37 protein-coding genes are annotated in these 45,309 nt (G+C 74.4%); 25 read left to right on the forward strand and 12 right to left on the reverse strand.

Annotation, left to right across the window (positions count from 1 at the left end; all coding sequences use genetic code 11):
• Positions 1-2,021: 2,021 nt before the first annotated feature.
• Positions 2,022-3,692 (reverse strand): APC family permease, encoded by a 1,671-nt coding sequence (locus tag ABD160_RS23175; protein ID WP_344025937.1) that lies wholly within the window; start codon positions 3,690-3,692, stop codon positions 2,022-2,024.
• A 138-nt stretch (positions 3,693-3,830) separates the two neighbouring features.
• Between ABD160_RS23175 and ABD160_RS23180 the strand changes: the two genes are divergently transcribed.
• A complete protein-coding gene (locus ABD160_RS23180; protein WP_344025940.1) occupies positions 3,831-4,484 on the forward strand; it encodes a GOLPH3/VPS74 family protein in 654 nt (217 codons plus the stop codon).
• Positions 4,485-4,644: 160 nt separating this feature from the next.
• The gene (locus ABD160_RS23185; RefSeq protein WP_344025942.1) at positions 4,645-5,619 is read left to right on the forward strand and encodes a tetratricopeptide repeat protein; all 975 of its coding nucleotides are present in this window, start codon (positions 4,645-4,647) and stop codon (positions 5,617-5,619) included.
• Between the two features lie 15 nt (positions 5,620-5,634).
• On the opposite strand, the gene ABD160_RS23190 is transcribed toward ABD160_RS23185, so the two are convergent.
• The gene (locus ABD160_RS23190) at positions 5,635-6,252 is read right to left on the reverse strand and encodes a TetR/AcrR family transcriptional regulator (protein WP_344025943.1); all 618 of its coding nucleotides are present in this window, start codon (positions 6,250-6,252) and stop codon (positions 5,635-5,637) included.
• Positions 6,253-6,350: 98 nt separating this feature from the next.
• Here ABD160_RS23190 and ABD160_RS23195 point away from each other — a divergent pair, with 98 nt between their 5' ends.
• The 7 genes from ABD160_RS23195 (at position 6,351) to ABD160_RS23225 (ending at position 15,378) form a co-directional block, all read left to right on the forward strand.
• A complete protein-coding gene (locus ABD160_RS23195; RefSeq protein ID WP_344025945.1) occupies positions 6,351-7,499 on the forward strand; it encodes an acyl-CoA dehydrogenase family protein in 1,149 nt (382 codons plus the stop codon).
• 14 nt (positions 7,500-7,513) lie between these two features.
• Positions 7,514-8,260: an SDR family NAD(P)-dependent oxidoreductase gene (locus ABD160_RS23200; RefSeq protein ID WP_344025947.1), complete on the forward strand. Its 747-nt coding sequence runs from the start codon at positions 7,514-7,516 to the stop codon at positions 8,258-8,260.
• 12 nt (positions 8,261-8,272) lie between these two features.
• The gene (locus ABD160_RS23205; protein ID WP_344025949.1) at positions 8,273-9,457 is read left to right on the forward strand and encodes an acyl-CoA dehydrogenase family protein; all 1,185 of its coding nucleotides are present in this window, start codon (positions 8,273-8,275) and stop codon (positions 9,455-9,457) included.
• A gap of 13 nt (positions 9,458-9,470) precedes the next feature.
• A complete protein-coding gene (locus ABD160_RS23210; RefSeq protein ID WP_344025951.1) occupies positions 9,471-11,120 on the forward strand; it encodes a class I adenylate-forming enzyme family protein in 1,650 nt (549 codons plus the stop codon).
• A complete protein-coding gene (locus ABD160_RS23215) occupies positions 11,117-11,926 on the forward strand; it encodes an enoyl-CoA hydratase/isomerase family protein (RefSeq protein ID WP_344025953.1) in 810 nt (269 codons plus the stop codon). The genes ABD160_RS23210 and ABD160_RS23215 overlap by 4 nt, the downstream gene beginning before the upstream one ends.
• Before the next feature lie 95 nt (positions 11,927-12,021).
• Positions 12,022-14,823, forward strand: a complete 2,802-nt coding sequence (locus ABD160_RS23220) for an FAD-binding and (Fe-S)-binding domain-containing protein (protein WP_344025955.1) — start codon at positions 12,022-12,024, stop codon at positions 14,821-14,823.
• A gap of 168 nt (positions 14,824-14,991) precedes the next feature.
• Positions 14,992-15,378: a hypothetical protein gene (locus ABD160_RS23225; RefSeq protein ID WP_344025956.1), complete on the forward strand. Its 387-nt coding sequence runs from the start codon at positions 14,992-14,994 to the stop codon at positions 15,376-15,378.
• 780 nt (positions 15,379-16,158) lie between these two features.
• Here ABD160_RS23225 and ABD160_RS23230 read toward each other — a convergent pair.
• Positions 16,159-16,932 (reverse strand): GntR family transcriptional regulator, encoded by a 774-nt coding sequence (locus ABD160_RS23230; RefSeq protein WP_344025958.1) that lies wholly within the window; start codon positions 16,930-16,932, stop codon positions 16,159-16,161.
• Positions 16,933-17,072: 140 nt separating this feature from the next.
• On the opposite strand from ABD160_RS23230, the gene ABD160_RS23235 reads away from it, so the two are divergent.
• The 5 genes from ABD160_RS23235 to ABD160_RS23255 all read left to right on the forward strand — a co-directional run bounded on the left by ABD160_RS23235 (position 17,073) and on the right by ABD160_RS23255 (position 21,979).
• Complete coding sequence (locus tag ABD160_RS23235) at positions 17,073-18,041, forward strand: substrate-binding domain-containing protein (RefSeq protein ID WP_344025960.1); 969 nt, start codon at positions 17,073-17,075, stop codon at positions 18,039-18,041.
• A 19-nt stretch (positions 18,042-18,060) separates the two neighbouring features.
• Positions 18,061-19,119, forward strand: a complete 1,059-nt coding sequence (locus tag ABD160_RS23240) for an ABC transporter permease (protein ID WP_344025962.1) — start codon at positions 18,061-18,063, stop codon at positions 19,117-19,119.
• Positions 19,120-19,130: 11 nt separating this feature from the next.
• Positions 19,131-19,922: an ATP-binding cassette domain-containing protein gene (locus ABD160_RS23245; RefSeq protein WP_344025964.1), complete on the forward strand. Its 792-nt coding sequence runs from the start codon at positions 19,131-19,133 to the stop codon at positions 19,920-19,922.
• Between the two features lie 180 nt (positions 19,923-20,102).
• The gene (locus ABD160_RS23250; protein WP_344025966.1) at positions 20,103-21,104 is read left to right on the forward strand and encodes a Gfo/Idh/MocA family protein; all 1,002 of its coding nucleotides are present in this window, start codon (positions 20,103-20,105) and stop codon (positions 21,102-21,104) included.
• Positions 21,104-21,979, forward strand: coding sequence for a sugar phosphate isomerase/epimerase family protein (locus ABD160_RS23255; protein ID WP_344025968.1), 876 nt, complete (start codon positions 21,104-21,106; stop codon positions 21,977-21,979). Before ABD160_RS23250 ends, ABD160_RS23255 begins: the two co-directional genes overlap by 1 nt.
• 4 nt (positions 21,980-21,983) lie before the next feature.
• Here the strand turns inward: ABD160_RS23255 and ABD160_RS23260 are convergent, their stop codons facing one another.
• Positions 21,984-22,739 carry a GntR family transcriptional regulator gene (locus ABD160_RS23260; protein WP_344025970.1) on the reverse strand — a complete coding sequence of 252 codons (756 nt, stop codon included), beginning with the start codon at positions 22,737-22,739 and terminating at the stop codon, positions 21,984-21,986.
• 121 nt (positions 22,740-22,860) lie between these two features.
• On the opposite strand from ABD160_RS23260, the gene iolC reads away from it, so the two are divergent.
• The 6 genes from iolC (at position 22,861) to ABD160_RS23290 (ending at position 30,363) form a co-directional block, all read left to right on the forward strand.
• On the forward strand, positions 22,861-23,820 hold the full coding sequence (iolC, locus tag ABD160_RS23265) for a 5-dehydro-2-deoxygluconokinase (RefSeq protein ID WP_344025973.1): 960 nt from the start codon (positions 22,861-22,863) through the stop codon (positions 23,818-23,820).
• 5 nt (positions 23,821-23,825) lie between these two features.
• The gene (locus tag ABD160_RS23270; RefSeq protein ID WP_344025975.1) at positions 23,826-24,740 is read left to right on the forward strand and encodes a class I fructose-bisphosphate aldolase; all 915 of its coding nucleotides are present in this window, start codon (positions 23,826-23,828) and stop codon (positions 24,738-24,740) included.
• Positions 24,737-25,600, forward strand: coding sequence for a 5-deoxy-glucuronate isomerase (gene iolB, locus ABD160_RS23275; protein WP_344025977.1), 864 nt, complete (start codon positions 24,737-24,739; stop codon positions 25,598-25,600). The genes ABD160_RS23270 and iolB overlap by 4 nt, the downstream gene beginning before the upstream one ends.
• Positions 25,600-27,537, forward strand: a complete 1,938-nt coding sequence (iolD, locus tag ABD160_RS23280; RefSeq protein ID WP_344025979.1) for a 3D-(3,5/4)-trihydroxycyclohexane-1,2-dione acylhydrolase (decyclizing) — start codon at positions 25,600-25,602, stop codon at positions 27,535-27,537. The genes iolB and iolD overlap by 1 nt, the downstream gene beginning before the upstream one ends.
• A gap of 9 nt (positions 27,538-27,546) precedes the next feature.
• Complete coding sequence (locus tag ABD160_RS23285; RefSeq protein ID WP_344025981.1) at positions 27,547-29,079, forward strand: CoA-acylating methylmalonate-semialdehyde dehydrogenase; 1,533 nt, start codon at positions 27,547-27,549, stop codon at positions 29,077-29,079.
• Positions 29,080-29,502: 423 nt separating this feature from the next.
• Positions 29,503-30,363, forward strand: a complete 861-nt coding sequence (locus tag ABD160_RS23290; protein ID WP_344025983.1) for a hypothetical protein — start codon at positions 29,503-29,505, stop codon at positions 30,361-30,363.
• Positions 30,364-30,503: 140 nt separating this feature from the next.
• Here the strand turns inward: ABD160_RS23290 and ABD160_RS23295 are convergent, their stop codons facing one another.
• On the reverse strand, positions 30,504-31,718 hold the full coding sequence (locus ABD160_RS23295) for an MFS transporter (RefSeq protein WP_344025985.1): 1,215 nt from the start codon (positions 31,716-31,718) through the stop codon (positions 30,504-30,506).
• On the reverse strand, positions 31,718-32,230 hold the full coding sequence (locus tag ABD160_RS23300; protein ID WP_344025987.1) for a MarR family winged helix-turn-helix transcriptional regulator: 513 nt from the start codon (positions 32,228-32,230) through the stop codon (positions 31,718-31,720). Before ABD160_RS23300 ends, ABD160_RS23295 begins: the two co-directional genes overlap by 1 nt.
• A 184-nt stretch (positions 32,231-32,414) precedes the next feature.
• Between ABD160_RS23300 and ABD160_RS23305 the strand changes: the two genes are divergently transcribed.
• From ABD160_RS23305 to ABD160_RS23325, 5 genes are all read left to right on the forward strand, one after another.
• Complete coding sequence (locus ABD160_RS23305; protein ID WP_344025989.1) at positions 32,415-34,025, forward strand: FAD-dependent oxidoreductase; 1,611 nt, start codon at positions 32,415-32,417, stop codon at positions 34,023-34,025.
• A 147-nt stretch (positions 34,026-34,172) separates the two neighbouring features.
• Positions 34,173-34,928 (forward strand): SDR family oxidoreductase, encoded by a 756-nt coding sequence (locus tag ABD160_RS23310; protein WP_344025991.1) that lies wholly within the window; start codon positions 34,173-34,175, stop codon positions 34,926-34,928.
• Positions 34,929-34,939: 11 nt separating this feature from the next.
• A complete protein-coding gene (locus ABD160_RS23315) occupies positions 34,940-35,269 on the forward strand; it encodes a nuclear transport factor 2 family protein (RefSeq protein WP_344025993.1) in 330 nt (109 codons plus the stop codon).
• A gap of 93 nt (positions 35,270-35,362) precedes the next feature.
• Complete coding sequence (locus tag ABD160_RS23320) at positions 35,363-36,100, forward strand: TetR/AcrR family transcriptional regulator (protein ID WP_344025995.1); 738 nt, start codon at positions 35,363-35,365, stop codon at positions 36,098-36,100.
• A gap of 39 nt (positions 36,101-36,139) precedes the next feature.
• Positions 36,140-37,660: a CoA-acylating methylmalonate-semialdehyde dehydrogenase gene (locus ABD160_RS23325; RefSeq protein ID WP_344025997.1), complete on the forward strand. Its 1,521-nt coding sequence runs from the start codon at positions 36,140-36,142 to the stop codon at positions 37,658-37,660.
• Between the two features lie 9 nt (positions 37,661-37,669).
• On the opposite strand, the gene ABD160_RS23330 is transcribed toward ABD160_RS23325, so the two are convergent.
• The 6 genes from ABD160_RS23330 to ABD160_RS23355 are packed head-to-tail and all read right to left on the reverse strand — an operon-like array spanning position 37,670 to position 45,097.
• Complete coding sequence (locus tag ABD160_RS23330) at positions 37,670-38,419, reverse strand: FadR/GntR family transcriptional regulator (protein WP_344025999.1); 750 nt, start codon at positions 38,417-38,419, stop codon at positions 37,670-37,672.
• 38 nt (positions 38,420-38,457) lie between these two features.
• Positions 38,458-39,873 (reverse strand): amidase, encoded by a 1,416-nt coding sequence (locus ABD160_RS23335; RefSeq protein WP_344026001.1) that lies wholly within the window; start codon positions 39,871-39,873, stop codon positions 38,458-38,460.
• The gene (locus ABD160_RS23340; RefSeq protein WP_344026003.1) at positions 39,870-41,768 is read right to left on the reverse strand and encodes a dipeptide ABC transporter ATP-binding protein; all 1,899 of its coding nucleotides are present in this window, start codon (positions 41,766-41,768) and stop codon (positions 39,870-39,872) included. Before ABD160_RS23340 ends, ABD160_RS23335 begins: the two co-directional genes overlap by 4 nt.
• On the reverse strand, positions 41,765-42,619 hold the full coding sequence (locus ABD160_RS23345) for an ABC transporter permease (RefSeq protein ID WP_344026005.1): 855 nt from the start codon (positions 42,617-42,619) through the stop codon (positions 41,765-41,767). The genes ABD160_RS23340 and ABD160_RS23345 overlap by 4 nt, the downstream gene beginning before the upstream one ends.
• Positions 42,616-43,563, reverse strand: a complete 948-nt coding sequence (locus ABD160_RS23350) for an ABC transporter permease (protein WP_344026007.1) — start codon at positions 43,561-43,563, stop codon at positions 42,616-42,618. The genes ABD160_RS23345 and ABD160_RS23350 overlap by 4 nt, the downstream gene beginning before the upstream one ends.
• Before the next feature lie 16 nt (positions 43,564-43,579).
• Positions 43,580-45,097, reverse strand: a complete 1,518-nt coding sequence (locus ABD160_RS23355; RefSeq protein WP_344026009.1) for an ABC transporter substrate-binding protein — start codon at positions 45,095-45,097, stop codon at positions 43,580-43,582.
• Positions 45,098-45,309 lie beyond the last annotated feature (212 nt).

Consider the following 45,309-nt stretch of genomic DNA (forward strand, 5'->3'; position numbering starts at 1 on the left):
GTGCGGCGGGGCGGCCGTGCGGCGGGGCGGCGGGGCGGCTCGGCGGCGGGCCGGCCGGGCGGCCTAGCCGTGCGCCGCGCCTGGCGTGCCGCTGCCGGTCGTGCCGGCGGGACCGGATGCCGGTCCGGGCGCGGCCGGCTCCGGCCGACCGGAGCTGCCCGGTGCTGCACCACCGGAACCGGTATCTCCCGGGCCGCCGGCGTTCGGGCCACCGGCACCGGGGCCGCCGGAACCGAGCTCACCAGCACCGGGGCCGCCGGAACCGGCACCCCCAGGGCCGCCGGAACCGGGCCCACCGGAACCGAGCTCGCCGGCACCCGGACCACCGGAGCCGGCGCCTCCGGGACCACCGGCGCCCGGCTCACCGGCGCCCGGACCACCGGGACCGGCACCTCCGGGACCACCGGCGCCGGGCTCACCGGCACCGGGACCGCCGGCCCCCGAGCCACCGGAACCGGCGCCGGGCCCAGCAGCACCCGAACCACCGGAACCGGGGTCACCAGCACCGGCGCCGCCGCCCCCCGGTGCACCTGCGCCACCGGCGCCGGGTTGAGCTGCACCCGCCCCGCCGCCCCCGGGCTGCGCCGCACCCGAACCACCGGGCTCAGCCGGGCCACCGGCACCGGGCCCTCCGGGCCCCGGACCCCCGGCCCCCGGCTCACCGGGCCCCGGTCCTCCGGCGCCCGGAGGGATCTCGCCCGGTTCCACGGTGTCCGGATCTGCACCCGCGACGGAGCCACCGGCACCGGGCTCGACCGGTGCCGGGGTGCCGAGCCACGGCTGACCGGGGTCGCCGGCCCCGGACCCGCCGGTCCCGGCTCGCGCCGCGGCGCCATCGGCGGGCCCGCCCGGATTCTCTGCGACGCCCCGCCCCGCCGTGCCGGGCCCGCGGTCACCCCCGGTCCCGGACGCGCCGCGATCGGCCCCCGGGCCGGGCAGGGCGGATCGTGCACCGGGATCCGCTGCACCCGGCCCGGCGGGCGCGGCCGGATCCAACACCGCGGCGGGAGCCCCTGCCCGGGGCCAGCCACCGTCCTGCTGCACCGCGGCCGACGCGGCGACGACCGCCACCGACGCGCCCGCGGCGGCGAGGAACACGCCCGCCATCCCGAGCGTCAGCGCGCGCGAGGCCGGTCGGCCGGGGACGGGCCGGGCCGGCGGTTCCACCGGCGACGACGGCTGGGACAAGGTCGGCGACAGCAGCGCGGGGCGGGTCCCCGACACCGACTGCGGCACGGGACCGGGCCCGGACACCAGCGGCAGCGCGGCACCGGTCCCCGACACCAGCGGCAGCGCGGGACGGGTCCCCGACACCGGCGCGGGACGGCCCCCCGGAACCGGCTCCGGCTCCGGCGCAGCACGATCCCCCGACCCCGACCCCGACCCCGACCCCGGCGCGGGAGCAGCCCCCGACCCCAGCGGCAGCGCGGCACCGGTCCCCCACACCAGCGGCAGCGCGGCACCGGTCCCCGACACCAGCGGCAGGGCCGCACCCGTCCCCGACACCAGCGGCAGCGCGGGACGGGTCCCCGACACCGGCGCGGGACGGCCCCCCGGCTCCGGCTCCGGCGCAGCACGATCCCCCGACACAGACCCCGACCCCGGCGCGGGACCGGGCCCGGGCCCGGGCTCCGGCGGCAGCGCGGCACCGGCCCCCGACCCGGGCAGCGCCGGCGGATCAGACATCGGCGCGGGCCGCACCGGCGGTCGGGGCGGCATCGGCCGGCGCGCCCCCTGGACCGCCCAGTCCGGGACCCACCGGACCGTGTCCGGACCGCGATCGGGCGCCGGCGCGCCCTCACCGCCGGGATCCCCGGAGGTCACCGCCCGCCACCGGGGCATGCCGCACGGCACACCCGTCCTGAACCCGGCATCGCGTCCCCCTGTCGCACCGTGTCGCATCGCACTGTGTCGAACCAGCGATCCTCGGGACCGAGACTGCGGGATTCCAGTCCGTCCGACGGAAATGCACCGCAGGAACCGGAAGACCGCACGGCCGGGTGACCCCCGGCGGGGCCGGATCAGTCGCGTGGGCCGGGCCGGGGGAACTCCGCGGTCGATCCGGTGTCGTCGCCGGGCCGGGCGGGGAGGGTGAACACCGTCGTCGGGCGGTTGTCCGCCGGGAACCCGTCGGACGAGGCGTCGGCCGAACCGGCGCCGGCCCAGTCGGCGGGCCCGGTCTCCCCGGCCCGCCGCAGGTAGACCACGGGGGCGCCGGAGTCCGGGGCGATCCCGTCGGGCGCGGGGGCCCCGCCCCCGATGCCGTCGTAGATCCGGGGACGGGTCCGGCGCAGGTGCAGCGCCCAGCCGGCGCCGGCCAGCGCGGCCAGCAGCACGAGCCCGGGCAGCACCCAACGGGCCGGCGACGACGGGTCGGTCCCGAGCAGCGCGTCGAAGTTGCCGACCAGCACGGTCAGGATCGACGCGAGCAGCAGCGCCGCCAGTGCGGGGGCGATCGTGGACGCCCACACCGACGCCCGCGCCGTCCGGTCCCGGCGGAAGAAGCCGATCACCGCGACCGAGGTGCCGGTCATCAGCAGCACCACGCCGATCGCGGACAGCCCGGAGAACCAGCTGAACAGGGCGAGCATCGGGTCGGCGCCGGTCAGCGCGAACGCCGCCACCACGACCAGCGCCAGCACCGACTGGGCCAGCGAACCGGCGACCGGGCCACCGGACCGGGCGCCGACCGTGGCGAGCCCGGCGGGCAGCACCCGCTCCCGGCCGAGCGCGAACAGGTAGCGGGCGACGCCGTTGTGGAAGCTCAGCAGCGCGGCGAACACGCTGGTGAGCAGCAGCAGGGTCGCGACGTCGGCGACCAGCGGGCCGAACCGGTCCGCCAGCGGCCCGAACACCAGTCCCGGCCCCTCCTCCGCGGCCCGCGCCTGCAGGTCGGTCGCACCGGTGGCGGCGACCATCGCCCAGGCGGACAGTGCGTAGAACAGGCCGGTGAAGGCGACCGCGACGAACGTCGCCCGGGCCACCGTGCGCCGCGGGTCGCGGGCCTCCTCGGAGTAGATCGCGCCGGACTCGAACCCGGTGAAGGAGGCCACGGTGAACGCGATGACCGCCCCGATCCCCCCGGCGAACAGCGTCGAGGGGAGCAGCGGCTCGGTGCTCAGCACACCGTCGGCGGGCTCGGTGAAGCCGACCACGTCGAACGCGACGACGACCGCGACCTCGACGAGCAGCAGCACCGCCAGCACCCGGGCGTTCAGGTCGACCCGCAGCAGACCCAGCCAGCCGACGGCGAGCATCGCGAACAGCGCCCAGCTCCACCACGGCAGCCGGAGCCCGGCGAGCTCGGCGACGAAATCGGACATGGCGGCACCGAAGAGGCCGTAGAGCGCGATCTGGATCGCGTTGTAGGCGACCAGCGCCACGAACGAACCGGCCACCCCGGCCGGCCGGCCGATACCGCGCGACAGATAGGCGTAGAACGCGCCCGCATTCGCGACGTGCCGGCTCATCGCCGCGTAGCCGACCGCGAACAGCACGAGCACCGCGGCCACCCCGAGGAAGGCCAGCGGCACGCCCTGGTTCCCGCTCACCGCATAGGCCGTGGTGACGCCGCCGGCGAGCACCGTCAGCGGGGCGGACGCCGCGACGGTGAAGAACACCAGGTGCACCACCCCGAGCCGTCGCCGTCGCAGCCCGGGCACCTGCCGGTCCACCGTCGCGTGCCGTGCCATTCGGGTCTCCTGATCACCGGAAAACGTTTGTCGGCGCAAAATGCTAACGTCCAGTCACAACCGTGGCGCAATCGGAGGGTTATCCTGGCGTTATGCGCGCGAACAATTACTCAGAGTGAATTACTTGGGGGCGGTGACGTGAAGCAGGGCGCGCTCGCGACCGGTTTCTTCCTGATCGCGTACGACGAGCCGGGCGGGCGCCCCGGCCTGGCGCCGGACCTGCTCGCCTGCGGCCTGGTCGGCGCCCAGCTCGGCGACCTGGTGACCGCGGGGGCGCTGACCGTCGACGAGGAGGACCGGGTCGTCGCGACCCGGCGCACCGGCGATCCCGAACCGGCCGGCCGGGCCGCGACGCTCGTGCTGGACAGCGTCGCGCACGAGGCGCGGGCCCATCCGGTGCGGGCCTGGGCCGACGTGCTCGGCGAACCGCTGCTGGGGGCCGTCCGCGACGAGCTCGTCCGGCAGGGCGTGCTCGTCGCGGAGACCGGGCGGAGCCTGCTGGGCCGCCGCCGGGACCGGCTGGCCGTCGCCGACCGGTCCGCCGCGCACGGACCGGGGCTCGCCCTGCGGGACATGGTGCGCAGGCCCGGCACCTGCACGCTGCACGGCGCGTTCACCCTGGCGCTGGTCTCGGCGCTCGGGGTCGAGCGGCTGCTGGAGCCCGAGATCGACCGGGCGAGGGTCCGCGACCTGGCCCGCGACGCCGTCGTGCACCTGCCGGCGCCGCTCGCCCGGCTGCACTCCGGGGTCGCCGCGGCGGCCGCGGCGGCCAGCCTCGCCGTCCGCCGCTGACCGGGGGTCGCAGCACGGTGACACCGGGTGGACGGCCGGGGTGGCGTACGCCTCGAACAGCCCAGCAGTTCCCGACGACGACCGAAGGAAGGGTACGCTGAGTAGCGATCTTCAGAGCCGACCGGGTGATCGGCCGACGACCGGAGAGGAGCCGACGACCATGGGCGACAGCGTCTTCGCCGGTTCCCCGCTCCTGCGCGAGAGCGCGGACGTCGAGCACCGCGCGGGCGGGGCGCGCAGCGCGTTGCGGGTGCGGCACGACCGGGCCGCGACCGACGTCCGGGCGGCCGGCCGAATCGGCGACGGGCCGGCGCTGACCGACGCCACCCGGCGGCTGGAGCGGGTGCTCGCCGCCGCGCAGCGCGACCTGGGCCCGCGCGACACCGACACGCTCGTCGTCGAGGGCAGTCTCGCCGTCGCCTATCTCCTCGGCGACGACGAGCCCCGCGGCCTCGCGCTCGCCGCCCGCAATCTCGCCGCGCGCGAGCAGGAGCTCGGCGCCGACCATCCGGCGTCGCTGGCCGCCGCCGACGCGCTCGCCGCCGCGCACCGGATCACCGGGGACCCGCAGGAGGCGATCACCCGGCACCAGGACGTCATCACCCGGCGGACCCGGGTGCTCGGTCCGGCGCACCCGTGCACCATCGCGTCCTGTGCCGCGCTGGCGCTGTCCCGGGCCGACAACGGTGACCTGCGCGGGGCGGGCAGCCTGCTGGCCGCGACCGCCGACACCGCCGCGGGGATCCTCGGCGACTCGCATCCGGTCACCGTCGACGTGCGCGAGCTGCTGGCCGAGGCGACGGCGCCGGAGGAGCAGCCAGCGCCGGACGACCACGCCGTGTCGCACGATCACACGGTGCCGCACGACCACACAGCGCCGCACGACCACGCAGCGCCGCACGACCACGCAGCGCCGGACGACCACGCGGTGCCGGACGAGCAGGCTCTGCCGCACGACCAGGCTCTGCCGCACGACCAGGCTCTGCCGCACGACCAGGCTGTGTCGCACGGGCCTCCCCGGGAGGACCCGTCGACGGGCCTGCTCCCGCTGCTGCCGCGGGTGCCCGATCCCCGCGAGTCCACCCGGCCGCTGCACCTGGACCGGCCGTCCGGCCCGCTGCCCGCCGTCTCCTGAACCCCGGGCCCCGGATCAGCCGCGGGCGACCAGCTTCATCAGGGTGTCGACCAGCTCGTCGAGTGCCCGCTCCTGCTCGGCCCCGCGCAGCTCGCCGCACCACACCGGGGCCTGGCTCATCGCCGCGTGCATGCACTGCAGGGTCGGGTCGACGGCGACGACCGCGAACTCGCCGCTCGCCAGGCCCTCGGTGAGGACGGACCGGAACACCCGGTCGTGCCGCAGCCGCAGCTCCTTGATCCGGGTGCGCTGTTCGGCGGGCCAGGTGCTCGGCACCAGGAACAGCCGCAGCGCGGCCGGGTACTCGCGCACCGCGATCCGCACGTGCTCGCCGAGCAGCGCCCGCAGCCGCCGGGTGGCGCTGCCCTCCCGAGCGGCGGGCAGGCTCTCCAGCCGGCTGGTCCAGTCGTCGCCGAGGGTCTCGATGGCGGCGGTGACCAGCTCGTCCTTGCCCGGGAAGTAGTAGTAGAGCGATCCCTTGGTGACGTCCAGCCGCTCCGCGACGTCCTCCAGGCTCACCGCGTCGTAGCCGCGCTCGCCGACCAGCTCGGCAGCGGTGGTGAGGATCTCCCGGATCCGCCTGCCGCGCCTGCGCTGCACCCGCCCGACCTGCCCGGCCGCCGCGTCCGCCATCGCCACACCTCCCCGGCCAGTCTCGCACCTCTGAACATTGACTCTAGGGTCAAAGTTTGTCACTGTGGTCAAACTTCCAGTGACGAAGGAGGGTCGGTGTGGACCTCTCCCCCGACGACACCCAGCGTCGGTACCGCGACCGGGCTCGCGCGTTCTCCGACTCCGTGCTGCTCCCCGGCTACCGGGACCGGGAACGGGCCGGCCGGATCGACCCGGACCTGCGCCGCGAGATGGGCCGCCTGGGGCTGATCGCACCGCAGCTGCCCGCCGCGCTCGGCGGCGCCGGCACCGACGGTCTCACCACCGGCCTGGTCCTCGAGGAGATCGGCCGCGGCGATCTCGCGGTCGGCTACCTGGTCGTCGTCGGGGCGCTGGCCGGGCGGATCCTCGCCGGCAGCGCCACCCGCGGGATCGCCGAGGACCGGGTGCCGCGGATCTGCTCCGGGGAGGAGATCGTCGGGATCGGGCTGACCGAGCCGCAGGCCGGTTCGGACGCCGGCGTCCCCCGGCTGACCGCGGTCCGGGACGGCGGCGACTGGGTGCTCGACGGCGTCAAGTCGCTGTCGTTCGCCGCCGAGGCGTCCGCGGCCGTGCTCGTCGCCCGGACCGACCCGGATGCCGGGCGGGGCCGCGGGATCAGCGCGTTCCTCGTGCCGCTCGGCTCGCCCGGGGTGACCGTCGAGACCTACCCGGACATGGGGACGCGGGCGGTCGGGCGGGGCGCCGTCCACCTGGACGGCGTGCGCGTCCCGGCCGATCACCTGATCGGCGAGGAGGGACGCGCCTTCGGCCGGGTACTCGCCGGCTTCGACTTCTCGCGGGCGCTGATCGGGCTGCAGTGCGTCGGCTGCGCGCAGCAGACCGTCGACGAGACGTGGGCCCACGTCTCCACCCGCACCGCGTTCGACCGGCCGCTGTCGGTCAACCAGGGCGTCTCGTTCCCGCTGGCCGAGGCGGACACGCTGCTCGCCGCCGCCCGCGCGCTCTGCCATCGCGCGCTGTGGCTGGCCGACACCGGGGCGCCGCACACCGCCGAGGCCGCCATGTGCAAGTGGTTCGCCCCGAAGACCGCCTACGACCAGATCAACCAGTGCCTGCTGCTGCACGGCCAGTACGGCTACCGCAGGGAGCTGCCCGTCGAGCAGCGGCTGCGCGACGTGCTCGGCCTGCAGATCGGCGACGGCACCGCCCAGATCATGAAGCTCGTCATCGCCCGCGACCGGCTCGGCCGCGAGCTCGCACCGTGAGAGCAGGAGGCCCGATGGGCAGGATGGACGACAGGACCGTGATCGTGACCGGCGCCGGCCGCGGCATCGGCCGGGCGATCGCCGAACGGCTGGCCGCGGAGGGGGCGACGGTCGCCGTCACCGACGTCGACGGCGACTCCGCGGCGGCCACCGCGGCCGCGATCGGCGGGCGGGCCACCGGGATCGAGGCGGACGTCACCGACCCGGAGTCGGTGCGTGCGATGACCGCGCGGGTCCTGGCCGCGCACGGCCGGATCGACGTGCTGGTCAACAACGCCGGCTGGGACCGGGTCGGCCCGTTCGTCGACTCCGATCCCGACGACTGGGACCGGATCGTCCGGATCAACCTCTACGGCGTCCTGCACACCGCGCACGCCGTCGCCCCGGTGATGATCGAGCAGGGCGCCGGGACGGTCGTCAACCTCGCCTCCGACGCCGGCCGGGTCGGGTCCAGCGGCGAGGCCGTCTACTCGGCGGCCAAGGGCGGGGTCATCGCCTTCACCAAGACCCTCGCCCGCGAGGTCGCGCGGCACGGCATCAACGTCAACTGCGTGTGTCCCGGCCCCACCGACACCGCCCTGTTCGCCTCGGTCGTCGAGGGCGACGACCGGCTGCGCGACGCGCTGGTGCGTTCCATCCCGTTCCGCAGGCTGGCGCAGCCGGCCGATCTCGCCGCGACGGTCGCGTTCTTCGCCTCGCCCGATGCCGGGTACCTCACCGGTCAGACCGTCAGCGTCAGCGGCGGTCTGACGATGGTCTGAGACGGAGGAACCGTGAGCACCGTGAGCACCGACTACTACCTGATCGACGCCGATCTCCCGGAGCACGTCCGCGACCTGCGCGACCGGGTCCGCGGCTTCGTCGACACCGAGCTGCTGCCGGTGATCAACGACTACTGGGACCGGGCGGAGTTCCCGTTCCCGCTGGTGCCGGGCCTGGCCGCGCTGGGGGTCGCCGGGTACACCGCGCAGGGCCCCGGCTGCCCGGAGCTGAGCCCGCTGGAGGCCGGGATCGTGATCCGCGAGCTGGCCCGCGGCGACGGCAGCATCACCACCTTCATGGGCGTCCAGTCCGGGCTGGCGATGGGCACGATCGCGCTGCTCGGCGACGACGAGCAGAAGGAGCGCTGGCTGCCCGCGATGGCCGCACTGGAGCGGATCGGCGCGTTCGCGCTCACCGAGCCCGCCCACGGCTCGGACTCGGTCCGGCTGGAGACCTCCGCCCGGCGCGACGGCGACGGGTGGGTGCTCGACGGCGCCAAGCGCTGGATCGGGAACGCGAGCTTCGCCGACGTCGTCGTGGTCTGGGCCCGGGACACCGCCGACGGCCGGGTGGGGGCGTTCGTCGTCGAGTCGGACCCGGAGCACGGGTACCCGGCCGGGTACTCGGCGGAGGTGATCACCGGCAAGATCGGCAAGCGTGCCGTGTGGCAGCCCGACGTCGTGCTGGACGGGGTGCGGGTGCCCGCGGCGAACCGGCTGCCGGGTGCGCGCTCGTTCCACGACGCGTCCCGGGTGCTGGCCACCACCCGCGGCGGCGCCGCCTGGGAGTCGCTCGGGCACGCGATGGCCGCGTTCGACGCCGCGCTCGCCTACACCGCGCACCGCGAGCAGTTCGGCCGCCCGATCGCCGGGTTCCAGCTGGTGCAGCAGACGCTGGCCGGGATGCTCGCCGAGGTCGTCTCGATGCAGCTGTGGTGCGCCCGGATGGCCGAGCTGCAGGAGCGCGGTGAGTGGACCGGGCCGATGGCGTCGCTGGCGAAGCTGCACCACGCCCGCCGGGCCCGTCAGGTCTGCCTGGACGCGCGGGACCTGCTCGGCGGCAACGGCCTGCTCCTGGAGCACCACGTCGCCCGGCACCTCACCGACATGGAGGTCGTGCACACCTACGAGGGCACCGACCACATCCAGTCGCTGATCGTCGGCCGTGACCTGACCGGACTGTCCGCATTCGCCTGAGCCGGAGGAACCGATGTACACCTACGATCCCGCGCCGTACCGGGAGTGGTTCGAACGGGACTTCACCTACCTGGCCGGCTTCCGGCGCGTCGTGCGGCGCTTCGGGCGGCGCACCGCGCTGGTCGACCCGGACACCGGCGAGCAGCACAGCTACACCGATCTCGCCGGCCAGGTGGACGCGCTCGCCGCCGGGCTGCTGCACGCCGGCGTCGGCCCCGGCGACGTCGTCGTGCACCAGCTGTTCAACTCGCCCGATCTCGCCCGCCTCTACCTCGCGACGCAGGCGGCCGGGGCGGTCGGCGCCCCGGTCAACTTCCGGCTCGCCCCCGGTGAGCTCGCGTACGTTCTCGACGACAGCGCGCCCCGGGTGTTCGTCTACACCACCGAGCTGACCGGCACGGTGCGGGAGGCACTGGCGCTGGCGACGCACCGGCCGCCGGTGCTGGTCGCGTGCGGCGACGGTGAGCCGTTGCCCGGCGCGGTCCGGATCGGCGAGCTCACCCGGTCCGGTGCCGCACCACCGGACCCGGCGCGCAGCACCTTCGACGAGACCACCCGGCTGTACACCTCGGGGACCACCGGGATGCCCAAGGGCGTCCCGCTGAACAGCCTGGTGGAGGTGTTCAGCGCACACGACGTGATCATGCACTTCCCGCTGGGGCCGGAGGACCGCACGCTGAACATGACGCCGTGGTTCCATCGTGGCGGGCTCTACTCCGGCGGTCCGAACCCGGTGTTCTACGCGGGCGCCGGGCTGGTCCCGCTGCGCGCCTTCGACCCGCACCGGGTGCTGGACCTGGTCGGCGAGCACGCGCTCACCTACCTGATCGGCGCACCGACCAACCTGGAGATGCTCGCCGGCGCGCAGGCGGACCGGCCGCGCGACCTGTCGTCGCTGCGCGGCATCGTCACGATGGGGGCCCCGCTGGAGCGTGCGGCGTGCCTGCGGTACCAGCAGGTGCTGACGCCGCGGATCTTCAACGGGTACGGCACCACCGAGACCTTCTGGAACACGTTCCTGCGCCCGGAGGACCTCCCCGCCCACGCCGGGTCGGCCGGGCGCGCCTGCACCGACGACGACGTCCGGGTCGTCCGGATCGACGAGGCCGGGGTGGCCGAACCGGAGCGGCTCGCCGCCCGGGACGGTCACGAGGTCGGCGAGGTGCTCGTCCGCTCGCCCAAGGCCGGCTACGCCTACACCGGCGGCGCCGACCGGGCCCGGTTCGCCGGCGGCTGGGTCCGGCTCGGCGACCTCGCCACCTGGGACGCCGACGAGTTCGTGACGATCGTCGGACGGCGCGACGACATGATCGTCTCCGGCGGGGAGAACGTGCACCCGGTCCAGGTCGAGGAGGTGCTCAACGAGCATCCGGGAATCGCCGACGCGCTCGTCGTCGGCGTGCCCGACCAGCGCTGGGGTCGCAGGCTGGTCGCCTACCTGGTGCCCGCCGATCCGGAGCTGACCGTCGCCGACTGCGACGCGCACTGCCGGGCGCACCCCGGCCTGGCCGACTTCAAGCGGCCGCGCGGCTACCGGTTCGTCGACACGTTGCCGCTCACCGCGACCGGCAAGAAGATCCACTACCGGGCGACCGCCCAGGCCGCCGACGACGACAGCCGCGGCCTCTTCGAGGTCCCCCGTACGGAAGGAACCCACCCGTGACCCTCGACCCGAGCACCTACCGGCAGCTGCTGTTCGACCGCCGCACCGACGGCGTCCTGCTCATCACGATCAACAACCCGGACCGCTACAACGCCGCCGACGAGATCCTGCACGCCGAGCTCGCCCGGGTCTGGCGGGACGTCTCCACGGACGAGCGGACCCGGGTCGCGGTGATCACCGGCGCCGGGAAGGCGTTCTCCGCGGGCGGCGACCTGGACATGGTCGAGCGGATGGCGGGCGACCACGAGCGGGTCTCGTCGATGCTGGACGAGATGTCCGACCTGGTCTACAACATGATCGACTGCCGCAAGCCGATCGTGTCGGCGATCAACGGCGTCGCGGTCGGTGCGGGTGTGGTCGTGGCGCTGCTCGCCGACATCGCGATCTGCGCCGAGGACGCCCGGATCGGCGACGGGCACGTCCGGCTCGGCGTCGCGGCCGGCGACCACGCCGCGATCATCTGGCCGCTGCTCGCCGGGATGGCGAAGTCGCGCTACTACCTGCTCACCGGGGAGATGCTGACCGGGGCGGAGGCCGAGCGGATCGGGATGGTCGCGAAGGCGCTCCCCCGCGGGGAGGTGCTCGACGAGGCGCTGCGGATCGCACACGCCCTGGGCACCGGGTCGCAGCAGGCGATCCGGCTGACCAAGCGGGCGTTGAACGAGTGGCTGCGCAGCGCCGGTCCGGCCTTCGACGCGTCCGCCGCCTACGAGATGCTGACCTTCATGGGACCCGACGTGCTGGAGGGGGCCGCGGCGCTGCGCGAGAAGCGGACGCCGCGGTTCCCCTCCGCACGGGACGACTGAGCCCGCGACCTCGCGGGCCGGCCGGACTCGGCACCGGGGGTGCCGGCAGGGCAGGCTGGGCAGCGCGCGTCCCACCACACGCGAGGAGCACCATCGTGAGCACCGACCTGCACGACCGGCTGGCCGCCGCCGTCTCGCCGGACGCCGTCCGGACCAGGGCGCTCGACCGGCTCGGCATGGCGCACGACGCGTCGCACTTCGCCCGCACCCCGCAGGCGGTGGTGACGGCGGCCGGCGCCGACGATGTCGCCCGGCTGTTCCGGGTGTCCGCCGCGACCGGCGTCCCGCTCACCTTCCGGTCCGGCGGGACCAGCCTGTCCGGCCAGGCCGTCACCGACGGGATCCTGGTCGACACCCGGCGGCACTTCCGCGGGATCGAGATCCTCGACGACGGCGCCCGGGTGCGGGTCGGCCCGGGGGCGACGGTGCGCGCGGTGAACGCCCGGCTGGCCCGGCACGGCCGGATGCTCGGGCCGGACCCGGCCAGCGAGGTCGCCTGCACCCTCGGCGGGGTGGTGGCGAACAACTCGTCCGGAATGGCCTGCGGGACGGTCGCGAACAGCTACGCGCTGCTGGACTCGCTGCACATCGTGCTGCCGTCGGGGACCGCGCTGGACACCGGCGCCCCCGGTGCCGACGACGAGCTGCGCGCCCGCGAGCCCGGGCTGTGGGCGGGCCTCGCCCGGATCCGGGACCGGCTGCGGAACGACCCGGCGGCCCGCAAGACGATCGAGCAGCAGTTCGCGCTGAAGAACACGATGGGTTACGGCCTGAACTCGTTCCTCGACCACGAGCGGCCGGTCGACGTGCTGGCCCGGCTGATCGTCGGGTCCGAGGGGACGCTGGCGTTCATCGCCTCGATCACCATGCGGACCGTCCCGGTGCTCGCGCACACCCGCACCGGCCTGCTGGTCTTCGACGACCTGGCGGCCGCGAACCGGGCGCTGCCGTCGCTGGTGGACTCCGGTCCGGCGACGATCGAGCTGCTCGACGCCACCTCGCTGCGGGTCGGCCAGGCCGACGCCGACGCCGATCCCCGGCTGCGCGCACTCACCGTGCGTGACCAGGCGGCGTTGCTCGTCGAGTACCGCGGGCACTCGGCCGGCGAGGCCGACGAGCTCGCCGGGGCGGCCGCCGGGGTGATCGGGGCGCTGCCGCTGCAGGGCCCGCGCGAGCTGTCCGGTGACCCGGTCGCGAAGGCCGGGCTGTGGAAGCTGCGCAAGGGCCTCTACGCGAAGGTCGCCGGGGCGCGGCCGTCCGGCACGGCGGCGCTGCTGGAGGACATCGCGGTCCCGGTGCCGGACCTGCTGCCGACCTGCGAGGGCCTGATCGGGCTGTTCGGGCGGCACGGCTACGACCACGCGGTGATCTTCGGGCACGCCAAGGACGGCAACGTCCACTTCATGCTCACCGAACGGCTCGGCGACGGCGCCGGCCGGGACCGGTTCGGCCGGTTCACCGACGACATGGTCGAGCTGGTGCTCGCGCACGGCGGCACCCTCAAGGCCGAGCACGGGACCGGCCGGATGATGACGCCGTTCGTCCGCAGGCAGTACGGCGACGACCTGTACGAGGTCATGCGCGAGATCAAGCGGCTGTGCGACCCGCGCGGGGTGCTCTCCCCCGGCGTCGTCCTCGACGACGACCCGACGGCGCACCTGTCCGACCTCAAGTCCGCCCCGGCCGTCGAGTCCGAGGTGGACCGGTGCGTCGAGTGCGGCTTCTGCGAGCCGGTGTGCCCCAGCCGGGACCTGACGACGACGCCGCGGCAGCGGATCGTGCTGCGCCGCGAGCTGGAGCGGGCGCGGGCCGCAGGCGACGGGCAGCTGGTCGCCGAGCTGGAGGCGGACTACGCCTACGACGGCGTCGACACCTGCGCGGTCGACGGCATGTGCGGCACCGCCTGCCCGGTGCTGATCAACACCGGGGACCTGGTGCGCCGGCTGCGGGCCGAGCGCCCGCAGCCGGTCGCCGCCCGGGGCTGGGCGTTCGCGGCCCGGCACTGGGGCGCCACCACCCGGGCGGCGGGCGTCGCGCTGTCGGTGGCGCGGCGGGTGCCGGGTGCGGGGCCCGCCTCGGCCGCGCTGCGCCGGATCGCCGACACCGAGCAGGTCCCGCTGTGGTCCGCCGACCTGCCCGGTGGTGGCGGGCGGCGCAGGCCCGGCGGGCTGGTCGGGACCGACGCCGCACTGGTGCTGTTCTCGTCGTGCACCGGTGCGATGTTCGGCTCCGCCGGGGACGGCGCCGCGGACGCGTTCGTCCGGCTCTGCGACCGCGCCGGGATCCGGGTCACCGCACCCGCCGATCTCGGCTCGCTGTGCTGCGGCACGCCGTGGAAGTCCAAGGGGCTGACCGAGGGGGCGACGGCGATGGCACAGCGGGTGCTGCCCGCGCTCTGGACGACCACCCGGCGTGGCACCCTCCCGGTGGTGACCGACGCGTCGTCGTGCACCGAGGGCCTGCGGGTGATGATCGCGGCCGGACCGGCGGAGTTCCGGGGCATCGAGGTGCTCGACTCGGTCGCCTACACCGCCGAGCACCTGCTGCCCGCGCTCGCCGGTTCGGTGCGCGGGCGGCTGGACCGGCTCGTGCTGCACCCGACCTGCTCGGCCACCCAGCTCGGGCTCGTCGAGCCGCTGCGGCAGGTCGCCGGCGCGGTCGCCGACGACGTCGTCGTCCCCGACTCCTGGGGATGCTGCGGGTTCGCCGGGGACCGCGGGCTGCTGCATCCGGAGCTGACCGCGGCGGCCACCGCGGAGCAGGCCCGGGAGATCGCCGCGGTGCCGGCCGACGGGTACGCCTCGTGCAACCGGACCTGCGAGCTCGGGATGAGCCGGGCGACCGGCAAGGAGTACGAGCACGTGCTGGAGATCCTGGAGCGGCTCACCCGCCCGTGAGCCGTACAGGTGAACGCGATCGGCTGAATGCCACCCTCCGCAGTGACATTGACAGATACTTTCTCGATCCAGTTCTTGTTTGATCCCGGCGTGTCAGGGAAACAATGGTCCGAGATGCGCACTTCGTGGGGCGGTGCGCAGCGGAAGGAGCCACGGACCGTGAGTGCTGTGAGCACAGGGATGCCGAATGCCGTGATGGCCGTCGTCCGGGTCGAGGCACCCGCCGGCGCCGAGGCACAGACGGTCGAGGCCGAGCTGACCCGGGCGTTGCACGAGCACGAGAAGCGGCCGATGACCGTGGAGCTGTCGCTCGCCGACGGCACCGGTCCCTGGCCCCGCCGCGGGCCCGCCCGCTACGCCTTCGTCGCCGTGCTGACCCTCGCCGGGCGGACCGTCCCGGAGCGGTTGGCACACAAGGTCGAGAAGGTCGCCCGGAAGGCGATCAAGCGTCGCTTCGGCCGGCCCGCCGGGGTGGAGGTGCGCACCGACATGAGCGACGCCGAGGCCGGCGCATACTGGTACAGCCTGCGCGGGACCCCGCACCGCCCGGCCTGACCGCCCGGCCTGACCCTGTCTGCCCCCTCGGCCTGATCCCGGCGCGGGCCGCCGGGCCCCTGTTCCGCACCCCCGGCCGGGTCGCCGGGCCGGGTCGCCGCCCCGACGAGGCGTGTCCCCGTGACGCGCGCCGCGCCCTCCGAGCGACGCGGCCCCCCGAGTGACGCACCCCCGAGCGACGTGCCCTCGAGTGACGTGCCCCCGAGTGACGTGCCCCGGGCGACGCGCCTCCGAGCGACGCGCCCCCGGCCGCAGACCTCGCACCCCTCCCCCTGCTTCGCACCCCGTGTCCGGCGTCGCACCGGACGGAAGCGGTGCGGCATCGCGCCAGGGGTGCGACACCCGCACCCGCTCCGCACGCCGCACCCCGGCACCCACACCGCACCGGCTGCAAGGAGTGCGACGCCGCGCCAGGGGTGCGACACCGCGCCAGGGGTGCGACACCGCGCTGAGGGTGCGACGCCGCCACCCGCTCCGCACGCCGCACCCCGGCACCCACACCGCACCGGCTGGAAGCGGTGCGACGTCGCGCTGGGGGTGCGACGAGGCGGCAGGGGTGCGAGGCGTGCGACACCCAGACCGGACCGCTCACCGTCTGCCGCGCGCGACGGGCAACACCCCACCGGCGACACGACCCACCCCGGGCGACGCGAGCTCGCCGGACGATCCGCGATCACCGGGCGACGCGAGCACATCTGGCAACGCCGGCGCGCCGGGCGAAACGGCCACCCCGGCCGCCCCGGCCACCCGGACACTGCAGACACCGCGAGCGCGCCGGGGCTACCCGTCCCCCGCCACCACGACGCCCGACGCGACCCGGTCGAGCTCGACGACGTAGCGATCGGGCCGCAGCAGGTGCGTGCCGTACTCCACAGCGGCTCCGGCGTCGTCCCAGGCGGTGCTGATCAGCGTGAGCAGCGGCGCACCCGGTGCCCCGCCGAGCAGCGCGGCCTCCGCCTCGGTCGCGGCCCGGGCACCGATGGTCTGCCGGGTCCGCCGGGGTGCGCGTCCCGCGTCACGCAGCAGGTCGTACAGCCCGCGGCCGGCGAGATCGTCGGGATGCAGCGGCAGCACCGCGACCGGCACCCGGTTGGACAGGAGCGCGAGCGGTTCGCCGTCGGCCAGCCGCAGCCGATCGAACCGGGCGACGACGGCCCGCGGCGGCAGCCCGAGCGCCTGCGCGACGTGCTCCTCGGCCGGTCCGATCTCGAACGAGCGCAGCTCGGTGGCCGGCCCGCGGCCGGCCCGGAGGAGATCGTCGTGCAGCCCGCAGAGCTCGACGGGCAGCTCGACCCGCCGCGGCAGCACCAGGATCCCGGCGCCCCGCCGTCGCGTCAGCACTCCCAGCTCGACCAGGTAGGACACCGCGCGGCGCAGGGTGGACCGGCTGGTGCGCAACCGTTCCAGCAGCTCCGCCTCGTGCGGCAACCGGCTGCCGGCCGGCAGCTCCCCACTGTCCACCATGGATCGGATGCGCCCGGCGACCTGGAAGTACAGCGGCACCGGACTGCCCCGGTCCGGCGTGTCCCGCACGGTCGGGCCCGGATCGGGCACGGCGCACCTCCATCTCAACCATGCTGCGATTTGTACTGACAAAGTATTGACCTGATGAAGTCGGGAGCGTACACCTGTTCGTGGTGTATCTCACTTCCGTGGCCGCCACGGCTGCATTTCACAGAGAGAGCAGATGCTCGATGAGGAGTATTCGGAAGACCCTCACGGTTGCCGTCGCCGCGGCCTCGGTCCTGGCACTCGCCGCATGCAGCAGCCAGGGCGGCGCGCAGGCGCAGAGCGGGGCCACCGACCAGAGCTACGTCGTCGCGATGATCACCCACGAGTCACCCGGCGACTCGTTCTGGGACAAGGTGCGCGCCGGGGCGGAGCAGGCCGCGGGTGAGCTGAACGTGGAGCTGCGGTACTCGAACAACCCGGACGGCGGCCAGCAGGCCACCCTCGTGCAGAACGCGATCGACTCCCAGGTGGACGGCATCGCGGTCACCCTCTCCCAGGCCGCCCAGGTCGGTCCGGCCGCGCAACGGGCGGTCGACGCGGGCATCCCCACCGTCGCGTTCAACTCCGGGATCGAGGAGTACCCGACCTACGGCATCGGGATGTACTTCGGCTCCGACGAGACCCTCGCCGGGCGCACCGCGGGCGAACGGATCGCCGAGGCCGGCGGCGGCCGGACCCTCTGCGTCATCCACGAGCAGGGTTCGGTCTCCCTGGAGGCCCGCTGCGCCGGGGTGCTCGCCACCTCGCCGGACACGGAGAACCTCCAGGTCAACGGCACCGACCTGCCGTCGGTGCAGCAGACGATCGGGGCGAAGCTGCAGCAGGACCCGTCGATCACCCACGTCGTCACCCTCGGTGCACCGGTCGCACTCGCCGCGAGCCAGGCCACGGCCGAGACCGGCAGCCGGGCCGAGATCATCACCTTTGATCTCAACTCCGACGTCGCGACCGCGGTGCAGGACGGCCGGATCTCCTTCTCCATCGACCAGCAGCCCTACGTGCAGGGGTACATGTCGGTGCAGAGCCTCTGGCTGAACCTCACCAACGGCAACGACCTGGGCGGCGGCCTGCCGGTCCTCACCGGCCCGTCCGTCGTCGACAGCAGCAACATCGCCGAGATCGCCGGCTACGCGGCGAACAACACCCGCTGAGCGCCCAGGAGCACCCGCGATGAGTGTCGCCACCTCGCCCACCACCACACCGCCCGTGCCGGACGGCCCGGCCCGCGTGCAGCGCTCGCTCGGCGCCCGCGCACTGGCCCGCCCGGAGATCGGGGCCACCGCCGCCGCGATCGCGATCTTCGTCTTCTTCGTCGTCGTCGCGCCGCCGTTCCGGTCGGTCGAGGCGCTGGCCACCGTCCTCTACTCGGCGTCCACGATCGGCATCGTCGCGCTCGGCGTGGCGCTGCTGATGATCGGCGGCGAGTTCGACCTGTCCTCCGGCGTCGCGGTCACCGCCGCCGCACTGTCCTCGGCGATGATCAGCTTCCAGCTCTCGCTGAACGTCTGGGCCGGCGTCGCGGTCAGCCTGGTCATCGCGCTCGCGATCGGCTTCGTCAACGGCTGGCTGCTGGTCCGGACCAGGCTGCCCAGCTTCCTGATCACCCTGTCCACCTTCTTCGTGCTGCAGGGTGTCAATCTCGGCGTCACCAAGCTGGTCACCGGCTCCGTCGCCACCGACAACATCTCCGACATGGACGGCTTCGCCTCGGCCAGGGCGTTCTTCGCCGGTGACGTCCCGCTGGGCTTCATGACGGTGAAGATGTCGGTGCTCTGGTGGCTGGTGTTCGTCGCGATCGCGTCCTGGCTGCTGCTGCGCACCCGGACCGGCAACTGGATCTTCGCGGTCGGCGGCAACCAGGATTCGGCCCGTGCGGTCGGCGTCCCGGTGGCCCGGGTCAAGATCGGGCTGTTCATGGGCGTCGCCCTGATGGCCTGGTTCCTCGGCCAGCACCTGCTGTTCAACTTCTCCACCGTGCAGGCCGGGCTCGGGGTCGGCAACGAGCTGATCTACATCGTCGCCGCGGTGGTCGGCGGGGCGCTGCTGACCGGTGGTTTCGGTTCGGCGGTCGGATCCGCGCTCGGTGCGTTCATCTTCGGGATGACCACCCAGGGCATCGTCTACGCCGGATGGGACCCGAACTGGTTCAAGGCGTTCCTCGGCGTGATGCTGCTGCTGGCCGTCCTGGTCAATCTCTACGTCAAGACGTCCGCGACGCGGCGGAAGTGAAGGGGCCCGGGATGACCACCGACCGACGATCCGCCGCACCGCTCGTCCAGCTGAGCGGGGTCGGCAAGAGCTACGGCGCCATCCGCGCGCTGGAGGACGTGCACCTGACCGTGCACGCCGGCGAGGTGACCTGCGTGCTCGGCGACAACGGGGCCGGGAAGTCCACCCTGATCAAGATCATCTCAGGGCTGCACCCGCACACCGAGGGCACCGTCTCCGTGCACGGCGAGCAGGTGCGGTTCTCCTCGCCCCGGCAGGCCCTCGATCTCGGCATCGCCACGGTGTACCAGGACCTGGCGGTGGTCGCGCTGATGGAGGTCTGGCGCAACTTCTTCCTCGGCTCCGAGCTGCGGAAGGGGCGCTATCCGCTGGCTCCGCTGGACATCGCCGGGATGCGCGAGATCGCCGACACCGAGCTGCGGAAGATGGGCATCCACGTCAAGGACATCAACCAGCCGATCGGCACCCTGTCCGGGGGCCAGCGGCAGTGCGTCGCGATCGCCAGGGCGGTCTACTTCGGAGCCCGGGTGCTGATCCTGGACGAGCCGACCGCGGCACTCGGCGTCAAACAGTCCGGTGTGGTGCTCCGGTACACCGCCGCCGCCCGCGACGCCGGCCTGGGCGTCGTGTTCATCACCCACAACCCGCACCACGCGAACCTGGTCGGCGACCGCTTCATGATCCTCAAGCTGGGCCGCCAGGTGCTCGACCGCCGGCGCGACGAGGTGTCCCTGGAGGAGCTGACCGCGGAGATGGCGGGCGGCCAGGAGCTGGCCGAGCTCGCCCACGAGCTGAAGCGCTGACCGGCGTGCTCCCCCGCCCGGGGCCGCCCCGCCGAGGCGGCCCCGGGTGCCCCACCGGACCAGACTTTGTCTTGACATAAATCCTGATCCGGCCGGAGACTCGTCGAACCGCACCGGGGGGCCGGTCGCGATCCGGTCCGCCGCACATCCCGGCACCGACCTCGACACGATTGGAACGCCATGAAGATCGGACTCATCGGACTCGGCCGGATCGGCGCGTTCCATGCGCAGACCCTCGCCGGTCTCGACTCCGTCGACGAGCTGATCGTCACCGACGCGCGCGCCGACGCCATCGCCGCGGTCACCGCAGGCACCGGCGCCACCGCGGCGGCGTCCCCGGACGAGCTGCTGGCCGGGAAGCCGGACGGCGTGGTGATCGCCGCCGCCACGGCCGCCCATCCCGAGCTGCTGCTCGCCGCGGTCGACGCGGGCCTGCCGGTCTTCTGCGAGAAGCCGCTCGCCACCCGGATCGACGACGGGATGGACGTCGCGGCCAAGCTCGCCGGCCGCGACGAGCGCGTCCACATCGGATTCCCGCGCCGGTTCGACGCCGGGTACGCCGCGGCCCGCGCCGCCGTGCGGGCGGGCGAGCTCGGCCGGGTGTTCACCGTCCGGGCGACCACACTGGACCCGGCGCCGCCGCCCGCGTCGTACCTGCGGACCTCCGGCGGGATCTTCCGGGACTGCGCGGTGCACGACTTCGACGCGCTGCGCTGGGTCACCGGCCGCGAGGTCGTCGAGGTCTACGCCACCGGCGACGTGCACGGCGACCCGGTCTTCGCCGACTCCGGCGACGTCTCCACCGGGCAGGCGATCCTGACCCTCGACGACGGCGCGCAGGCCGTGGTCTCCAACTCCCGCTACAACCGGCGCGGCTACGACGTGCGGATGGAGCTGCACGGCGACGCCGACTCGATCGGCGTCGGCCTCGACGCCGGACTGCCGCTGCGGTCGGTCGAGCCGGGCGTGCCGGCCCCCGGCGGCCGGCTGCACGAGACGTTCATGGACCGCTTCGCCCCCGCGTTCCGGGCCGAGCTGACCGCGTTCACCGAGCTGGTCGCGGGCACCCGCGCGACCCCGTGCTCGGTGGCCGACGCGCTGGCGGCCGACTGGATCGCCGAGGCCGCCACGCTCTCGCTGCGCGCGCACCGCCCGGTCCGGCTCGCCGAGGTGGTCCGCTGATGGCCGGGCCGAGGATCGCCGGCGCGCCGATCTCGTGGGGGGTGTGCGAGGTCCCCGGCTGGGGCTACCAGCTCGATCCGGACCGGGTGCTCGCCGAGATGCGCGAGGTCGGCCTGGCCGCGACCGAGTTCGGCCCGGCCGGCTTCCTGCCCGACGCGCCGGGCGCGAAGGCGGCGACGCTGCGCCGGCACGGGCTGCACGCGGTCGGCGGGTTCACCCCGACGCTGCTGCACGTGCCCGGGCACGATCCGCTGCCCGGCGTCGACGATCTGCTGGCCGGTTACGACGCCGCGGGCGCCGGGACCCTCGTGCTCTCCGCCGACTCCGGCGGGACCGGCTACGACTCCCGGCCCGAGCTCGACGGGCGCGGCTGGCGGCTGCTGCTGTCCAACCTGGACCGGATCGCCGGGCACGCCGCGGCCCGCGGCGTCACCGCGGTGCTGCACCCGCACGTCGGGACGATGGTGGAGACCGGCGACGACGTCCGCCGCGTGCTGGAGGGATCCCGGATCGCGCTCTGCCTGGACACCGGCCATCTGCTGATCGGCGGCACCGATCCGGCGGCGCTGGCCCGCCAGGCCCCGGAACGGATCGCGCACACCCATCTCAAGGACGTCGATCTCGGACTGGCCCGCCAGGTGCAGGACGGCAGGCGCACCTACACCGAGGCCGTCGGCCTGGGCATGTACCGGCCGCTCGGCGAGGGCGACGTGGACCTGAGCGGCGTGCTGTCGCACCTGGACGCGCACGGCTACGACGGCTGGCACGTCCTGGAGCAGGACACGATCCTGCACGGGCCGCCGACCGGCGACGGACCGGGCGGGGACGTCGCGACCAGCGTGGCGAACCTGCGGGGGGCGCTGCGCGCCTCGTGACCCGTCAGACCACCAGGGAGGTCTGCACCGTGTACCGATCGGCGCGATAGAGATGGCGGCCGAGCTCGACGAGCGCACCGGCGTCGTCGTAGACGATCCGTTCGGCGGTCACGCAGGCCAGCGGCTGCGGCTGCTCCAGCAGCGCCGCCTCCTCGGCGTCGGCGAGCCGGGCCCCGATCGTCTGGTGCGCGATCGCGATCTGCGCCCCCTGGTCGCGCAGCAGGTTGTAGAGGCTGCGCCCGGCGAGCGCCTCGTCGTCCAGCCGGAACCGGGCGGGCAGGTAGTTGGCCATGATCGCCAGCGGCTCGCCGTCCGCCCGGCGCAGCCGCAGCACCCGCTGCAGCGGCTCGTCGGCGGGCAGCAGCTCGCTGAGCACCGCGATGCCGGAGGTGGCCGGCGTGCAGCTCTCGTGCTCCAGCACGGTGGTGTCCGGGGCCCGGCCGGAGGCGGCCAGGTCGTCGTAGAGGCTGCTGAGCCGGACGTCGCGGTGGATCGCCGGGCGGACCACCTGCGTGCCGAGGCCCCGCCGGCGCACCAGCAGCCCCTTGCGGACCAGCTCCTGGATCGCCTGCCGGGCGGTCGGCCGGGCGAGCCCGAGCCGCCGGGTCAGCGAGAGCTCGTTCTCCAGCCGGTCCCCCGGTTTCAGGTCGCCCGAGTCGATCGCGGCCTCGATCGCCTGGGCGAGCTGGTGGTAGAGCGGCACCGGGCTGGCCCGGTCGAGCCGGACATCGACCTGCACCGCATCGGTTCGGGTGGCCATGCCCGGAGCGTACCGCGAAAGTCCGGTTGTCTTTATGTCTGTACAAACTATTGACCGGACACCACTGTCGCGCCTACCGTTCGCAGGGAAGCCGCAGGACGGACCCCACGGGAAGAGGATCATGAACACCTCCGCCGAGATCCTGACCTTCGGCCGCGCCGGGGTGGACATCTATCCGTTGCAGGTCGGCGTCGGCCTGGAGGACGTGACGTCGTTCGGCAAGTTCCTCGGCGGCACCACCGCCAACGTGGCGGTCGCGGCGGCCCGGCTGGGCCGGCGCGCCGCGATCATCACCGGGGTCGGCGACGACCCGTTCGGCCGCTACGTCCGCCGGGAGCTGAACCGGCTCGGCGTCGACGACCGGCACGTCGTCACCAGCAGCGAGTACCCGACGCCGGTCACCTTCTGCGAGATCCTCCCGCCGGACGACTTCCCGCTCTACTTCTACCGCCGGCCCACCGCCCCCGACCTGCAGGTCTCCCCCGCCGACCTGGACCGGGCGGCCGTCGCGGGCGCCGGCCTGCTCTGGCTGTCGGTGTCCGGCCTGTCCGAGGAGCCGTCCCGCTCGGCGCACCACGAGGCCCTCGCCGCCCGGGCCGGCGGCCGGACCGTGCTCGACCTGGACTACCGGCCGATGTTCTGGGACTCCCCGGCCGCGGCCACCGCGCAGGTGCAGAAGGTGCTCGGGCAGGTCACCGTGGCGGTCGGCAACCGGGAGGAGTGCGAGGTCGCGGTCGGCGAGACCGACCCGGACCGGGCCGCCGAGGCGCTGCTCGACGCCGGGGTCCGGCTCGCGGTCGTCAAGCGCGGCGCCGACGGGGTGCTGGCCAGGACCCGCACCGAGCGCGTCGTGTCCCCGCCGATCCCGGTCACCCCGTGCAACGGCCTGGGCGCCGGCGACAGCTTCGGCGGCTCGCTCGCGCACGGCCTGCTCGCCGGCTGGCCGCTGGAGACGGTGCTCGCCCGGGCGAACGCCGCGGGCGCGATCGTCGCCTCCCGGCTGGAGTGCTCGACCGCCATGCCCACCGCCGCCGAGATCGACGTGCTGCTCGGCGGCGGCGACCCGAACGAGGAGCGGTGACCAGCATGCGAACGACCCCCCACGGTGTCGCGGCCTCCTACGACGAGATCCGCGACATCCGCGCCTTCGCCCCCGAGCGGATCCCGGCGCTGCTCGCGTCGCGGCGCCGCCGCCCGTTCGTCCCGTCCGACGGCCGGCTGATGATCGTCGCCGCGGACCACCCGGCCCGCGGCTCGCTGTCCGCCCGCGGCCGGACCGACGCCATGGCCAGCCGCCCCGAGCTGCTCGGCCGACTGGTCACCGCACTGTCCCGGCCCGGCGTCGACGGCGTGCTCGCCACCGCCGACGTCCTGGAGGACCTGCTGCTGCTCGGCGCGCTCGAGGGCAAGGTCGTGGTCTCCTCGATGAACCGGGGCGGCATCCAGGGTGCCGCGTTCGAGCTGGACGACCGGCACACCGGCTACGCGGTGCGCGACACGGTGGACGCCGGGTTCGACGCGATCAAGACGCTGACCCGGATCGACCTGGAGGATCCCGGCTCGGTCCGCACGCTGGAGCTGTGCGCCCGGGTCGTCACCGAGGCGAACCGGTCCGGCCTGGTCTGCATGGTCGAGCCGTTCCTGTCCCGCCGGATCGACGGGCGGGTGTGCAACGACCTGTCCCCGGACGCCGTCATCCGGTCCATCCACATCGCCCAGGGCCTGGGCGGGTCCAGCGCCTACACCTGGCTGAAGCTGCCGGTCGTCGAGGAGATGGAGCGGGTGATGGCGGCGACCACGCTGCCGACGCTGCTGCTCGGCGGCGACCCGACCGCGCAGCCCGCGGAGACCTACGCGTCCTGGAAGGCGGCGCTGGAGCTGCCGTCGGTGCGCGGGCTGATCGTCGGGCGGGCGCTGCTCTATCCCGAGGGCGACGACGTCGCCGCGGCCGTCGACACCGCCGTGTCGCTGGTGCGGCCGCAGGAGGTGCACGCGGGATGAGCGACCGGTACGTGATCGCCGCCGGGAGCGCGGCGGGCGCGGGCTACGAGCTCGTCGTCACCCCCGAGTCGGCCGGCTGGACGTACTCCGGCCTGCGGATCCTGAACCTGCCCGCCGGCGGCCACCGGCTCGTCGACACCGGGGACGAGGAGATGTTCGTCGTCCCGCTGTCCGGTTCGGCGACGGTCACCCTGGGCGACGTGACCCACACCCTGCAGGGCCGGACGGACGTGTTCGAGGGGCCGTCCGACTTCGCCTATCTGCCGGTGCGGTCCCCGGTCACGATCGCCTCGGCCGCCGGCGGGCGCTTCGCGCTGTGCGCCGCCCGCACCGACCGGGAGCTGCCGTTCCGCTACGGCCCCGCCGCGGACGTGCCGGTGGAGCTGCGCGGCGCCGGCGCCGCCTCCCGCCAGGTCCGCAACTTCGGCGCGGCCGGGGTGTTCGATGCGGCCTCGGCGATCTGCGTCGAGGTGGTCACCCCGGGCGGGAACTGGTCCAGCTATCCGGCGCACAAGCACGACGAGTCCGGCCCGCACGAGTGCGAGCTGGAGGAGATCTACTACTTCGAGATCGCGCCCGGCCCCGGCGGGCAGCCGGGCCTCGGGTTCCACCGAACGTCGTCGTCACCCGGGCACGCCATCGACGTGACCGTCGAGGTGCGCGACCGGGACACCGTGCTGGTCCCGTGGGGCTGGCACGGGCCGTGCGCGGCCGCGCCCGGACACGACATGTACTACCTCAACGTGATGGCCGGGCCGGGCGACGAACGCGCCTGGCGGATCACCGACCACCCCGACCAGGCCTGGATCCGCGACACCTGGACCGGGCAGGCCGTCGACCACAGGCTCGGAGGGCAGTGATGAACGGGACGACAGACGCGGCCGGGGAGACCGTCCGGTTGACGGTCGCCCAGGCGACCGTGCGGTTCCTCGCCGCCCAGTACAGCGAGCGGGACGGGATCCGGCGCCGGTTGGTCGAGGGCTGCCTGGGCATCTTCGGCCACGGGAACGTGGCGGGCATCGGGCAGGCACTGCTGCAGGAGGAGCTGGAGTGGACCGACGGGTCGGCCGGCTCCTTGCTGCCCTACGTGCTGGGCCGCAACGAGCAGGCCATGGTGCACATCGCGGTCGCCTTCGCCCGGATGCGCGACCGGTTGCAGACCTGGGCGGTGACGACGAGCGTCGGGCCGGGCGCGACGAACATGGTGACGGGTGCGGCGCTGGCGACGATCAACCGGCTGCCGGTGCTGCTGCTGCCCGCGGACACCTTCGCCGACCGGTCCGCGTCGCCGCTGCTGCAGGAGCTGGAACAGCCGTGGGCCGGCGACGTGACGGTGAACGACTGCTTCCGCCCGGTGTCGGCGTACTTCGACCGGGTGTGGCGGCCCGAGCAGCTGCCCGCGGCGCTGCTGGCGGCGATGCGGGTGCTGACCGATCCGGCGGCGACCGGTGCGGTGACGCTGTGCCTGCCGCAGGACGTCCAGGCACAGGCGCACGACTGGCCGCTCGAGCTCTTCGACGACCGGGTGTGGCACGTCGCCCGGCCGGTGCCCGAGTCGTGGGCGCTGGAGCGGGCCGCGGAGCTCGTGCGGGGCGCCGAGCGGCCGCTCGTCGTCGCCGGTGGGGGCGTGCACCACAGCGACGCGACGGACGCGCTGGCGGTGTTCTGCGAGCGCACCGGGATCCCGGTCGGGCAGACCCAGGCGGGGAAGGGCAGCCTGCTGCACGACCACCCGCAGAGTCTCGGCGCGATCGGCGCCACCGGCACGACCGCGGCGAACGCGGCCGCCCGGGACGCCGACGTCGTCGTCGGGATCGGGACCCGCTGGTCGGACTTCACGACGGCGAGCCGCACCCTGTTCCGCAACCCGGACGTGCGGTTCGTCAACATCAACGTCGCGCCGGTCGACTCGGTGAAGCACTCCGGTGTGCCGGTCGTCGCCGACGCGCGGGAGACGCTGCGCGAGCTCACCGTGCTGCTGCGCGGCTACCGGGTGCCCGCGGCGTACCGGGCGGAGTACACCCGCGCGGAGGCCGAGTGGACGGCGCGGGTGGACGCCGCCTTCCGCGGTACGCCGATCCCGTACGGGCTGCTCTCCCAGAGCGCGGTGATCGGCCTGGTCAACGAGCTGTCCGACGCGCAGGACGTGGTCGTGTGCGCGGCCGGTTCGATGCCGGGCGACCTGCACAAGCTGTGGCGGGTGCGGGAGGCGAAGGGCTATCACGTCGAGTACGGCTACAGCTGCATGGGCTACGAGGTCGCGGGCGGGCTCGGGGTGCGGATGGCCTGCCCGGACCGGGACGTGTTCGTGCTGGTCGGCGACGGGTCGTACCTGATGATGGCGACCGAGCTGGCGACCGCGGTCCAGGAGGGCATCAAGATCATCACGGTGCTGGTGCAGAACCACGGGTTCGCCTCGATCGGCGCGCTGTCGGAGTCGCTGGGCTCGCAGCGGTTCGGCACCCGGTACCGGTACCGGTCCGCGGCGACCGGCCGGCTGGACGGCGACCGGCTCCCGATGGACCTGGCCGCGAACGCCGCGAGCTTCGGGGTGCGGGTCGTCCGCGCCTCGACGGCGGAGGAGTTCGCGGCGGCGATCCGGTCGGCGAAGGCGGCCGACGACAGCACGGTGATCCACGTCGAGACCGATCCGCTCGCGGGTTCCCCGGACTCGGAGGCGTGGTGGGACGTGCCGGTCGCCGAGGTCAGCGAGCTCGCGACCACGCAGTCCGCGCGCAAGACCTACGAGCAGAACAAGGCCGCGCAGCGACCGTTCCTGCGGCCCGACCACTTCTGAGAGGCGATCATGACGAGCACCATCGACGCCCCGGACACCCGGGTGCTGCACCACTGGGTCGGCGGGAAGCCGCTGGAGGGGGTCTCGGGCCGGTTCTCCGACGTGACGGATCCGGCGACCGGCGCGGTGACCGGTTACCTGCCGCTGGCCTCGCAGGAGGAGACGGCGGTGGCGGTGGCGGCCGCGGCGGCGGCGTTCCCCGGCTGGCGTGACACCAGCCTGACCCGCCGCACCCAGATCCTGTTCCGCTTCCGCGAACTGCTCAACCAGCGCGCACCCGAACTCGCCGCACTCATCACCGCCGAACACGGCAAAGTCCTCACCGACGCCGCCGGCGAAGTCGCCCGCGGCCAGGAAGTCGTCGAATTCGCCTGCGGCGCACCCCACCTGCTCACCGGCTCCGCCACCGAGAACGCCTCCACCGGCGTCGACGTCCACTCGATCCGCCAGCCACTCGGCGTCGTCGCGATCATCTCGCCGTTCAACTTCCCGGCGATGGTCCCGATGTGGTTCTTCCCGATCGCGATCGCCGCCGGCAACACCGTGGTGCTCAAGCCTTCGGAGAAGGTCCCCTCGGCCGCGCTGTGGATCGCCGAGCTGTGGGCCGAGGCGGGCCTGCCCGACGGCGTGTTCACCGTGCTCAACGGTGACAAGGCCGCCGTCGACGGACTGCTGACCAGCCCGGACGTCAAGGCGGTCAGCTTCGTCGGGTCCACCCCGGTCGCCCGCTACATCTACGGGACGGGCACCGCCCACGGCAAGCGGGTGCAGGCGCTCGGCGGCGCCAAGAACCACATGGTCGTGCTGCCCGACGCCGATCTCGATCTCGCCGCCGACCAGGCCGTGAACGCAGGGTACGGATCGGCGGGCGAACGGTGCATGGCCATCTCGGCGCTGGTCGCCGTCGGCGACATCGCCAACGACCTGGTCGACCGGATCGCCCAGCGCACCAGGGCGCTGCGCACCGGCGACGGCCGCCGCGGGACCGACATGGGCCCCCTCGTGACCCGCGCCGCCCAGCACCGCGTCACCGGCTACATCGATGCCGGCGAGGCGGACGGCGCCACCGTCGTCGTCGACGGACGCACCAGCAGGTTCGACGCCGACCCCGCCGACGGCACCGACGGCGGCTTCTTCGTCGGACCCACCCTGCTCGACCACGTCACCACCGACATGACCGTCTACACCGACGAGATCTTCGGCCCCGTGCTCTCCGTCCTCCGCGTCGACACCTACCCCGACGCCGTCGAACTGATCAACACCAACCCCTACGGCAACGGCACCGCACTGTTCACCCGCAGCGGCGCCGCCGCGCGGCGCTTCCAGAACGAAATCGAAGTCGGCATGATCGGCATCAACGTCCCCGTCCCCGTCCCCATGGCCTACTACAGCTTCGGCGGCTGGAAGAACTCACTGTTCGGCGACACCCACGCCCACGGCACCCACGGCGTGCACTTCTACACCCGCACCAAAGTCGTCACCACCCGCTGGCCCGACACCACCGCCAGCGGCGTCGACCTCGGGTTCCCGACCAACCGCTGACGCCGTGGGGCCCGGCCGGGTCGCGGGCCGGGTGCCCCGCCTCCTGCTGGTCGAGGGCGGCCGCTCGGCGCCGGCTGCTCCTCGGTGGCCGGCTGATCGGCCGCGGACCGGCCGATCCCGCAGCGGTGCCCGGCCCGGGCACCGCGCGCGACGCGCATCCTGGAACGCGCCGGTCCCGTGGTCGGTTCGGCGGTGCGCGGACCGATCGTCGGCGCGATCACGGTGTCCCGGCCACGGATCCACCGGATCGTCGGCGCAGGACGGGCCGGACATCCGGTGACACCCCCGGCACCGGGGATCCGGACCCCATCGGATCCGGTACCGGACACCGCGCGACCCGATCGGGCGACCGGTCGTCGGCCGGGACGTTCCCCGAGGTAGGGGGGCCGGAGAACGGCCGCACCGCTGACGTACCGTGCCGGAATGGCTTCCGAGACGACCCACGACACGGAGACCGCTCCGGTCGCGACCGACACGGACCCGACGGGCGCCGATGCGTCCGGTGACACCGGCGCCGAGTCCGGCACCGGCAGCAGCGCCACCCCCGACAGCACCACCGGCCCGGACACCACCGGCTCGGGCACCACCGGATCGGCCACCGCTGCCTCGGGCACCGGCGCCTCGGGCTCGGCCACCGGGTCCGGCGCGGGATCGACCGCCGCCGCCGACTCCGCCGCGGGATCGACCACCGAGTCCGGCACCGGCAGCACCGACTCCGGCAGCACTGACTCCGGCATCACCGACTCCGGCACCGACTCCGCTGTGGGCAGCAGCTCGACCACGGACGCGGACACCGCCCGCACCGACGGACCGGCCGCCGCCACCGGCGCGGCCGCCGGGGCCGGCGCGACCGGGGGCACGGCGACCGCGTCCGGCGGCACCGCCGCGGGTGCGGGCGCCGTCGTCGGCGCGGGCCTCGGGCTCGCCTCGCTGACCGGCACCTCGCTCACCGACATGCTGCGCTCCCGGGAGGAGCTGGTCGGCCAGATCGAGGCCGCCACCGGCATGCCGGGCGACTCGATCGACGCGTTCTACGGCGCCCCGTGGAACGTCGCGGCCGGCGTCAACGGCCTGATCGCGCTGGTCGCCGTCGTGCTGACCACGGTGCTGCTGCTCGGCCCGGCCAAGCGCCCCGGCACCGCGGCCTGGGTGCGCCCGGTCGCGCTGGGCGGGCTGGTGCTCGGCGTGCTCGGCCTGTTCGTGTCCGGCGGGATGTACCTCGACCTGTTCGCATCCCAGCCGGTGCTGCCCGAGATGCCGATGATGCCCGGCATGCCCGGCTGAGCGGCACCACCCGCACCACCAGCACCATCAGCTTCACGGGTCCGCCCGGCCACCCCACGGTGGCCGGGCGGACCCGTTCATGATCCCTGTTTCGGGAGTGCAGGGTGCTCGCAGCGGTTCCTGCACTCCCGAAACAGGGATCATGCACGGGGCGGGAGGGTGTACTCCCGCAGCGCCCGGTTCCGCAGCGCCACCCAGCCCACGACCACGCTCGCCGCCAGTCCCCCGCCGACCAGCGCGACCGGTCCCGAGGTCAGCGCCGCCACCAGCCCGCCGCGCAGGTTCCCCAGCTCGGGCCCGGCGATCCCGACCACCGTCTCGGCCGAGGACACCCGCCCGCGGAACGCGTCCGGCGTCGCCAGCTGCACCAGCACGCCGCGCACCATCACCGACGCCGAGTCCGCGGCACCCGCGACGACCAGGCAGCCCAGCGCCCCCCACACCGAGCCCGCGAGGCCGAACCCGGCGACCGCGAGCCCCCAGGCGCCCGCGGCGACGAGCTGGACCGTCCCGGCCCGCCGGATCCGGGTGAGGCCACCGGAGAACAGCCCGACGACCAGCCCACCGGCCGCGAGCGCGCTGAGGAACGCCCCGAGCACCCGCGGGTCGCCGCCGTAGCGCAGCTCGTTGACCAGCGGGAACAGTGCGACCGGGAAGGCGAGCAGGGTGGCCGCGAGATCGGTGGCGAACGAGCCGCGCACGACCGGCGAGCGCAGCAGGAACCCCCATCCGCCGGCCGGGGCCCGCCCGGTGCCACCGGCCACGGGCAGCGCCGGGAGCCACACCGTCGTCAGCAGGGCCACCAACGTGGTCCCGGCCAGCAGGCCGTAACCGGCGACCGGGGTCCAGAGCGCGATCAGCGTCCCGGCGGCGGCCGGCCCGGCCAGCATCGACACCTGGAACGAGACCGCCGTCAGGGCGATCCCGGCGGGCACCTGGGCGGCGGGGAGCAGCCGGACCGGCAGCGTCCGGCGGGCCGGAACGCCCAGTCCCGCCCCGGCGGCGAGCAGCGCGACCAGGCCGAACAGCAGCGCCACCCGGGCCGCGCCGAGCACCGCCTGGGTGACCAGTGCGAGCGCGACGACCAGCTGCAACGCGGTCGCGAGCCGGATCAGCAGCCGCCGGTCGACCGCGTCGGCCAGTGCACCGCCGACCGGGCCGGTCAGCAGCAGCGGCACCGCGGTCGCGACGCCGAGCGCACCGGTCCACAGCGGGCTCCGGGTCAGGTCCCAGGTCTGTTGCAGCACCGCGACGGTCGCCGCCTGCTGGCCGAAGCCGTGCGCGGTGCCGCCGATCCAGGCGGCCCGGAAGGCCGGGACCCGCAGCGGCCGGAGATCGATCAGGCCGGTGCGCATCAGGCGGACGGCGGGGGTCCCGGCTCACCGAGCCGGTCGGTGATCCGGTCGGCCAGGCCGCGCCGCCCCAGCGCGGCCCGCATCGCGTCCACCGCGGCACCGATCGAGGTCGGCAGGCACTCGTCGTCGAGCTCGGCGACCGCCGCCGCGGTCGCCCGCCACTCCGCCTCCAGGAACGGGACCAGCGCGCGGCCCCGCTCGGTGAGCGCGATCCGGCGGGTCCTGGCGTCCGGCCCCGGTTCGGACGTCACGAGCCCCTCGCGGCGCATCCCGGCCAGGGTCTGGCTGACCGCGGAGTGCGTGTGCCCGAGCGACGCGGCGAGCTCACGGATCGTCGACGGCCCGGTGTGCGCGAGCCGGATCAGCGGGTACGCGTAGCGCGGCCGCAGCCCGTGCAGCCCGCGCGCCTCGTAGACCTGCACGATCTCGTCCTCCAGATCGGCGACGAGCGCGCGCAGCGGCGCCAGCCGGTCCGGCCTGCGGGTCGGGTCGTCCGACGTCCCGGATGTCATGCCGCAATGTAACAGCGCTTATACGACAGTGCTCGTACGACAGCTCGTACGACGGCGCTGTCGGGTGTCCGAACGTCGTCCGCCGGCCGGCCGGGCCGACCCCGCCGGGCCGGGGCCCTGTTGCACGTCGCGAGATCAGCGCGAGGCCCCCGGGGGGCCACCACACGCGAGATCGGAGCGGCAGATGGCTGACACCCGGGACGTACTGGTCGTCGGAGCGGGACCGGTCGGGCTGACGACCGCCTGCCAGCTGGCCCGGCTCGGGGCGTCCGTGCGGGTGGTGGAGCAGCTCGAGCGGCCGACGACCGAATCGCGGGCGGTCGGGGTGCACGCCCGGAGCCTGGAGATGCTCGCCTCGCTGGGCGTGGTGGACCGGCTGGAGGCCCGCGGCAGGCGGATCGGCGCGCTGGAGATGGTCGAGGGCCGCACCGGGCGGACGCGGGCCCGGATCGACCTGGCCGGCACCCGCACCCGGCATCCGTACGTGCTGGACGTCGCGCAGCCCGACACCGAGGAGGTGCTGGCCGAGCGGGCCGCCGAGCTGGGGATCGTGGTGCAGCGCGGCGTCGCGCTGACCGCACTCGACCAGGATCCCGACGGCGTCCACGTCACCCTGCGCACCGCCGATCTCGGCCGGATCGAGCGGTTCGGCTGGGTGGTCGGCGCCGACGGCGGCCACAGCAGCACCCGGCGGCTGGTCGGCGAACGGCTGGTGGGCGGCTTCCACGGGCAGCACTTCGCGATGGCCGACGTGGACGTCGACACCACGCTGTCCCCGGACACCATCCGGATGTTCCTGCACCCGGACGGGATGGGGATCCTGTTCCCGCTGGCCGGCGAGCGGGCCCGGGTGATGTTCCTGGTCGACGAGCCCGGCCCCGGCGACCCCACGCTGGAGCGGATCCAGGAGCTGGCCGACGCCCGGATGGGCGGCCTGGTGCGGGTGCGCGACCCGCGCTGGCTGACCTACTTCGAGGTCCACCACGCCCAGGTCCCCCGGTACCGGCACGGCCGGGTGCTGCTCGCCGGCGACGCGGCGCACGTGCACAGCCCGGCCGGTGCGCAGGGGATGAACACCGGCGTCCAGGACGCCGCGAACCTCGCCTGGAAGCTGGCGCTGGTGGCGCGCGGGATCGCGACACCGGAGCTGCTCGACAGCTACCAGGCCGAGCGGCATCCGGTGGGCGCCGAGGTGGTCCGGGCGACGACGCTGCTGACCGACGTCGGGACCGCCACCGGCCCGGAGTCGCTGCTGCGTGACGCGGCGCTGTTCGTCGCCGGGCACGTCCGTCCGGCGGCGGCCGCCGCGGCGACCCGGCTGGCCGAGCTGGCCGTCCGGTACCGGGACAGCCCGCTGTCGGTCCAGCACGGGCGGGAGCACGGGCGGGAGCACGGGCGGGAGCACCGACGCGGACACAGCCGGCTGCGTGCCGGGGACCGGGTGCCCGACCCGGCCGGGCTGTCCCGGCCCGACGGCGGCCCGGTCGCGATCGAGGACCTGCTCGCGGAACCGGGGATGCTGCTGCTGGTGCGCGACGGGCAGCAGCGCGGGGCCCTGCAGGACGTCCTCGCCCGCCTGGGCCGGGTGCTCCCGGTGGCGCGCGAGGCGACCGGCGGCGACGGCCTGGTCGATCCGGACGACGGCCTGGGCCTGCAAGGTCTGGCACTGGTCCGCCCGGACGGCCATCTCGGGCTGGTGGCGGACACCGCCGATCCGGCGCTGCTGCGCCGCTACCTGACCGACACGCTGCAGGTCACCGCGACGGCGCCGGCGGCGCGCGGTCTCCGCGGCTGACCCGCACACCGGCCGCCGGGTGCAGCGGCGGTAGGTCACGCTCCGACGATCCCGAGCAGCACACCGGTTCCGGCCGGGACGCCGGAGGATGTCCCCGCTCTATATCTTTGTTACGGTGGAGTGGTCAGTCGATATAGGAGAGGGTTCATGACCACGCACACGCTGCAGGACAAGAACGTGCTGGTTGCCGCCGGCGGCAAGAATCTCGGCGGGCTGATCAGCCGCCAGGCCGCGGAGGCCGGGGCGAACGTGGCGATCCACTACAACTCGGAGTCCTCCCGCGGGGAGGCCGAGGACACCCTGAAGGCGGTCGAGGCGGCCGGCCGGACCGGCGTGGTGCTGAGCGGGGACCTCACGGTCCCGGCGAACGTCGAGCGGCTGTTCACCGACGCCGAGGCCGCCATCGGGCGGATCGACGTCGCGGTCAACACGGTCGGCAAGGTGCTCCGCAAGCCGATCGTGGAGACCAGCGAGGCCGAGTACGACTCGATGTTCGACATCAACTCCAAGGCCGCGTACTTCTTCATCAAGGAGGCCGGTCTGCGCCTCGCCGACAACGGCAAGGTGATCACCATCGTGACGTCGCTGCTGGCGGCGTTCACCGACGGCTACTCCACCTACGCGGGCGGCAAGTCGCCGGTGGAGCACTTCACCCGGGCCGCCGCGAAGGAGTTCGCCGACCGCGGCATCTCGGTGACCGCGGTCGGCCCCGGGCCGATGGACACCCCGTTCTTCTACCCTCAGGAGACCCCCGAGCGGGTCGAGTTCCACAAGTCGATGGCGATGGGCAACCAGCTCACCCGGATCGAGGACATCGCGCCTATCGTGCGGTTCCTGGCCACCGACGGTTGGTGGATCACCGGGCAGACCATCTTCGCCAACGGCGGGTACACCACCCGCTGAGAGGAGCGGCAGTGAGCACGCAGATCAGCGATCCGGTCGTCGCGGCGTTCGTCGAGACCGTCAACCGGCACGACCGGGAGGGCTTCCTGGACGCGTTCGCCGACGGTGGCGTCGTCGACGACTGGGGCCGCACGTTCACCGGGCGCGACGAGATCGCGGCCTGGAGCGACCGGGAGTTCATCGGTTCCGAGGGCGTGCTGACGCCCGAGGAGGTCAGCGAGTCCGGTGGCGCGGTGACCGTCGTCGGGGACTGGCGGAGCACGCACGCCAACGGGCGCAGCAGCTTCGAGTTCCGCACCGACGGTGCGCGGATCGCGTCGATGACGATCCGGGAGGGCTGAGCGGTGGCCGGATGTGCGGGCGAGGGTCCGCGCATCCGGCCACTCGTCCGCGGACGCGCGGGCCCGGCACCGGGGGCCACGTACAGTGACAGGGTGGTTGATGGGCGTGTCGGGAACACGCGGGACCGGCTCCTGCGGGCCGCCGCCGATCTCATCGCGGCCGCCCCCGGCGAGCCGGTGCCGCTGCGGGCGATCTGCGACGCCGCCGGGGTCCGGTTGCCGACGCTGTACCACTTCTTCGGCAGCAAGGACGGCCTGCTCGACGCCGTCGTCGAGCACGGGTTCGAGCAGTACCTGGAGCTGAAGGGGTCCCGCGAGTCGACCGGCGACCCGATCCGGGACATCCGCGACGGGTGGGACGCGCACGTCGCGTTCGGCCTGGCCAATCCCGGTTTCTACGCGTTGATGTACGGCCAGGTGACGCCGGGCCGGCGGCCTGCGGCGCAGGACCGGACGAACGCGATCCTGCTGGAGCTGACGCGGGAGGCGCAGCGGCGCGGGCGGCTCGTGACGACCCCGGAGCGGGCGGCCGGGCACGTGCTGGCCGCGAACGTCGGGGTCACGCTGCACCAGATCACCGGCTCCCCCGATCCGGACCTGTCCGCGGACGTCCGGGACGCGACGCTGGAGGCGATCACGGGCGGCCGGCCGGGGCGCAGGCCCGACGCCGCCCGGTCACCGGCGGAGGCGGCCGCGGCGGTGCTGGCCGGTCTGCCGGACGACAACACGGCGCTGGACGCGCCGGAGACGGTGCTGCTGAAGAAGTGGCTGGCGGCCGTCGTCCGTGACGGGACGGAGTGTTCTGCGGGGGCTCCGAACGATACGGACTGACGATGCCGGGGGTGATCGTCGGCGGGTCACCCTTGCCGCATGACGAGTCCGGTGAGCAGTCCCGCGAAGATCGACGTCGTGCCGCACTGGGTGGGTGGCCGGGCGGTGCCGGGTTCCGGGCAGCGCTCCGGTGAGGTGACGGATCCGGCGACCGGCGAGGTGACCCGGCGGGTGGCGTTCGCGGAGCCGGCGGACGTGGAGTCGGCGGTGGCGGCGGCGAGGGCGGCGTTCCCCGCCTGGCGCGACACCAGCCTCACCCGCCGCACCCAGATCCTGTTCCGCTTCCGCGAACTACTCAACCACCGCGCACCCGAACTCGCCGCACTCATCACCGCCGAACACGGCAAAGTCCTCACCGACGCCGCCGGCGAAGTCGCCCGCGGCCAGGAAGTCGTCGAATTCGCCTGCGGCGCACCCCACCTACTCACCGGCTCCGCCACCGAAAACGCCTCCACCGGCATCGACGTCCACTCCATCCGCCAGCCACTCGGCCCCGTCGCGATCATCTCGCCGTTCAACTTCCCGGCGATGGTCCCCATGTGGTTCTTCCCGATCGCCATCGCCGCCGGCAACACCGTCGTGCTCAAACCCTCCGAGAAGGTCCCCTCCGCCGCGAACTGGATCGCCGAGCTGTGGGCCGAGGCCGGGCTCCCCGACGGCGTCTTCAACGTCGTGCACGGCGACCGGGTCGCCGTCGACACACTCCTCACCCACCCCGACATCACGGCGATCAGCTTCGTCGGATCCACCCCCGTCGCCCGCCACGTCTACGAAACCGGCACCGCCCACGGCAAACGCGTCCAAGCACTCGGCGGCGCCAAGAACCACATGGTCGTGCTCCCCGACGCCGACCTCGATCTCGCCGCCGACCAGGCCGTCAACGCCGGGTACGGCTCCGCCGGCGAACGGTGCATGGCCATCTCCGCACTCGTCGCCGTCGGCGACATCGCCGACACCCTCGTCACCAAGATCGCCGAACGCACCCGCGCCCTGCGCACCGGTGACGGCCGCCGCGACAGCGACATGGGCCCGCTGGTCACCCGGGCCGCCCAGCAACGGGTGACCGGCTACGTCGACGCCGGGGAGTCCGCGGGGGCCACCGTCGTCGTCGACGGACGCACCGGTCGGTTCGACGCCGACGGGAACGGCTTCTTCGTCGGCCCCACCCTCCTCGACCACGTCACCACCGACATGACCGTCTACACCGACGAAATCTTCGGCCCCGTCCTCTCCGTGCTCCGCGTCGACACCTACCCCGACGCCGTCGCACTCATCAACACCAACCCCTACGGCAACGGCACCGCACTGTTCACCCGCAGCGGCGCCGCCGCCCGCCGCTTCCAGAACGAAATCGACGTCGGCATGATCGGCATCAACGTCCCCGTCCCCGTCCCCATGGCCTACTACAGCTTCGGCGGCTGGAAGAACTCACTCTTCGGCGACACCCACGCCCACGGCACCCACGGCGTGCACTTCTACACCCGCACCAAAGTCGTCACCACCCGCTGGCCCGACACCAGCGGGAGCGGCGTCGACCTCGGGTTCCCGACGAACGCCTGACGGGCGGGATCAGGTCTCCTCGGCGAGCAGCGCCAGCTGGTTCCGTTCGGCGGGATCGAGGTGCCCGGCGTAGTAGGCCCGGATCCCGAGGGTGACCTCGCGGGCGGCGGCGCGGCCGTCCCGGTCGGCGATGGCGTCGAGCACGGCGGTGGCGTACCCCTCGCTGGCGCGCAGTCGTCGCCGGACGTCGGGTTCGTCGGCGAGCCTGCGGTCGATCAGGGTGCGGACGACCCCGGCCAGCACCCCGCCGGTGACGGCGACGAGCTGGTTGTGCGAGGCCCGCCGGATGGCGGCCTGGAAGCTGTCGGCGGCGGCACCGAAGCCGCCGTCGGCGCGGTCGGCGGCGGCCCGCAGCTCGCGGTGCGCGGCCCGGATGTCGCGCAGGTCGTCGTCGGTGCGGTTGTGCGCGGCGAGCAGCGAGCCATTGGCCTCGATGACGATCCGGAACTGCAGGATCTCCACCCGGGACATGGTGTCGACGCCGGCGAGGCGGGTGAGCGACTTCTCGAAGACGGCCGGGGAGTAGGCGAGGATCTCGGGGCCGCGCGGGTCGCCGGGGTGCGCGGCGACGACGCCGGTGGCCTGCAGCACCCGCATCGCCTCGCGGACGGTGGGGCGGCTGACGCCGAACTGCTCCATCAGCCTGCGCTCGCTGGGCAGCCGGTCGCCGGGGCGCAGCCGGCCGTCGTCGACGGCGCGCTCGATCTGCTCGACGATCGCCTCGTGGGCGCTCTGCCGGCCGATCGTCTGGAACTCCACGCGGGGCCTTCCCTCCGGGACGTGATCGACGCACCAGCCTAGTGCGCGGCCCGGCGCGTCTGCTCGTACCAGCGGGTGACGCGCAGCAGCTCCACGTCGGCGAACCGGCGCCCGGCGAGCTGCAGGCCGATCGGCCGTCCGTCGGTGGTGGAGCCGGCGTCGACGGTGGCGGCCGGCTGCTCGGAGAAGTTGTAGGGGGCGGTGTAGGCGATGTGGTCGAGCGCGGTGACCGGGTCGTCGGTGGGTCCGTGCTGCTCGGCCGGGAACGCGGCGACCGGGGCGACCGGGGACAGCACGACGTCGACGGTGTGGGTGGCGGTGATCGTGGCGGCCCGGATCCGCTGGACGGCGTGGTACGCCTCGAACACGTCGGGGCCGCGCAGGTCCGCGGCGGCCGCCGCCCACTGCCGGATGTAGGGCAGCACGGCGTCGCGGCGGTGCGCCGGGAGCGCGACGAGATCGGCCCAGGACCGGGCGCGCAGGAACATGTCGAGCTGGTGCAGCAGCTCGGGGGTGAGGAACGGATCGACCGGCACGATCTGCGCCCCGGCCCGCGCGAACAGCTCGGCGGCGGCGCGGACGGTGGCCGCGACCTCAGGATCGGTGGGCAGGCCGCACCCGGCGTCCGGGTGCAGTCCGATCCGCAGGGCGCCGATCTCGTCGTCGGTCATCGGGTCCGCGCTCACCCGCTCCCAGGAGGCGTCCGGCAGCGCCAGCCAGGTCGGGTCCCGGTACGCCGGATCGGGCCGGGCGAGCACCTGCATGGCGAGCGCGACGTCGTCGACGGAGCGGGCCAGCGGTCCGAGCGCCCGCCCCAGGTAGGGCGGGTCGACCGGGACGATGCCGTAGCTGGGTTTCAGCGACGCCAGCCCGGTCCACGACGCGGGCAGCCGGATCGAGCCGCCGATGTCGCTGCCGACGTGCAGCGGGCCGAACCCGGCGGCGGCCGCGGCGGCCGCGCCGCCGCTGGACCCGCCGACCGTCCACGCCGGGTCCAGCGGGCTGCGGGTGATCCCGTGCAGGCCGGACACCCCGGACGAGAGCATGCCCAGCTCGGACATGACGGTGCTGCCCAGCCGGATCGCGCCCTCGGCGGCGGTGCTCGCCGCGGCGGGCCCGTCCTCGGTGGCGGGTGCGGCGTCGGCGAACGCGGCCGAGCCGGACGGCCGCGGATGCCCGACGGCGGCGATGTTCTCCTTCAGGGTGACCGGGACGCCGTCGAGCAGCCCGGCCCGGCCCTGCGCCCAGCGGACACCCGCGGCGTCGGCGGCGGCGAGGACGTCCGCGGCGGGTTCCCGGCGGGCGAACGCGCCGATCCCGGGCTCGCACCGGTCGATGCGGTCCTGCACGGCGCGCAGCACCTCGGCGGGGCTGAACTCGCCGGCCGCGTACCCGGCGCGCAGCCGGGTCGCGGTCAGGGCGGTGAGCTCGGTGTCGGTCAGCGCGCTCGTCACGCCGGGTCTCCCTTCGTGCGGCCGGCCAGGGCCTCGCGCAGTCGCGGCGTGGCCGCGACCAGGCGCCGGGTGAACGGGTGCTGCGGGTCGGTGTAGACGTCGGCGGTGGGCCCGGCCTCCACGATCCGGCCCTGGTTCATCACGGCGACGGTGTCGCAGACGTGCCGGACGACGGCCAGGTCGTGCGAGATCAGCACGACGGTCAGCCGGTACTCCCGGGCCAGGTCGGCGATCAGGTTGAGCACCTGGGCGCGGACGGACACGTCGAGCGCGCTGACCGGTTCGTCGGCGACCAGGATCCGGGGGCGGGTGATCAGGGCGCGGGCGATCGCGATCCGCTGCCGCTGGCCGCCGGAGAACTGGTGCGGGTAGCGGTCGAGGGCGGCGGCGTCGAGGCCGACCGACTCCAGCAGCCGGGCCACCCGGTCCCGGATCTGCGCGCGGTCCCCGCGCAGCACCGGCTCGGCGACGATGTCGCGCACCCGCATCCGCGGGTCGAGCGAGCCCATCGGATCCTGGAACACGATGGAGACGGCGTCCCGGACCCGGCGCAGGGTGTCCCGGCCCGGGTCCGTCAGGTCGTCGCCGGCCAGCTGCAACGACCCGGAGGTGGGCCGGTCCAGCCCGCAGAGCTGCCGGATCAGGGTCGACTTGCCGGAGCCGGACTCGCCGACGATCCCGAGCGCCTGCCCCTCGACGACGTCGAACCCGACGCCGCGCAGCGCGTGCACCGGCCGGCTGCGGCGCAGCACCGACGCGCCGGCGCGGCGGTAGGTGCGGGTGAGGTCGCGGGCCCGGATGAGCGCCGGGTGCTCGGGGTCGCCGGCCTCGTTGAACACCGGCGGCGGGCCGTCCTCGGGCAGGACCAGGTGCGCGGCCGGGCCGCCGGGGCGGGACGGGCCGGTCGGCGGCACCGGCGTGCCCGGCGCGTCCGGCTGCACCGGCGTGCCCGGGTCGTCCGGCTGCACCGGCGTGCCCGGCGCGTCCGGCGGCACCGGCGTGCCCGGCGCGTCCGGCTGCACCGGCGTGCCCGGCCCGTCCCGCACCGGCGTGCTCGTGGTGGTGCGCAGCCGGCCGTGCTCGTCGAGCACCGACAGGTCGGCGGCGGCGAGCAGCGCCCGCGTGTAGGGATGGCTCGGCGCCGTGAACACCTCGTCGACCGGCCCCTGCTCGACGACCCGGCCGTCCTGCATGACGGCCACCCGGTCGGTGACCGACGCGACCACCGCCAGATCGTGGCTGATGAACAGCAGCGCGGTCCCGCGCTCCCGGGCCAGCTCGGTGATCAGCTCCAGCACCTGCCCCTGGACGGTCACGTCGAGCGCGGTGGTCGGCTCGTCGCACACCAGCAGCGCCGGGGCGTTCGCCATCGCGATGGCCAGCACCACCCGCTGCCGCTGCCCGCCGGAGAGCTGGTGCGGGTAGGCCCGCACCGCCTGCTCCGGATCGGGCATCCGGACCCGTTCCAGCAGCTCCACCGCGGCCGTCGCGGCGGCCGACCGGCCGGGCACCGTCCGGTGCTCCAGCAGCACCTCGGCGATCTGCGCGCCGACCCGCATCAGCGGGTTCAGCGCGGTCATCGGCTCCTGGAACACCATCGACGCGGTACGGCCGCGGGCCCGGCACAGGGCGGCTTCCCCGGCGTCGAGCAGGTTGCCGTCGACCCCGGCCAGCTCGACCGTCCCGGTCGCCCGCAGCGACTCGTCGAGCAGCCCGAGCGCCGCGTACGCGGTGAGCGACTTGCCGCTGCCGGACTCCCCGATCAACCCGAGCCGCTCCCCCGGGGCCAGCTCCAGGTCGACGCCGTGCACCAGCGTCCGCCCGCCGGCGTGCACGTCCAGGTTCGCCAGGCGCAGCGCCGGGGCGGTGACGGTCGTCGTCGTGGGGGCGCTCATCGGCCCGCCTCCATCCGGGGGTCGAGATGGTCGCGCAGGCCGTCGCCGAACAGGTTCAGCCCGAGCACGGTGAGCGCGATCGCCAGGCCCGGCCACACCACCAGGTGCGGCGCGGACGCCAGGTAGCTCTGGCTCTCCTGCAGCATCCGGCCCCAGGACGGGGTGGGCGGCACGGTGCCGAAGCCGAGATAGGACAGCGCCGCCTCGGAGAGCACCGCGATCGCGAACGCCACCGAGGACTGCACGATCACCAGGCCGGAGATGTTGGGCAGCACGTGCCGGACGGCGACGAACAGCCCGCCCCGCCCGGCGGCCCGGGCGGCGGTGACGTACTCCTGGCTCATCACCTGCAGCGTCCCGCTGCGCGACACCCTGGCGAACGACGGCGCGGCGCCGATCCCGAGCGCGATCATCGCGGTGCCGACGCCCGCGCCGAACACCGCGCCCAGCACGATCGCGAGCAGCAGCGCGGGGAAGGCCAGCGCGACGTCGTTGACCCGCATCAGGAACTGGTCGGCGCGGCCGCCGTTCATCCCGGCGCAGACGCCGACCGGGACGCCGATCAGCACCGCCACCGCCACCGCGACGACGCCGACCAGCAGGCTGATCCGGGCGCCGTACATGAGCAGGCTGAGCACGTCCCGGCCGTACGGGTCGGTGCCCAGCAGGTAGCCGTCGCCGGGGCCGAGCAGCCGGTCCGCGGCGACGACCGGCAGCGGATCGTGCGGCGTCCACACCAGCGAGACGAGCGCGGCCAGCACGACCAGCGCGACCAGCCCCCCGCCGACGAGGATGCCGGTGTTCGGGCGCCGCGCGGCCGTGGCCGGGGCGGTGCGCTGCGGTCCGGTCACGAGGCCTCCCGGAGTCGGGGGTCGACGGCGGTCTGCACGAGATCGACCACCAGGTTGATGAGCAGCACCGCGAGCACCAGGACCAGCACGATCCCCTGCACGGCGATCATGTCCCGGGTGGCGACCCGCTCCAGCAGCATGCTGCCGAGCCCGTTGATCACGAAGACCCGTTCGATCACGACCGCGCCGATCAGCATCACGCCCAGCTGCACGCCGCCGACGGTGAGCACCGGGACCGCGGCGTTGCGCAGCCCGTGCCGCCGCAGCGCCCGCGCCGGGGACAGCCCCTTGGCCCGGGCCGTGCGCATCCAGTCCTCGCGCATCACGTCGAGCACCGCGGAGCGCACGTAGCGGGCCAGCACCGCGCCCTGCACCGAGCCCAGCGCGAGCGCGGGGAGCACCAGGTGCCCGAGCAGCGTGCCGAACCCGTCGCCGGTGCGGTACCAGCCGCCGGCCGGGAACCAGCGCAGCTGCACCGCGAACACGGTGATCAGCAGCAGCCCGGCCAGGAAGCCGGGGATCGCGATCCCGACCTGGCTCGAACCGCTGAGCAGCGCGCCGAGCGGCCGTCGCTGATGGGTCGCGGCGAGCACACCCAGCGGGACGGCGACGACGACCGCGACGGCCATCCCGGAACCGATCAGCACCGCCGTCGTCGCCAGCCGGGAGCCCAGCTCGGCGCCGACCGGCGTGCCGGTGACCGCGGAGGTGCCGAAGTCGCCCTGCACCAGCCCGCCCAGCCACTGCAGGTACTGCGCGGCGAGCGGCCGGTCCAGGCCCATCTCGGCGCGCTGGGCGGCCAGCTCGTCCGGGGAGGCACCGAGCCCGAGTGCGACCTCGGCAGGATCGCCGGGGAGCACCGACAGCAGCCCGAAGATCACCACCGAGGCGGCGAGGACGGTGCCCGCGAACACCAGCAGCCGCCGCGTCATCGAAACGATCATGTTCCGCTCCCCCGGGTCAGCCGCGCGCGACGCGGGTGAGGTCGATGGACTCCGACGTCGAGTTCACCGGCAGGCCGGTGACGTCGCTGCGGTGCGCGGTCAGCCAGGGCGTCAGGTACAGGAACCCGGCGGCGGCGCGATCGGAGATGCGCTCGGCGTAGGCGCGCATCCGGTCCGGGTACTCCTCGGCCGGGCCGCTGCGCGCCTGCTCCAGCATGTCGTCGGCGACCGGGTCCTGGTAGCCGAAGTAGTAGTCCGGATTGGAGAACTGCCCGATGTCCCACGGCTCGGCGTGGTTGATGATCGCCAGCTGGTAGTCCTTGCGGCTGAACACCTCGTCCAGCCAGACCGCCGGGAACTCGCGGATCCGCAGGTCGACGGTCAGCCCGACGCGGGTGAGATCGGACTGCACGACCTGGGCCGCGGCCACGTACTGGGGCAGGTTCGGCACCGTGAAGCCGATCTCGGCGCCGGTCAGCCCGGCCTCGGCGAGCAGCTGCGCGGCGCGCTCCGGATCGTGCGGGTAGGGATCGGGCCGGTCGTCGTACCAGGGATCGGTGGGCGGGACCATCGAGGTGATCGCGGTGCCGCGGCCGTCCGCCGCGACCTCGCGGACGGCGTCGTCGTCGACGGCGTGCCGGATCGCGCGGCGCACCCGCTCGTCGTCGAACGGGGCGGTGGCGTTGTTCATCGCCAGCACCACCTCGCCGTTGGTGGTGCCCTCGGTGACGCCGAACTCCGGATCGCCCTCGAGCTGCTCCAGCAGCTGCGGCGCGGTCAGCCCGACGACCGCGTCCGCGCTGCCGCTGAGCAGCGCGTTGACCTGCGCCGTCGGGTCGCTGTAGTAGGCGAGGGTGAGCCGGTCGGCCGGCGGCGGGCCCGCCCAGTGGTCGTCGTTGGCGACCAGGCGCATCTCGAAGCTCTGCGCGTAGTCCTCGACCCGGTACGGCCCGGTGCCGACGGCGCTGGTCGCGAGCTCGTCCACCGCGCCCGGGGTGAAGATCGCACCGGCCGGGCCGGCCAGGTTGCGGAGCAGGTCGTTGTCCGGTTCGGACAGCTCCACCACCACCTCGCGCGGCGACAGCACCCGGGTCCCGGAGATCGACGACAGGGACCGCGCGCTGGCCGTCGTCCACTCGTCGAGCCGGTCGAAGCTGAACGCGACGTCGTCGGCGGTCATCGGGGTGCCGTCGGAGAAGCGGACGCCCTCGCGCAGCCGGAACGTGTAGCCGAGCCCGTCCGGCGCCGCGGTCCAGGACTCGGCGAGCAGCGGCACCACACGGGCGTCGTCGTCGATCTTCACCAGCCCCTCGTAGACGTTGTAGAGCAGGGCCTGCGGGATCGCGACGCCCGCACTGCGGGTGAAGTCGAGGTTCGTCGGCGAGGTGCCGAGGGCGATCGTGATCTCCCCGTCGGCGGACCGGGACGCCGGCGGGCCGGCCGCACAGCCGGCCAGGATCACCGCCGTGACCAGCGCCAGGGCCACGACCGGCAGACGTCGGCGGGCCCGCGTCGGGCGCGCGGTGGGCGGCATGCGACCCCCTCTTCAGGTGCTACTGGCTAGGCCAGTAAATCGGAGCGGTGGGGGTGCGACAAGAGCCGGACCGGAGCCGTTGCACCGCCGTCACGTCGCTGAAACGGGTGGGGTGCGGGGGGATGGGGTGGGGGTGCGGAGCGTGGGGTGTGTGGGGCGCAGCGCGGTACGGCGCGCGGCGCGGTGGGGCGCGGCGCGATGCGGGGGCGGGG

The organism is Pseudonocardia kongjuensis (genome assembly GCF_039526905.1).
Taxonomy (GTDB): domain Bacteria; phylum Actinomycetota; class Actinomycetes; order Mycobacteriales; family Pseudonocardiaceae; genus Pseudonocardia; species Pseudonocardia kongjuensis.

Bases quoted from the DNA above. Each gene is read 5' to 3' on its own strand.
- ABD160_RS23250 (WP_344025966.1), top strand. From the start codon at position 20,103: ATGAAGATCGGACTCATCGGACTCGGCCGGATCGGCGCGTTCCATGCG.
- iolC (WP_344025973.1), top strand. From the start codon at position 22,861: ATGAACACCTCCGCCGAGATCCTGACCTTCGGCCGCGCCGGGGTGGAC.
- ABD160_RS23290 (WP_344025983.1), top strand. From the start codon at position 29,503: ATGGCTTCCGAGACGACCCACGACACGGAGACCGCTCCGGTCGCGACC.
- ABD160_RS23350 (WP_344026007.1), bottom strand. From the start codon at position 43,563: ATGATCGTTTCGATGACGCGGCGGCTGCTGGTGTTCGCGGGCACCGTC.
- ABD160_RS23305 (WP_344025989.1), top strand. From the start codon at position 32,415: ATGGCTGACACCCGGGACGTACTGGTCGTCGGAGCGGGACCGGTCGGG.
- ABD160_RS23295 (WP_344025985.1), bottom strand. From the start codon at position 31,718: ATGCGCACCGGCCTGATCGATCTCCGGCCGCTGCGGGTCCCGGCCTTC.
- iolB (WP_344025977.1), top strand. From the start codon at position 24,737: ATGAGCGACCGGTACGTGATCGCCGCCGGGAGCGCGGCGGGCGCGGGC.
- iolD (WP_344025979.1), top strand. From the start codon at position 25,600: ATGAACGGGACGACAGACGCGGCCGGGGAGACCGTCCGGTTGACGGTC.
- ABD160_RS23285 (WP_344025981.1), top strand. From the start codon at position 27,547: ATGACGAGCACCATCGACGCCCCGGACACCCGGGTGCTGCACCACTGG.
- ABD160_RS23260 (WP_344025970.1), bottom strand. From the start codon at position 22,739: ATGGCCACCCGAACCGATGCGGTGCAGGTCGATGTCCGGCTCGACCGG.
- ABD160_RS23300 (WP_344025987.1), bottom strand. From the start codon at position 32,230: ATGACATCCGGGACGTCGGACGACCCGACCCGCAGGCCGGACCGGCTG.
- ABD160_RS23185 (WP_344025942.1), top strand. From the start codon at position 4,645: ATGGGCGACAGCGTCTTCGCCGGTTCCCCGCTCCTGCGCGAGAGCGCG.
- ABD160_RS23270 (WP_344025975.1), top strand. From the start codon at position 23,826: ATGCGAACGACCCCCCACGGTGTCGCGGCCTCCTACGACGAGATCCGC.
- ABD160_RS23210 (WP_344025951.1), top strand. From the start codon at position 9,471: ATGTACACCTACGATCCCGCGCCGTACCGGGAGTGGTTCGAACGGGAC.
- ABD160_RS23340 (WP_344026003.1), bottom strand. From the start codon at position 41,768: ATGAGCGCCCCCACGACGACGACCGTCACCGCCCCGGCGCTGCGCCTG.
- ABD160_RS23175 (WP_344025937.1), bottom strand. From the start codon at position 3,692: ATGGCACGGCACGCGACGGTGGACCGGCAGGTGCCCGGGCTGCGACGG.
- ABD160_RS23200 (WP_344025947.1), top strand. From the start codon at position 7,514: ATGGGCAGGATGGACGACAGGACCGTGATCGTGACCGGCGCCGGCCGC.
- ABD160_RS23310 (WP_344025991.1), top strand. From the start codon at position 34,173: ATGACCACGCACACGCTGCAGGACAAGAACGTGCTGGTTGCCGCCGGC.
- ABD160_RS23190 (WP_344025943.1), bottom strand. From the start codon at position 6,252: ATGGCGGACGCGGCGGCCGGGCAGGTCGGGCGGGTGCAGCGCAGGCGC.
- ABD160_RS23240 (WP_344025962.1), top strand. From the start codon at position 18,061: ATGAGTGTCGCCACCTCGCCCACCACCACACCGCCCGTGCCGGACGGC.
- ABD160_RS23325 (WP_344025997.1), top strand. From the start codon at position 36,140: ATGACGAGTCCGGTGAGCAGTCCCGCGAAGATCGACGTCGTGCCGCAC.
- ABD160_RS23255 (WP_344025968.1), top strand. From the start codon at position 21,104: ATGGCCGGGCCGAGGATCGCCGGCGCGCCGATCTCGTGGGGGGTGTGC.
- ABD160_RS23355 (WP_344026009.1), bottom strand. From the start codon at position 45,097: ATGCCGCCCACCGCGCGCCCGACGCGGGCCCGCCGACGTCTGCCGGTC.
- ABD160_RS23235 (WP_344025960.1), top strand. From the start codon at position 17,073: ATGAGGAGTATTCGGAAGACCCTCACGGTTGCCGTCGCCGCGGCCTCG.
- ABD160_RS23245 (WP_344025964.1), top strand. From the start codon at position 19,131: ATGACCACCGACCGACGATCCGCCGCACCGCTCGTCCAGCTGAGCGGG.